53 protein-coding genes and 2 CRISPR repeat arrays (1 of these 55 running past the window's edge) are annotated in these 57671 nt (G+C 48.4%); of the genes, 44 read left to right on the top strand and 9 right to left on the bottom strand.

All coding sequences use genetic code 11. From position 1 onward, the window contains the following. The 4 genes from P22_RS20730 to P22_RS16575 all read left to right on the top strand — a co-directional run. Positions 1–49: the 3' end of a hypothetical protein gene (locus tag P22_RS20730; protein WP_156319020.1), read on the top strand. 107 nt of this gene lie to the left of the window's left edge; only the last 49 of its 156 coding nucleotides appear in the window; its start codon lies off the left edge, out of view; its stop codon occupies positions 47–49. A gap of 18 nt (positions 50–67) precedes the next feature. After that, positions 68–241, top strand: a complete 174-nt coding sequence (locus P22_RS20725; protein WP_156319019.1) for a hypothetical protein — start codon at positions 68–70, stop codon at positions 239–241. 170 nt (positions 242–411) lie between these two features. Next, the gene (locus P22_RS16585; protein WP_054261348.1) at positions 412–1074 is read left to right on the top strand and encodes a Crp/Fnr family transcriptional regulator; all 663 of its coding nucleotides are present in this window, start codon (positions 412–414) and stop codon (positions 1072–1074) included. A 497-nt stretch (positions 1075–1571) separates the two neighbouring features. Then, positions 1572–1922: a CGGC domain-containing protein gene (locus P22_RS16575; RefSeq protein ID WP_054261346.1), complete on the top strand. Its 351-nt coding sequence runs from the start codon at positions 1572–1574 to the stop codon at positions 1920–1922. A 138-nt stretch (positions 1923–2060) separates the two neighbouring features. Here the strand turns inward: P22_RS16575 and P22_RS16570 are convergent, their stop codons facing one another. Further along, positions 2061–2642 carry a flavodoxin family protein gene (locus tag P22_RS16570; protein ID WP_235814692.1) on the bottom strand — a complete coding sequence of 194 codons (582 nt, stop codon included), beginning with the start codon at positions 2640–2642 and terminating at the stop codon, positions 2061–2063. Between the two features lie 279 nt (positions 2643–2921). On the opposite strand from P22_RS16570, the gene P22_RS16565 reads away from it, so the two are divergent. After that, entirely contained in the window at positions 2922–3551 is a 630-nt protein-coding gene (locus P22_RS16565) for a TetR/AcrR family transcriptional regulator (RefSeq protein ID WP_054261345.1), read from the top strand. A gap of 31 nt (positions 3552–3582) precedes the next feature. Then, complete coding sequence (locus P22_RS16560) at positions 3583–4113, top strand: GNAT family N-acetyltransferase (RefSeq protein ID WP_054261344.1); 531 nt, start codon at positions 3583–3585, stop codon at positions 4111–4113. A 41-nt stretch (positions 4114–4154) separates the two neighbouring features. Here P22_RS16560 and P22_RS16555 read toward each other — a convergent pair whose 3' ends face one another. After that, positions 4155–4700, bottom strand: coding sequence for a PadR family transcriptional regulator (locus P22_RS16555; protein ID WP_054261343.1), 546 nt, complete (start codon positions 4698–4700; stop codon positions 4155–4157). 789 nt (positions 4701–5489) lie between these two features. On the opposite strand from P22_RS16555, the gene P22_RS16550 reads away from it, so the two are divergent. From P22_RS16550 to P22_RS16505, 10 genes are all read left to right on the top strand, one after another. Beyond that, complete coding sequence (locus P22_RS16550) at positions 5490–6029, top strand: PadR family transcriptional regulator (protein WP_054261342.1); 540 nt, start codon at positions 5490–5492, stop codon at positions 6027–6029. Between the two features lie 107 nt (positions 6030–6136). Beyond that, entirely contained in the window at positions 6137–6856 is a 720-nt protein-coding gene (locus tag P22_RS16545; protein ID WP_054261341.1) for a TonB family protein, read from the top strand. Positions 6857–6907: 51 nt separating this feature from the next. After that, positions 6908–7495 carry a MotA/TolQ/ExbB proton channel family protein gene (locus P22_RS16540; RefSeq protein ID WP_054261340.1) on the top strand — a complete coding sequence of 196 codons (588 nt, stop codon included), beginning with the start codon at positions 6908–6910 and terminating at the stop codon, positions 7493–7495. A 12-nt stretch (positions 7496–7507) separates the two neighbouring features. Next, the gene (locus P22_RS16535) at positions 7508–7924 is read left to right on the top strand and encodes an ExbD/TolR family protein (protein ID WP_082378539.1); all 417 of its coding nucleotides are present in this window, start codon (positions 7508–7510) and stop codon (positions 7922–7924) included. 46 nt (positions 7925–7970) lie between these two features. Continuing rightward, the gene (locus P22_RS16530; RefSeq protein WP_054261338.1) at positions 7971–8429 is read left to right on the top strand and encodes an OmpH/Skp family outer membrane protein; all 459 of its coding nucleotides are present in this window, start codon (positions 7971–7973) and stop codon (positions 8427–8429) included. Between the two features lie 31 nt (positions 8430–8460). After that, on the top strand, positions 8461–8667 hold the full coding sequence (locus tag P22_RS16525; protein ID WP_054261337.1) for a lipase chaperone: 207 nt from the start codon (positions 8461–8463) through the stop codon (positions 8665–8667). Positions 8668–8874: 207 nt separating this feature from the next. Next, complete coding sequence (locus P22_RS16520) at positions 8875–9225, top strand: hypothetical protein (protein WP_054261336.1); 351 nt, start codon at positions 8875–8877, stop codon at positions 9223–9225. Positions 9226–9322: 97 nt separating this feature from the next. Then, a complete protein-coding gene (locus tag P22_RS16515; protein WP_054261335.1) occupies positions 9323–11056 on the top strand; it encodes a ShlB/FhaC/HecB family hemolysin secretion/activation protein in 1734 nt (577 codons plus the stop codon). A 14-nt stretch (positions 11057–11070) separates the two neighbouring features. Then, positions 11071–17730, top strand: coding sequence for a two-partner secretion domain-containing protein (locus tag P22_RS16510; protein WP_054261334.1), 6660 nt, complete (start codon positions 11071–11073; stop codon positions 17728–17730). A gap of 3 nt (positions 17731–17733) precedes the next feature. After that, on the top strand, positions 17734–19848 hold the full coding sequence (locus P22_RS16505; RefSeq protein ID WP_054261333.1) for a TonB-dependent receptor: 2115 nt from the start codon (positions 17734–17736) through the stop codon (positions 19846–19848). Positions 19849–20003: 155 nt separating this feature from the next. Here P22_RS16505 and P22_RS16500 read toward each other — a convergent pair whose 3' ends face one another. Continuing rightward, positions 20004–20894, bottom strand: coding sequence for a phosphate ABC transporter substrate-binding protein (locus P22_RS16500; RefSeq protein WP_054261332.1), 891 nt, complete (start codon positions 20892–20894; stop codon positions 20004–20006). 243 nt (positions 20895–21137) lie between these two features. Beyond that, positions 21138–21914, bottom strand: a complete 777-nt coding sequence (locus tag P22_RS16495; RefSeq protein ID WP_069972856.1) for a phosphate ABC transporter substrate-binding protein — start codon at positions 21912–21914, stop codon at positions 21138–21140. Between the two features lie 630 nt (positions 21915–22544). On the opposite strand from P22_RS16495, the gene P22_RS16490 reads away from it, so the two are divergent. The 8 genes from P22_RS16490 to P22_RS16455 all read left to right on the top strand — a co-directional run bounded on the left by P22_RS16490 (position 22545) and on the right by P22_RS16455 (position 31750). Then, entirely contained in the window at positions 22545–23645 is a 1101-nt protein-coding gene (locus P22_RS16490; protein WP_054261330.1) for a type II secretion system protein GspD, read from the top strand. Beyond that, positions 23642–24466 carry a hypothetical protein gene (locus P22_RS16485; protein WP_054261329.1) on the top strand — a complete coding sequence of 275 codons (825 nt, stop codon included), beginning with the start codon at positions 23642–23644 and terminating at the stop codon, positions 24464–24466. Before P22_RS16490 ends, P22_RS16485 begins: the two co-directional genes overlap by 4 nt. A gap of 362 nt (positions 24467–24828) precedes the next feature. Then, positions 24829–25449 carry a DJ-1/PfpI family protein gene (locus P22_RS16480; protein ID WP_054261328.1) on the top strand — a complete coding sequence of 207 codons (621 nt, stop codon included), beginning with the start codon at positions 24829–24831 and terminating at the stop codon, positions 25447–25449. A gap of 322 nt (positions 25450–25771) precedes the next feature. Then, a complete protein-coding gene (locus P22_RS16475) occupies positions 25772–26428 on the top strand; it encodes a DNA alkylation repair protein (protein WP_054261327.1) in 657 nt (218 codons plus the stop codon). A gap of 337 nt (positions 26429–26765) precedes the next feature. Beyond that, entirely contained in the window at positions 26766–29678 is a 2913-nt protein-coding gene (locus P22_RS16470) for a DNA polymerase III subunit alpha (protein WP_054261326.1), read from the top strand. 15 nt (positions 29679–29693) lie between these two features. After that, a complete protein-coding gene (locus P22_RS16465; protein WP_054261325.1) occupies positions 29694–29942 on the top strand; it encodes a hypothetical protein in 249 nt (82 codons plus the stop codon). Continuing rightward, positions 29935–30810, top strand: a complete 876-nt coding sequence (locus P22_RS16460; RefSeq protein WP_156319017.1) for a DUF72 domain-containing protein — start codon at positions 29935–29937, stop codon at positions 30808–30810. The genes P22_RS16465 and P22_RS16460 overlap by 8 nt, the downstream gene beginning before the upstream one ends. A 460-nt stretch (positions 30811–31270) precedes the next feature. Further along, a complete protein-coding gene (locus tag P22_RS16455) occupies positions 31271–31750 on the top strand; it encodes a hypothetical protein (protein WP_054261323.1) in 480 nt (159 codons plus the stop codon). Positions 31751–31835: 85 nt separating this feature from the next. On the opposite strand, the gene P22_RS16450 is transcribed toward P22_RS16455, so the two are convergent. Then, positions 31836–33701: a YcaO-like family protein gene (locus tag P22_RS16450; protein WP_054261322.1), complete on the bottom strand. Its 1866-nt coding sequence runs from the start codon at positions 33699–33701 to the stop codon at positions 31836–31838. A gap of 99 nt (positions 33702–33800) precedes the next feature. On the opposite strand from P22_RS16450, the gene P22_RS20300 reads away from it, so the two are divergent. Both P22_RS20300 and ypeB read left to right on the top strand, forming a co-directional pair. Continuing rightward, positions 33801–34385 carry a cell wall hydrolase gene (locus P22_RS20300; protein ID WP_216598100.1) on the top strand — a complete coding sequence of 195 codons (585 nt, stop codon included), beginning with the start codon at positions 33801–33803 and terminating at the stop codon, positions 34383–34385. Positions 34386–34515: 130 nt separating this feature from the next. Then, complete coding sequence (ypeB, locus tag P22_RS16440; RefSeq protein ID WP_054261321.1) at positions 34516–35880, top strand: germination protein YpeB; 1365 nt, start codon at positions 34516–34518, stop codon at positions 35878–35880. 317 nt (positions 35881–36197) lie between these two features. On the opposite strand, the gene P22_RS16435 is transcribed toward ypeB, so the two are convergent. From P22_RS16435 to P22_RS16425, 3 genes are all read right to left on the bottom strand, one after another. Continuing rightward, positions 36198–37139 carry a P1 family peptidase gene (locus P22_RS16435; protein ID WP_054261320.1) on the bottom strand — a complete coding sequence of 314 codons (942 nt, stop codon included), beginning with the start codon at positions 37137–37139 and terminating at the stop codon, positions 36198–36200. Positions 37140–37731: 592 nt separating this feature from the next. Next, positions 37732–38421 (bottom strand): hypothetical protein, encoded by a 690-nt coding sequence (locus P22_RS16430; RefSeq protein ID WP_054261319.1) that lies wholly within the window; start codon positions 38419–38421, stop codon positions 37732–37734. A gap of 169 nt (positions 38422–38590) precedes the next feature. After that, on the bottom strand, positions 38591–39136 hold the full coding sequence (locus P22_RS16425) for a hypothetical protein (RefSeq protein ID WP_172675867.1): 546 nt from the start codon (positions 39134–39136) through the stop codon (positions 38591–38593). A 256-nt stretch (positions 39137–39392) separates the two neighbouring features. Here P22_RS16425 and P22_RS16420 point away from each other — a divergent pair, with 256 nt between their 5' ends. The 11 genes from P22_RS16420 to P22_RS16375 all read left to right on the top strand — a co-directional run bounded on the left by P22_RS16420 (position 39393) and on the right by P22_RS16375 (position 51540). Then, positions 39393–40169 (top strand): DUF6544 family protein, encoded by a 777-nt coding sequence (locus P22_RS16420; RefSeq protein WP_054261317.1) that lies wholly within the window; start codon positions 39393–39395, stop codon positions 40167–40169. Between the two features lie 256 nt (positions 40170–40425). After that, positions 40426–40638, top strand: coding sequence for a hypothetical protein (locus tag P22_RS16415; RefSeq protein ID WP_054261316.1), 213 nt, complete (start codon positions 40426–40428; stop codon positions 40636–40638). 908 nt (positions 40639–41546) lie between these two features. Further along, positions 41547–42890, top strand: a complete 1344-nt coding sequence (locus P22_RS16410) for a hypothetical protein (protein WP_054261315.1) — start codon at positions 41547–41549, stop codon at positions 42888–42890. Between the two features lie 261 nt (positions 42891–43151). Continuing rightward, the gene (gene dcuC / locus P22_RS16405; RefSeq protein WP_054261314.1) at positions 43152–44402 is read left to right on the top strand and encodes a C4-dicarboxylate transporter DcuC; all 1251 of its coding nucleotides are present in this window, start codon (positions 43152–43154) and stop codon (positions 44400–44402) included. A gap of 176 nt (positions 44403–44578) precedes the next feature. Beyond that, entirely contained in the window at positions 44579–45886 is a 1308-nt protein-coding gene (locus P22_RS16400; protein WP_054261313.1) for an amidohydrolase, read from the top strand. A 148-nt stretch (positions 45887–46034) separates the two neighbouring features. Continuing rightward, the gene (locus tag P22_RS16395; RefSeq protein WP_082378536.1) at positions 46035–46799 is read left to right on the top strand and encodes a 4Fe-4S double cluster binding domain-containing protein; all 765 of its coding nucleotides are present in this window, start codon (positions 46035–46037) and stop codon (positions 46797–46799) included. Then, a complete protein-coding gene (locus P22_RS20150) occupies positions 46735–46881 on the top strand; it encodes a tautomerase family protein (protein ID WP_082378535.1) in 147 nt (48 codons plus the stop codon). The genes P22_RS16395 and P22_RS20150 overlap by 65 nt, the downstream gene beginning before the upstream one ends. A 322-nt stretch (positions 46882–47203) precedes the next feature. After that, positions 47204–47521 (top strand): LapA family protein, encoded by a 318-nt coding sequence (locus P22_RS16390; RefSeq protein WP_054261312.1) that lies wholly within the window; start codon positions 47204–47206, stop codon positions 47519–47521. Positions 47522–47902: 381 nt separating this feature from the next. Continuing rightward, complete coding sequence (locus P22_RS16385; RefSeq protein WP_216598099.1) at positions 47903–48556, top strand: histidine phosphatase family protein; 654 nt, start codon at positions 47903–47905, stop codon at positions 48554–48556. Positions 48557–48762: 206 nt separating this feature from the next. Continuing rightward, a complete protein-coding gene (locus P22_RS16380) occupies positions 48763–49368 on the top strand; it encodes a dienelactone hydrolase family protein (protein WP_054261310.1) in 606 nt (201 codons plus the stop codon). Between the two features lie 468 nt (positions 49369–49836). After that, positions 49837–50597: a CRISPR direct-repeat array (repeat unit 30 nt; unit sequence GTTGATAGACTACCTATAAGGAATTGAAAC). 256 nt (positions 50598–50853) lie between these two features. Then, positions 50854–51540 (top strand): flavodoxin family protein, encoded by a 687-nt coding sequence (locus tag P22_RS16375; RefSeq protein ID WP_054261309.1) that lies wholly within the window; start codon positions 50854–50856, stop codon positions 51538–51540. A gap of 460 nt (positions 51541–52000) precedes the next feature. Here P22_RS16375 and P22_RS16370 read toward each other — a convergent pair whose 3' ends face one another. Continuing rightward, positions 52001–52231 (bottom strand): helix-turn-helix domain-containing protein, encoded by a 231-nt coding sequence (locus P22_RS16370; RefSeq protein ID WP_054261308.1) that lies wholly within the window; start codon positions 52229–52231, stop codon positions 52001–52003. 331 nt (positions 52232–52562) lie between these two features. On the opposite strand from P22_RS16370, the gene srlA reads away from it, so the two are divergent. From srlA to nagB, 7 genes are all read left to right on the top strand, one after another. Then, a complete protein-coding gene (gene srlA, locus P22_RS16365; protein WP_054261307.1) occupies positions 52563–53147 on the top strand; it encodes a PTS glucitol/sorbitol transporter subunit IIC in 585 nt (194 codons plus the stop codon). 33 nt (positions 53148–53180) lie between these two features. Beyond that, positions 53181–53564 carry a PTS sorbitol transporter gene (locus P22_RS21520; protein ID WP_054261306.1) on the top strand — a complete coding sequence of 128 codons (384 nt, stop codon included), beginning with the start codon at positions 53181–53183 and terminating at the stop codon, positions 53562–53564. After that, positions 53561–54094, top strand: a complete 534-nt coding sequence (locus tag P22_RS21515) for a PTS glucitol/sorbitol transporter subunit IIB (RefSeq protein WP_054261305.1) — start codon at positions 53561–53563, stop codon at positions 54092–54094. Before P22_RS21520 ends, P22_RS21515 begins: the two co-directional genes overlap by 4 nt. A gap of 11 nt (positions 54095–54105) precedes the next feature. Then, positions 54106–54474, top strand: coding sequence for a PTS glucitol/sorbitol transporter subunit IIA (locus P22_RS16350; RefSeq protein ID WP_054261304.1), 369 nt, complete (start codon positions 54106–54108; stop codon positions 54472–54474). A gap of 7 nt (positions 54475–54481) precedes the next feature. Further along, the gene (locus P22_RS16345) at positions 54482–54901 is read left to right on the top strand and encodes a transcriptional regulator GutM (RefSeq protein WP_054261303.1); all 420 of its coding nucleotides are present in this window, start codon (positions 54482–54484) and stop codon (positions 54899–54901) included. A gap of 21 nt (positions 54902–54922) precedes the next feature. Continuing rightward, entirely contained in the window at positions 54923–55942 is a 1020-nt protein-coding gene (locus tag P22_RS16340) for an iron-containing alcohol dehydrogenase (protein ID WP_054261302.1), read from the top strand. A 69-nt stretch (positions 55943–56011) separates the two neighbouring features. Further along, positions 56012–56755 (top strand): glucosamine-6-phosphate deaminase, encoded by a 744-nt coding sequence (gene nagB, locus P22_RS16335; protein ID WP_054261301.1) that lies wholly within the window; start codon positions 56012–56014, stop codon positions 56753–56755. A 563-nt stretch (positions 56756–57318) separates the two neighbouring features. After that, positions 57319–57616: direct repeats of the CRISPR family, unit length 30 nt; unit sequence GTTGATAGACTACCTATAAGGAATTGAAAC. Between the last annotated feature and the right edge of the window lie 55 nt (positions 57617–57671).

Genomic DNA, 57671 nt, shown 5'->3' with positions numbered 1-57671 from the left:
GTTTAACGTTTTATTTGATTGTTTAAAACCAAAACATGCTTATATATAGCCGGAAGGAGAAATAAAAATGGCAGTTGTGAAATGTACCAAATGTGGAAAAGTGTTTAATACAGAGGGAGCAATACTGAAACCTATAGGCGACGGTGGATATTTAGAATGTTGTCCTAAATGCGGTAGTACGAGTGTATATTATGTGGATGATTTCCAAAACGAAGAGGATAGATTATGGAAAGGCTTTTGAGTGTCGGAACCCCGTCCCCTTGACACCTTGCAATGTAATACGTTGAAGAAGCGAAGGAACCGTCCCTGAGGATTTTGTCCCTGCTTCAAGTAAGCCGCGTTGGGTAATGATGCACATGTTGCGGTTGCAACATGTGTGTTGTTTCGTTATAATTACCTTGAGGTGGTAGCATGAGAGAGTATATTAGCGCAATCTGCGGTTTGCCGCTTTTCGCGGGTATACAAGAAGAGGACTTTGAAGTTATGCTCGGCTGTATTGGCAGTTATGTAAAAACATACAATAAAGGCGAGTTCATATCGTTTTCCAGTGAGCCCATGAAATGTGTCGGTATCGTTTTAGATGGTACGGTGCATATGATCAAAGAAGATTTGTGGGGGAATAAGACTATACTTGTTTTTATAAAAAAGACGGAATTATTCGGCGAAACTTTTGTCTGTGGAAATAGAAATGCTTCGACCGTAACTTTTTTCGCTGCAGCGAACGCAAGGATTTTATTTTTGCCGTTTGATCAGGTTATGCACTCTTGCTCAAAGGCTTGCATATTTCATCAGTTCCTGATTGAGAACATGGTCAGGCTGATTGCAAATAAGAATATACAGTTGATGGAAAAATTAGAAGTGATATCAAAAAAAACATTGCGCGAAAAAATTATGACTTATTTGTCTTTGCAGGCACAATTAAGCAATTGCAAATATTTTGAGCTTCCTATCGGACGGCTTGAATTGGCAGATTATTTATGTGCTGATAGAAGCGCGCTTACCCGTGAATTATGTAAGATGAAAGAGGACGGTTTACTTGATTTTGAAAAAAATACATTTCGCTTGCTAAAATAAGAGCATAAATTGAGTCTTCTGTGCGTCGCATGAACATACAGAAGGCTTAACTCTTTTACAGGTTTAAGATGCAGAGTTTCTTTGAGAAAAATATCGGTTCGTTATGGTTCCCTCCCTGTTATTTGAAAGCCGTATCTGTATTCCTTCGTACTAACTAAATAATAATGAAGTTTACTGACAAAAAATGTTGCCCATGCAACATAAATGGCCGTCTTTTTATACCATATTAGAAGTAGATAGTATCCATATTGAAATAGGATTATGCCCTTATTCGGAGAAGGGCACATGCTGTGAAGCGGTAGGGGAGCAGATTACCATAATTTTTACGGATGATGACATCGAGGAACAGGAGAGGGCGATATCTGCCTCCTTGGAAAATTAGGCTGTCAGTGATAGTTATTTTGGTTATTATAATTAGCCGTTTGATGAGTGTTTGCCTAGACATGAAGTTGGGGCGGATTTTTTTGTATATAACAATAGATTAAGAGGTGTACAGTATGAAGATAGCAATTATCGTGCGTGAGGAAACTATGATGCGATGTTCGGGAGGTGGGTGTTTAAACGCATTTTTTCAAAGAATTGATTCTTTTGCCCGCTATGCAGGGCAAAACGATTTAGAATTAGTTGCTTTTACCCATAATGGTGGTGATATGGAAAAGAAAATTGCAACACTATTGAAAAAAGGAGTAGAGGTTGTACACTTATCATCTTGTATAAGGAAAAAAGACCCCAATTATGAATTGATAGCTAGAAAATTGGCGGAATATTTCTCAGTTGTTGGCTATACGCATGGTGAAGAACATGGAGATACAGGACAAACTATTATTTTTGATAAGGTAGAAAAATAATAAGAACGAGGAACGTTCCTATATGTCCTGCCAAATAAGGAAACTCCTGCTAAATTTTGTATGAATTTGGCAGGAGCTTTGTAGCTTCAGCCGGAAAACAAAAAATAGGAAAATATAAATGGTGTCATTTACTCTACATTAACCTTTTAACTGCTTTAACAGGCTCGCCATATTTTTACCCAAAGTTTGAAATGTTTGTATACCTTCTTCATCCTTTTGGACATCGCCCGGATTAAGGGATAACGTCATGTTCCAGTAGCTAGAAGACGGTATAACCATCTCGGAAGTGCCGAAGAAAAAATTAATTGCAGAGTAAGTAAAAGTTGCTCCAGCTCGACGAACAGAAACCACTGCAGCTCCGACTTTACCTTTGAGCATGCCGCCATTAGCCTTTGATACAAATCCACAGCGATCGATGAGTGCCTTTACTTCTGTAGACACGTTACTACAATAAGTGGGAGAACCAATGATAATTCCATCCGCCTCGATCATTTTCTGGATAAAAATATTCATTTCATCGTCCTGGCGTATACAGCGGTTATTCTTTGTTTCCAAGCACTTTCCACAAGCAAGACACCCGAAAACTTTACGCCCTCCCAATTGGATAATTTCCGTCTCAATGCCTTCATTTTTTAATTCTGCTAAAACAATTTCCAGGCTTTGTTTTGTATTTCCATTAATTCTTGGACTTCCGTTAAAAGCAATCACTTTCAATTCCATCACACTTTCTTTTGTTTTTTTAGTAATATTATTTTGCTGTGGCTTTCTATACTAACGCTAGATTTTAATCAAATAACAATGTCACGGGATCACTCCCGATTTCAAATTATGTGTATACATGCATACTGCCACATCGCGTTGTATACGTTGCAACTATTTATTATAATAATGACTGAAAGAGTACCTGGCAATCGATAAAATGACGGGAATGTCGGTTAACCAACAGTAATGAGTAAATATTGGTTAACGTTAAATATCGTATAGGAAAAGGTGAAAGCCATGACAGCGCGTTGCAAAGAGAATGATCCGAGGGTTATCCGGACGCGTCGGTTAATCCGGGATGCGTTCCATTCACTGAGTAAGGAGAAAAAATTTAATGATATTACCATCCGCGATATTACGGAACGGGCTGCAATCAACAGGGGAACGTTCTATGCTCATTTTGCTGATAAGTATGCGTTAATGGAATTGATTGTTGAGGATACATTTATGACGGCTGTATACCAACAACTTCAGTCGCAGGAAGAACTGACACCGGAGGCACTGCGAAGTTTAATTATTGCCGTGTGCAGGTATCATGAAAAATTAAGCACAAGCTGCAAGCGTACAGCGCAAGCCGTTTTCCCCCTTATCGAAATGAAAGTAAAAAGCCAGTTGGAGCAAATGGTGTCCAACTGGCTGGTTAAACGGGCAGGCAAACCGGAAGAGGAGGAAAGCATACAATGGGCGGCGGTCATGGTGAGCCAGGCAATCTATAGTGCGGCGTATCTTTGGAATGCTAAGGGGCGAAAACCATCAGCCGCTGTCTTTGCCGATGAAATTCTGCGTTTTTTATTGCCGGGACTAGAGGCAGTCATAGGAAAAAAAGTATCTTTAAGGTTTTTAGCAAAACGGCAGTCAGAATTTTGAGATTCTCGATATAAGTAGGTGTGGTGTTTGTATGAATTTAAGTTTTGAACCAGTTGTGACCGAAGCGAATTTGATAGACAGTGTAAATATTATACGTAAATCCTTTTCTACCGTAGCGGAACAATTTGGTCTTACTCGAGAGAATGCTCCTACTAATCCTGTATTTATTGAATTAAAACATTTGAGGAAGATGCAAACAAAAGGAATTGCAATGTTTGGGGTATTTTGTGCGTCTGTACAGATTGGATTCGTTGCAATTGAAAAAAATAATGCCAATGAATTTTATATGGAGCGATTGGCAGTATTACCGGAACAACGGCATAAAGGCTATGGACGACAGATTGTTAAGTATGCATCGGATTATGTTATTAATCAGAACGGGAGAGAACTTTTAATCAGTGTTCTTGGCACGAATGAGACTTTAAAGTCTTGGTACTGTGAATTAGGTTTTACTGAGTTTGAAACGAAATATTTTTCGCATCTTCCTTTTCCTGTGTGCTATATGAAAAAACACTTAGGTGTAGGATCTTTGTCAGGCGACTTCCGGGTTCCTTTTTCATAAAGTAAACTAGCTTCAGGTGGGGCTTTAAACCCATCTGAAGATTAATCGTCGGATAAATTCTCGATTAAGTTATCCATGAATTCAATTTCATTTTTGATTAATACCAGCGGATGCTGATACAACGCCTGTAAATTAACTGGCACCCGTCTTTTCTTAAGAGCTTCCAGCTTATGCCAGTAATCGTTCGCCACTTCCGTCAACAGGCTTATTCTTTGTTGCAGAGCAGCCACCACTGCATCTTTATCCACAAAAGGAATGGCTGCAAGTGCCAAGTCGAAGCGGAAATCCCTCTCTCTGGTCGACGACAGGGCCTCGATAGTTTCTTGCTGTAACACGGCTCTGCCCTCGGCAGTAATCTCAAACTTTCTCGGTACAGGGCCTCGACCTTGTTTATCCGTATCAATATAGGAATTTACCAACTTCTTTTTACCTAATTTATTCAAGCCAACATAAATGGAAGTGGTTCCCAGTTCGGCCCAATCCCTGTAGCCGCAATCCTTGATCAACTGATTGATTTCATAACCGGACACCGTAGTCCGGTCGCAAACAATTTGCAATAGCACGAATTCAGCGTTGGTAAGTTCCATAGACAACCTTTCCAATCTTTGATTGATTTACTATATAATATTACACTGAAGTTATATTATATGCAAGAAGAAAAAAGCGCTGCCGGCAACATTTCCGACGTCACTGCAACCATACTTACTTGCCTAAAACTTAATGTTAATCTCCGAATTCACCCATCAACTCAATCGTCTCCAAGTGTTTGGATTAATCCATCAAAAACACTGTCCCTGTCCCCCTGTTTTCCTGTGTCCCCCCGTTTTCAGTTTTTTACTGCATATAGTACATTTTGCAATTCGTTCAAAAATGCAGAAAGAGAGCATAAACGCACCCAACGGGCAAGAAATAGGAAGATGGAAGACGTACCGGCATTGAATCATTCTCCTAGTAGTGATGATCGAATTATTAAAAGCATGTAAATTGTGAGTTAAGCTTTCTTTTAGGGTCTTGATTGTTGGCAGATAATGTTTTACACTAAGCACTAAGGAAAAGTTTGTCATAAAAGGGATATATTTCTATTGCAATATTACATATAAGTAATATTGGATTTTGTGAAATATTTTGATTTATAACGACCTGTCGATAACCGAACGAAATGGAACTAGGTTATTTCCTGCTGGAAGACCAGTAGCCGGCTTCTGCTCTTTTCCGAATGTAACACAAGAGTAATTGTGTAAGTTCGGCTGCGATATTTGCCTAATTTATTTTTGGCAACTCGCTGTGTGAAGTGGCCGTAGTTTTTATTTTAATATTACATAAAAGTAATATTCTATAAAGCGAAATATTACTGTAATGGGCGGTGAAGAAATACGATGAGGCTCACAAATACTGAATTTATCATTTTGCAGATCATTTATGAGCGGCAGGAGGTTTCCGGTTATGACATCGACCAGTGGATTAAGGAGCGCGGCTACCGGGAGTGGGCCGATATCGGTACTACTTCCATCTATACGGGTCTGACAAAGCTTGGCAAAAAACGACTGATCAGCTCCTATCTCGATACCGCCAAGTATGGCAGCAAAGGTCCTTTGCCCAGGAAATTCTCGATCACCGCGGCCGGCAAAAAATTATTGCAGGAGGAAATTCTGGCAGCGCTGTCCTCTTCCCGGGAACGCGATTACCGCTTCGATTTGGCGTTTGCGGCCATCCCGTTGGTGGCCACCGAAGAAGTCGTGGCGGCGCTGGAACAAAGAAAAATTTTTTTGGCGGAGACAGCTAAACGCGTCAATACCACGTTCAAAGAACAAGGCGGGCAAGCACTGCCGCTCAATTTGCAGGCGATGTTCAGACACCCGCTTTTACATATACAAAGTGAAATCGCCTTCGTCGACACTTTGCTCCAAGAACTCTAGCAGCAAAAGGAGGACCGTAATCTGTCGGCAGGAGGTTTCCAACCGGTGCTTTACTCTTCTCGAAGCACCGGAAGAATAATCAATTCCGAGGAAGGGGGTGAACAACATTGACATTGCTGGTAAACAGCACCTATGGCAAATCATCCATGCTATCCATAATCCTGCACGCCCTGCTGATTGCCGCCTTCCTCGCCATACCGCCGGCCGCGCCGGTCGAGCGGGCCAAAGATCTGGCCGAAGTGGAAATTCTGCCTGTTCCTCCCGAACAGCAAACCCAGATACCGCCTGCTGAGCCCGAGGCCAAGACGGAACTGCCGTCCCAGCCGGAAGCGACGCAGGACCAACTGCAAAACCAGCCGGCCAATGCGCCGATGGTTGGTGAAACCGAGCCGGCACCGCAGGCAGAGGCTTTGCCCGGCGAAGCAGGACAGCCCGGTTCCGTAGCCTTACGGTCCGGGAAAGGAACCGGGACACCGAGAATGACCGGGATTCCTCGCGTGACGGGGATCCCGGCGGTGAGAGGAGGCAATGCCGGAGGCGGCAGCGCTGCTGCCAGTGCCACGGTGGTGTATGCCCCGAAGCCGGCCTATCCACCAGCGGCCAAAAAAGATGGCTGGGAAGGAAGCGTAGTGGTTAAGATCCGCATCAACACCGATGGATCGGTTACCGTGCTGTCCGTACTGGAAAGCGAGCGCGACGACGTGAAAGAGGCGGCGGTAGCGGCCGCGGCGGCCAGGCAGTATTCACCGGAGCGCGATGAAAACGGCATACCTGTCAGCAGCGTCCGCAATATCCGGGTCAATTTTGACCTGAAAGACGCTGTATAGAACTTCTTTTACTCTTTATTTTATTAACTGAAACGAAAGGAAGGATTATCAATGATTGAAACACTGGTAAAAGGCGGCTGGGTGATGCTGCCATTGGCCTTATGCTCGCTTATCTCCCTGACAATTATTATTGAACGCTTCTTGTATTTCCGGCGCTTAGGTGCGACCAAAGCGGTAGAACAAGTAATGGACCTCGTTAGTAAAGGAAAACTCCGGGACGGACAGGAAGTGGCGAACCGTTCTCATTTGCCGGTGCTGAAAGTGTTGGCGGCCGGCATCGCCAATCCGGCCGCTCCGGCCAAAGCGATGGAAGCGGCGGGCATCACTCAGTATGCCACCCTCAAGCGGGGATTGCCGACCCTGGACACCATTATCACCCTTTCCCCGCTTTTAGGCCTATTAGGCACCATTATCGGGATGGTCGATTCTTTCCAGATCATGGCCACGGTTAGCGGCGGGGGCTCGCCGCACGCCGTAACCGGCGGTGTGGCGGAAGCATTGATTGCTACCGCAACTGGCATTGGCGTAGCGGTAACGACCCTGATCCCGTATAACTATTTTATGTCCCGGGTGGAACGGGAAAGCGAAATCATGGAACAGTGCGCCACAGAGCTGGAAATGATCCTGGTGAAAGAGTAGCAAGGGGGGACGATGATGAAAATAACACGTCAACCGATGAAGAAAGCCCGGATCGAGATTATCCCGATGATTGACACCATGTTTTTTCTCCTGGTATTTTTCATGCTGGCCAGCCTTTCTATGATCCAGCAGCACGGCCTGCCGGTCAACCTGCCGCATGCGGCCAGCGGTCAGGATGAAATCAAACAGGTGATCACGCTGACCCTGACCCAGGACGGCAAGCTGTTCTATGAAAAAGAAGCGATTGGGTCGGCGGCGGAAATACCGGCGCGACTGAGCCAGGTAAAAGGCAGCGGCAAAAAGCCGTCGGTGGTCATCAACGCCGATAAAGGCGTAGAGCACGGCCGGGTGGTGGAAGTGCTTGACGCCACGCGCAAAAGCGGCGTCATCAGCGTGGCGGTGGCCGTAAGTCCGTCCTCCGGCGGGTGAGAAGCAATCCATAAATGCCCGCCAAGGGCGGAAAAGAGGAAATGGCATGATCCAGTTTATTAAGAAAAGAATAGCCAATATCGCATTGGCTATTTTGGTTTTGTTTACCGTTACCGGGATGGGGACGGCTGTGCCGAGCAAGGCGCACGCCGCCGCACCGGATAAGGCAGCCGTCGGCGTCGTCGATCTCGGTCTACTGGTCAATCAGCATCCGGATACGCCAAAAGCCAATGAAACCATCAAAGCCGAGGCGGAAGCGGCCCAAAAGGAATTTGACGCCAAAGCGGCCGGCCTGGACGACAAGGAAAGGCAGGACCTGAGAGCACAGCTCCAGCAGCGGGTAGGGCAAAAACAGCAGGAGCTGTTAAAAGCCATCGCTGACAAGATTGACGCTGCCGTCAAGGAAGTGGCGAACGCCAAAGGACTGACGGTCGTTGTAGCAAAAAGTGTTGTTGTGTACGGTGGCGTGGATATTACCGAAGACGTGCTGAAAAAGTTGCGATAAGCTGCCGGATGGGAAAGAGGGTGATCATTATATGGCCCTTCAGAAAAAGCTGGAAACACGCATTCAGCAACTTAAGCAGTTAGGGTATCAACCGTATCAAATCCGGCAAATCATCGAAGAAGCAATCGGCACGGTGCAGTGGGACCGTGTTTCGCCCGCCAGCCAGCAAGAATTAGTCGAGAAACTTGAGAAACAGATCTGCTTTACGGTTCGTTGTCAAAAGATGAAGCAGCAATAACCGTTTCTGCACGGGAGACCCAGCTCCCATTACGGCCAGAGAAGTTTATTTATCTGAAAAATAAGGGAGGAGACCCTGGGCTTTTTGAGATTCTTAAGGACTACGTTCTTCTAGCAATCGGTACAACATTTGGCTTGCTGTTAGGCGGGTTATGCCATGTTTCGGCAGAAGCAGACCGCCGGATTGAAAACATAAAGGAGGAATATCATGAACCAGGAAATTTTCGCTGACGGCGTCAGCGCCATTCACGTCACCGGCCATCTGGTCCGTATCGACCTGCTGACGCTGCAGCCACATCTGAAAAGCGACAACGACCAGCCGGTGGCCGATATCAGCCGGCGCATTATCATGCCGCTGGAGGGCTTTGTTCAGTCCCTGGCGGTGCAGGACAATATCGTAAAGCAATTGGTGGCGGCCGGTGTGTTGCATAAAAGCCAGGATAACGACGAGGCTGTTTTAAAAAAAACTGAGCCCGGTGAAGAGCAGCCATTCATACAGGCGTTGAACCAAGAAGCGGGAGACCAGAGCATGGATGAGCAGAAGGATAAAGATGCTTAACAAAATACCGAGTTAGTACCGGAATTATAAAATAAAACAGGCTTTAAATGTCAGATAACAATTCTTATACGGTTTATTCAGGAGAGAGGATGAGAATATGGCACGGAAAAAGTTGCCTTACGGCAAGAAATGCCTCGGCCTGGTGCTGGCACTGGCCACGGTCTGCTCGGCTTCGCCGGTCCTGGCGGCGCCGCCGACGGATGTGACCCGGCCGCCGGGAGCGGACGTGGGGGGAATCCAGCACAGTGTAGAACAGCCGCCCGTCAGAGGACCGGAAAAAAATAACGTCGAGATTGAAGTCAAGCGGGAAGAGCCGCCGGCCGGGCCCCAGGAAGAGGGCCCGCGCATCCATGTCGAAGCCTTCCGCATTACCGGCCAGGATATTTATAAGCAGGAAGAGCTGCAAGAACTGGTCAAGGATTCGGTCGATAAGGACCTGACCTTGGCCGAATTGCAGGCAGTCGCCCAGAAAATTGCCGAGCACTTCCGCAAGGCGGGGTATCTGGTAGCAAACGCCTATCTACCGGCGCAGGATGTAGCGGAAGGCACGCTGGAAATCATCGTGGTGCCGGGTAAGTACGAGAGCATCGATATTCGCAACCAGTCGCGGTTGTCGACCGAGATCGTGAAGAATTGGCTCAGCAATATTAAAACCGGCGACTATGTTAAAAAAGATGTCCTGGAAAGAGCACTGCTCCTGATGAGCGACACCAGCGGTGTCAGCATCAAGGCCACCCTGGCGCCAGGCCAGGCCAGCGGCACCACCACCCTCATCGTTGAGATCACCGACAGCCACGAAATGGGCGGCACCTTTTCCCTAAACAACCACGGCAACTACTATACCGGCCAGGGCCGCGGCCGGGTGTCGGTGGACTTCAACAATATCAGCGGCCAGGGAGATGTGCTCAGCTTTGACGATACCTATTCGGGCGGCGGGCTGAACAATGCCGCTGTTCAGTATCTCCTGCCGGTTGGCAAAGACGGCGCCCGGGTAGGGTTTAGCTACTCGACCATGCACTACAAGCTGGGCAAAGAATTTGAAGCCCTGGAATTCGATGGCGATTCCAAGGTGGCCGGTATCTTTGCGAGCTACCCGATTATCCGCTCGCGCGACACCAATCTGTTCGCCCAGATCGGCTATGATATGCGTCAACTGGCTGACAACGGCTTCGGCATCAAAATGAGCGACAAACGGGACAACGTCTTCTCCGTGGGCTTACATGGCGCCAGCCGGGATGCCGCAGGCTTTAATACGTATGATCTGAGTATTGCCACCGGCAATTTGTCCTTTAAAGGCGGCCGGAGTATTTTCGGCGAGCCGGCGGAAACCATCGACCGGAATACATCCAAAACCGCCGGTCGGTATACAAAAATCAATTTGGGCTTTAGCCGCCAGCAGCTTTTGAGCGACCGGCTGAGCTTTTTATTCAGCGTGAACGGACAAGCCGCCAGCAAGAACCTGGATTCGTCGCAGAAGCTGTATCTGGGTGGGGCGAGCGGCGTCAGAGCCTATGCGGAAGGAGAAGCAGCGGGGGATCAAGGCTACATCCTGACTGGCGAACTGCGCTGGAATCTGCCGACGCGGTCGATTCCGTCGCTGCAGCTGGCAGCGTTTATTGATCACGGACAGGTTACGGTGCATAAAAACCCTTGGCCGGGATCGGGCGAGAACAGTCTTTCGCTCAGCAGCGCCGGACTGGGCCTGATTGCCAATATTCATAAAGACTATACTGTACGACTCGATTACGCCAGAAAGATCGGGGCCAAAGAGGACACGGCGGCGCCGGATAAGAACGGCCGCTGGTGGCTTATGGGCACTCAGTATTTTTAGAGGAGGGAAAGGACATGCAGAGAAAATGGCGGCGCAACTGGGAGCGCCAGAAGAAAAGTCTTAGCATAGTCGGCAGCCCCGCTTGGAAAACGGCTGCCAAGCACCTGTTGCCGCCACTCATGGCGGCAGGGATTATGATCAGTTCCGCAGGTACCGCGTTGGCCTTGCCGACGAACACGGTCATTGTAAACGGCACGGCAACCATTACCCAGACGCCGGATACCATGAACGTCAACCAGAGCTCGCGCAAACTGATCGTCAACTCGGACACCTTTGTCATCAATCCCAACGAAACTCTGAATCTCAAGCAGGGGTTTAACGATATCGCTCTGTGGAAAGTGACCGGAGGGCACCCGTCGGCTATCTATGGTCATGTCAACGCCAGCGGCGGCTTATTTTTAGTCAACGAGAGCGGTACGCTGTTCAGTAAGAGTTCGCAGGTGAATGTAGGCAGCCTGGTCACCTCCAGCCTGAACATCGCCGACAGTGATTTCTTGGCCGGCAACTATAAATTCAGCGGCCGCGACAACAGCGGCGCCGTGATCAACCAAGGCACCATCACCGCCAGGAACGGCGGCTACATTGCGTTAATGGGACCGCAGGTGAAAAATGAGGGCATCCTCGTAGCCCGCCAGGGCACGGTAGCGTTAGGCGCCGGTAAGGCGGTGACGCTGGATATGAACGGCGACGGCCTCTTGAATCTGGCGGTGGATGCGACGGCGGTAAACGCCAGCGTAGCCAATCATCAACTCATCCAGGCCGACGGCGGACAAGTGATCATGACCGGCCGGGCGGCCAAGGACCTGGCCGGCACGGTGGTCAACAACAGCGGCATTATCCAGGCCCGCAGCATTGAGAACAAGAACGGCGTTATCCGTCTCGACGGCGGCGTGAGCGGTAGAGTCGTGAACAGCGGCACGCTCGATGCCTCGGGCCGGGCGGCCGGGCAGACCGGCGGTACGGTCAAGGTGCTGGGTGAGACGGTACAGCTCGCTAAGGGGACCCATATCGATGTGTCCGGTTATACCGGCGGCGGCACGGCCTTAATTGGCGGCAGCTACCAGGGCAAAGGCCCGGAGCACAACGCCGCCAACACCACGATGGAACAGGGCGCGACCATCACCGCCGACGCGATTAATACCGGCAACGGCGGCAAGGTAGTGGTGTGGGCCGACGACAAGACGGTGTTCAACGGCACCATCAGCGCCAAAGGCGGCGCGAACGGCGGCGACGGCGGCGAGGTCGAGACCTCGGGTCACCAGACGCTGAAAGTCGGCGACAGCGCCCGGGTTACCACGCTGGCGTCCAGAGGCAAAACCGGCAACTGGCTACTTGACCCGGCCGACTTCACCATCGCGGCGGCGGGCGGTGACATCACCGGGGCAACGCTGGCGAAAAACCTCGCGGGCAACAATGTGACTATTAACTCCAATCAGGGCAAAGTGAACCCCAACGGCACAGGCAGCATTTTCGTCAACGACGCGGTGAGCTGGACCAGTCCGAACACCCTGACGCTGAGAACCTCGGTCGCTAACAGCACGATAAACATCAACGCGCCCATCACCGCCAGCAGGGGCGGGCTGACGATTTTCGGCAGCACCAGTACTACGATCAATTCTCCGGCGGCCATCGACGTCGACACCTTCTATCTCCAACGTGGCAACTGGCTGCAGAAGGGTACCGACATGGCCGGCGGCATACTGCCGGGTTTTTCGGCCAAAAATTTCTCAGTAGCAGCCACCAGTTCCTTCGTCCGCGTCAAGGACGGCGACGGCAGCAGCAGCAAACCTTATCAGCTCACCGACGCCTACATGCTGCAGGCGATAGGTCTTTGCACCAGCTTTCTGGACCAGAACTTCAGCCTGGCCAACGACATCGACCTGGCGATGACCAAAACCTGGAACAACGGCCAGGGCTTTATCCCGATCGGCAGAGGCTTCACCAGCCCTGACACCTACGTGGCGTTCACGGGGAGTTTCGACGGCAAAGGACATACCATCGACAACCTGTATATCAATTACAGCCGGACTATCGATGGCGACGCTCGGTCGGTCGGGCTGTTCGGGATGATCGGCGAGGGCGGCGTGGTCCGCAACCTGAGCCTGACCAATGTGGATATCACAGGCAGCAACCTGTTCGAGACCAGTAAGCCGCGGTCGCAGGCCAGCCGCGGCCGCAGAATGGACTCGTTTAATGTGGGCGGCCTGACGGGCTTGGCCTACTCGGCTACCATCGACAACGTCTATGTGACCGGCAGGGTGACCGGCATCAACGCCAATGCCGTGGGCGGCCTGGCCGGTATGGTTTACGAGGGCCGGCGGGGCAGCCGGGACAGCGTCCTCAATTCCGCCAGCGAGGCGGCGGTGACCGCCCGGGGCTTCAACGACGGCGGTTCGCCCGGCGGCGGCCTCTTAGAAGAAGTGAAAATATTGCCGGGCAACTCCCCCGACGGCGTTGCGGCCGGCGGCCTGATCGGCCAGCTGGTTTACAACAGTGAGCTGAATACCATCGATAAACCGGGGGGTCACCAATCCGGGGTGGTGGTGACCAGCACCGACAGCAACTTTGTCCGCAACAGCTACAGCAGCGGACCGGTCACGGTTATCAATACCGGTAAGGACGGCGTCCAGCACTCGACGATCTACGCCGGCGGCCTGGTGGGGCTGAACCAGGGCGGCAGCATCGACCAATCCTACAGCACCGGCGCGGTGACGGTGAACAGCGCCGACCCCAAGTCCACCGTGCACGCCGGCGGCCTGGTGGGGGCGAGTAACGACTCCTTGAACACATGGGACTACGGAGTCAACTCTGCCCCCGTGATCAATGCCGTCTACAACGGGGAAACCATCTCCCGCTCCTACAGCACCGGCAAGGTGAGCTACGGCGGCGCCAAGACTCATGTGGGCGGTTTCGCCGGCAGCAACAGCGGCGTCATCCGCCAAAGCTTCTGGGATACCGGCCGGTCCGGTCAGAGCAAGGACATCGGCGCCGACAGCGGGAAAAACACCGGCCTGACCGGCCTGACCACCGCCCAGATGGTGGCCCGCAAAAGCAATTTTGCCGGCTGGGACTTTGACAACACCTGGTACATGCTTGAAGGCTACACCACGCCCTTCCTGCGGTCCGAGTACAGCACCGACATCCGGAACGCTCACCAGCTCCAGCTCATGGCCATGGACCCCAGGGCCCGCTACACGCTGGCCACCGACCTCGACCTGCGCAACTACCACATGGCGCCGGGCGTCGGCTTTGTCCCAATCAATAACTTCAGCGGCAGCTTTGACGGCCGGGGGCATACCATTAATTACCTGCATATCCATGATTACGGCCCCGGCGCCCTCGGCCTCTTCGGCACTACGCTCAGTGGCGCGAAGATCCACGACGTGGCACTGGCTAACGCCAAGGTCGCGGGCGGCGCCGGCAACACTGCCGTCGGCATTCTGGCCGGCGATAACGCCGGCAGCATCTACAATGTCTTCACCGGCGGCGCCGTCAGCGGCAGCGGCAAGGTCGGCGGCATCGCCGGCAAAAACAGCGGCAGCCTTGCCACCGCCTTCAGCGCGGCTAAGGTAACCGGTCTCACCGGCGCGACCGGCGGCCTCGTCGGCGACAACAGCGGCACGGTGGCGGAAAGCTATCTGGATAAAGCCGGCAGCGTCAACGGCTCAGGTGGCGGCAGCACACCCTTAACTGGTGCGAACAGCGGTACGGTTACCGCTCCCACCTATGACCTCAGCAACGGCAACTGGGTCAGTTTCGGCACCAATGATCCGGTGCTGGCCTGGACGGTAACGCCGGACGGCAGCATCACCCTCTATACGTCCACCCAGCTGCAGGCGCTGCAAAACCATCTCAGCGGCAAGTACCGGCTGGGCGGCGACCTTGACCTGGCTGGTCTTGCCTGGAACCCCATTGGCACGGCGGCCGGCGCTTTTACCGGCGCGCTCAACGGCAACCATTACACCATTACCAATCTGACCGTCGCCAATTCCGGCGCCGGTGCCATCGGGTTGTTCGGCTATACCCGGGGCGCGACGCTCAGCAACCTGACCCTGGCCAACGTCAACGTCGCCGGCGGGGCGGCCAAGCAATACGTCGGCGGCCTGGCGGGCTACGTTGACGGCGGCAGCATCGTCAACGCCGCGGTGAGCGGCACGGTGAAGGTAACCGGCGATAACAGCTATGCGGGCGGCCTGGCCGGCTATAACAGCGGCAGCATTGCCGGTTCCAGCAACGTGGCCACGGTTGATGCCGCCGGCGCGAACAGTTATGCGGGCGGCATCGCCGGCGCCAACGCGGCCGGCGGCAGCATCGCCCAGGCTGCCAATACCGGCGCGGTAACGGCAACCGCCGCGGGCAGCTATGCCGGCGGCCTGGCCGGCGTCAACGCCGGCGCCATCGCCCTAGCTTATAATACCGGCGCGGTGACGACCGAAGGCGACGGCAGCTATGCCGGCGGCGTGGCCGGCGTGAACAGCGGCACCATCGGCAGCAACGCCGGCCTGGTGTACAACAGCGGCGCGGTGACGACCACAGGCGCAGGCAGCTATGTAGGCGGCGTGGCTGGCCGTAATACCGGCACCATCGGCGTCAAAACCGGTAATGCCAGCACCGGCACGGTCTACAACACCGGCGCGGTGACCGCCGCAGGGGCGGGCAGCAAAGCCGGCGGCGTGGCCGGCGACAATGCCGGCACCATCACCCAGGCTTATGCGGCGGCCGTTGTCGCCGCCAAGGGCCCGAACAGCTACGCGGGCGGCGTCGCCGGCTATAACAGCGGCAGTATCCTAAGCGCCTTCTTCGGCCCTGCCGACAGCGGCCTCGTGGCGAAGGTCCTCAGCGACGGCGCGAACAGCAACGTGGGCGGCCTGGCCGGCTATAACAGCGGCAGCATCGCCGATACCATGAGCCTCGCCCTAGTAAAAAGCAGCGGCGCGGGCAGCAAAGTCGGCGGCCTGGTCGGCGACAACGCCGGCGGCAGCCTCGCCACCTCCTATACCCTGGGGGCGGTAATCGGCAGCGCCGACAGCAGCGTCGGCGGTCTGATCGGCAGCAACAGCGGCACGGTCGCCAACCTCGTCTGGAATCGTGAATCCAGCGGCCGGCAAAACGGGGTGGGAACCGGCACGGCCGCCGGCACGGCGCTGACCTACGCCCAGATGCTTAAAGGCAGTACGGACTACTGGTCGGGCTGGTCGGCCTTCACCAACTGGAACACATATCCAAGCGGCGTGTTTCCAGGCTTCTACTGGTCGCCCACCTACATGTTCTACGGCCGGGTAAAAGACGGCGGCCCCGGCGTAACGGTGAACAAATACGATTACAGCTGGGTCTCCCGCAACATCCTCCCCTACACGACCGAGACCTTCGGCGCCGACGGCCTGTTCCTGATGCTGGCGGGGGGAACGCAATACAACGTAGACGATTACACCGATAACATGCCGGCGCGTACCGTGCTGTTCACGGTAGCAGGCCAGCCTTACAAGGCCAACTCCATCTATGCGGTAGGCTTGTCCGGCAGTACGGTATTCTACGACTTGAAGAAAGATACCCTGCTGTTCAGTGTTCCCGACCTGACAGCCAGGGATTTCCGCAACCAACACAGGCGGTTTAACTTTAAAAGCGTATTTGACAATCAAATCACAAGCGGGGCGGTGACAGCGGCGCTCGCCGACAACTACCCCGACCTGATGTTTACCCTGGGGCCTGTCTACCATGTTCCCGGCGACTGGCATGACCCCGGCGGCGTCCATGACCAGATTTACCTGTACAGTCTTGATGTTGCCGGCGATTTCGAGGCCCAAAACTTCGATTGGTACCTCTACGGTGGGGAGGGAAAAAGCTATGTAAGCGCCGGCAGCGTCACCACCCATAAGACGGCGTATGCCGACGGCGACATTAAGATCGATAACAGCCAGAGACCGGCAAGAGTTTATTTAGTTGATGGTAATCGGGTAGTTGCTGATACTCAGCAGCTGATAAGCGCGGGCGAGGCGGCCGCGAAGTTTGTCGCCGCCGGCGACATCACCCTCACCGATAACGGAAACGTGGTGATCGGCATCGGCGGCGGGCCACGGCTCATAGCCGGCGGCGACATCACCGTCACCACGGGCGGCCTGTTCGTCAACTGGGCCGGCCCCGACGCCATCCAGGCCGGCGGCCGTTATCTGATCTACGCACCGGATATGCTGCTTGCCTCCTGGTTAGCAGGGGCAGACCCCTCCTCGAAGGACTATTTTGCGGCATACAACAACCTCAGTCATTTGTTCTTCGGTACCAGATACAATGACTATACCTATGAAACCGCCATGCGGCTTACTTACCTGAACGACCAGTTGGTCTATGACACGCGCGGCGGCCTGCCCGGCTTCGTGTTGTGGGGCTACCAGGGCGGCGCCGTGCCGGCGGGCAGCGGCTTTGTCTACACGGCGGGCGATCCCGGTACCGCTGCCGGGATCGCCGAACGGCCCTGGCTGACGCCCGCGTACTTTGCGGCGCAAGACCGGCGGCAATGGGCCGCCGACACGGCCCAGGCCGGCAATGCCGCCCGGCCGGGTCTGGCGGCGGACAGCGCCACCCCGGATGTGCGGAACGGCATCCTGGAGCCGCGCATTGTGGACGGCGGCGTGGCCCTGCCGGCCGATACGGACGACACGGACCAAGGGAAGGAGTAAGCTATGAGAACCAAGCGAACGAAAATGACGCGCCAACAAAGACTGGCCATTGCTGTGGGCTGTCTGCTGTTCTCAAACTGGTGGCACGTTCCGCCGGCCCTGGCCGAGGAACAGCCGGACAATACCGTGATCACGGAGGAAGTGGACGTCACCGACACCCGGCTGCAGGAGCGCCAGGCCATTAAGAAGACGGAAATCACCGCCGCGGAGATCAAGGCCCAGGGGGCGGAAACCGCGGCCCAGGTACTGGAGAAGGCGGCCGGCCTCACGGTCAGCAGCAACAACATGCAGGGCAAAGCCGCGGTCAGCATCCGCGGCAGCGACGCCAACAACACCAAGGTCTTTGTCGACGGCGTGCCCTTAAGCCCGGTGGGGGACGGCGTCGTCGACCTGAGCAGCATCCCGGCCGACAGCATCGAAAAAATCGAGGTGTTTAAGGGCGCGGCGCCGGTCCAGTACGGCTCCGACGCCGCCGGCGGCGTCATCTACATCACCACTAAAAAAGGCGGTAAACAGGCCGCGACGGTTTCCACCGCGGTCGGCAGCTGGAATACGCTGCGCCAGAACGCTTCGGTGAGCGGCGGCACGGAAAAAGTCGATTACTTTTTCAATTACAAACATGAGACCACCGACGGCTATACCTGGAATACCGAAAAAAAAGCCCGGTTCTACGACGGCAAGCTCGGCCTCCGGCTGAACGACAGCGCCTCGCTGAGCCTGTTCGGCAGCTACGCGCGAAAATACGAAGAACTGCCGGACCGTTACGATGCTAACGGCGTGATGATCACCAATCCCGGCAGCGGCGGCACGATCGGCAATCCGTCCAACACCAAGGGGTTCTGGTACCGTACGGGCATGCTGCGGCTCGACCCGGCCACCGAGTGGCGCGGCGGCCTGGCCTACAACCAGCGGCTCGGCGACAGCAGCGACCTCAAACTGACCCTGTATAAATCGGCGGAAAATAAATCCATGACCGCGACACACATCCCGGAAACAATAACGGTTATGGGCGGCCAGGAGTCGGCGGCCAGCGTGCGCGGCTACCAACTGGAACATACCATAAAAACCAGTCCGGTCAACACCGTCCTCTGGGGTTATAACAAGGAAACGCGGCGGTTTGACCAGGATACCGCGTGGAAAGGGTATTATGTCGAGTATGACCGTTTTGAATGGGCTTGTTTTGTCCCGGCGCGGTACCGTTACGACAGCCGCAGCTACTTCCTCCAGGATACGCTGAAGCTGGGCAAGTTAACTACCACCCTGGGTTACCGGGATAACGCCGTCGAGGATTATCTGCGCATGGACCCCAACCAGGACGCGATCGACCTGGCCGGCTACAAGCCGATCCCGGGCGTCACCACGTCCCGTACCTTCAAAAATCCGGTGGCCGGCTTCAGCTACGCCGTCAACGACCGCACCGACCTGCACGCCTCGATCGGCAAAAGCTTCCGCTATCCCCAGCCGGCGGAAATCGCCAGCGGCGCGACGGTCGGGACAACGCTGCCGCTGGTCAAGCCGGAACAGACGCTCAACCGCGACCTGGGCGTGGCCTACACCACCCCGGACGGACTGCAACTGGACGTCACCTATTTCAACAAGAAGGTGACCGACAAGATTCAGAGCCGGACGGTCATCGGCCAAACCATGTTTGAAAACCTGCCGGAAGTGACGATGACCGGCTTCGAAGTTGGCGTCAGCAAAAAATTCAGCGACCAGCTCAAAGCCTTTGCGCAAGTCACCTATACCTCGGCCGAGAATCCCAAAGCGGGCCGGCAGGTCAACGACCAGCCGAAGTACAAATATTCCGTGGGCATGAACTACACCGGCAGCCAGGGGCTGAAGGCCTATCTGGCGCTCAACTATGTGGGCAGCCGGTTCAGCGATTTTTCCAACGGCACCGGCAATAACCCCAATGATCCTGATCCCAGCGTGCCGCCGGAATTCCGTTCCGTCTCCCTGCCGGCCTATGCCTCCGTCGACTTCATGCTGACCAAGGAGCTGAAAAACCGCGAATACTATATCAAATTCAACAACCTGCTCGATAAGAAGTACTACTCCGGGGCCTATCTGATCGCTCCCGGCCGGTACGTCGAATTCGGCACCGATATCAAGTTCTAGCAGGGCTGTATGATTGGCGGCGGCGCCGGGAGTGCTTCCCGGCGCCGCCGCATTTTTATGAACCATATTTTTTCCGCCGCTGCCTGACAACAGCAACGGCCGGCAAACGCCGGCCGTTCTGTGTAACCTGGGCAGCTTCGGGGCTTACATTCCGCTTAGCGGAGCTGACGCTGCTGACGTTGCTGACGTACCTGACCTTTGGCCGCAGACGCCGATCCACCTGCGAGCGGGGCCAGATAGTCCTGGGTCACAATCGCCTGGCCATCGGCGCTGAGAACATAGTCGAGGAAGAGTTTCGTATTGCTGCCGATCTGGGGCTGGCCTTTGGTGACCATGTTGAAATTCCGGATGAAATCGTAGCCGCCTCCCTGGCTGGGTGTGACGTTGTTCAGTTTGGGCGCTTTGACGGTGCCGTTGACATAGCCCAGGGAAAGGAAGCCGATGGCGTATTGATCACCGGCGACCGCCGAGCGGAGCAAGCCGTTGGACTCGTACAAATTGGTCGCGGCAATATCGCTTAAGGCATAGCCTTTGCCGGTGAAATATTCTTTAAAGAAATCAAGGGTCCCGGAAGGAGCGGTGCGGGAATCGACATGAATCGGGCCGCTAAAGTTGCTGTTTGGTACCTCCGACCAGTTGGTGTAAGTGCCGTCAAAAATATTGACAACATCTTCATAACTGAGATTTTGCACCGGGTTGTTGGGGTGAACGACGACCGCAATCGCGTCCCGGGCAATGGTGGTAGCCACCAGCCCCTGGGCGATTTCTGCCGGTTTCAGGTTGCGGGAAACATTGCCGATGTCTACTCTGCCGGCGGCCACGTCGGCGATGCCGACACCGGAACCACCGCCTGTAATGGTGAAGGTTAGCGTGTTGGGAAACTTGAGCTTAAACCCAGCCGCCAGATCCTCGGCCAACGGCTGGACGGAAGTGGAACCGCTCATTGTCAGGGTGCCGGCGGCCATGGCGGGTACGCCCGCCCCTCCCAGCATCACGGTGGTCAGTAAACCAACCAGGATTTTTTTAACCAATACTTTTTTCCACATGGTAATAGCCTCCTCATTTTTGTTTTTTTGTTTGGGGTTTGGGGATTTGGATTTGGAGTTTGGGGATTTTAGGCTCTGTCTGCTTGCTTATTGACATTATGTGGGTGGCATGCTGCTAGTCCCTCCTCTCGCGTTTATGCCTGATACGTCCGCGTGGGGCAAGATAGACGGATTGATATGAAGCGGCCGCTTCAAACATATTGCCATATATTGGAATAAAAGCCTTTGGGGCTTAATTCCCGCTTAGCGCCGGGGCAGGTAATCCTTGACCGCAATCTTCTGACCCGCGGGGCTGAGAACCCAGTCGATGAAGGCCTTCGCCGGGCCGGCGGGCTGGCCTTTGGTGACCAGGCTGAAATTCCGGACGACTTTGTATTGGCCGGCGCGGGCGGCGGCCAGGCTGACTACCTGGCCGTCCAGACTGGGCGCTTTGAGGCTGCGGTCAAGATAGGCTAGGGAAAGGAAGCCGATGGCGTTGGGATCGGCGGCGACCGCCTGGCGGAGCCGGCCGTTGGAGTCCCACTGATTGGCCGTCGCGACCACCTTGCCGCTGCCGCCGAAGAAATGTTCGATAAAGTAATCAAGGGTGTCGTCAGCAGCGGTGTAGGAATTGACATTAATAGGGGCATTAGGGCCGCCTACTTGCGACCAGTTGGTGATAACGCCTTTATAGATACCGGCAACCTGTCGGGTGGTGAGATTTTGCACGGGATTGTTGGGGTTAACGACGACCGCAACCGCGTCCCGGGCGATGGTGGTAGCCACCAGCCCGCAGGCGATTTCTACCGGTTTCAGGCCGCGGGAGGAATTGCCGATGTCTACGCTGCCGACGGCCGCGTCAGCAATGCCGACACCGGAACCGCCGCCGGCAATATGGAGAGCTATCCTGTCGCCGGGATGCTGGCTATTATAGCCTCTCGCCAGATCGTTGGCCAACGGCTGGATGGAAGTGGAACCGCTCATTGTCAGGCTGCCGGCGGTGGCGGCCATGGCGGGTACTTCCATCAACAGCGTTGCCATCAGACCAACCAATATTTTTTTTCACATTTTTTTAGCCTCCTCTTTTGGGGGATTTTGGCTTTAGCATCTTACCATATATTGGTGCAACTCCCTTTTTTTCTCATTATACTATTAGCAGGCACATGAATAGGTTAAGCTATTGTTAATAATGGTAATTGTTGGTAAAGGAATAATTACCACTGTGTAAATATGGTCGAGCCGAGTCAAAGAATGGCTTGTAATGGGTTGGACAGCCCTTAGTGGGTTAATTCAGGGAGCTGGTTTTCGCACAGTCTGACGGTTATTGTGTTTCTTCAACGGCAAGTCCTGGGCGGGCCTGGGCAACGACGTGATGGATGCCGGGGAAGCCAGTGGGCAAATGCTGGCAGTTTGTTAAGAACGAATGCTAAATGTTAAACGAGACTTAATATTTTTGTTGAAGGAATTACCAATAATGGAAGAAATATAAAAAATAAGCAAGACTATGTAAAATCCGTATAATTGCAAGGGATTTTTTCGCCCTGCTAGACGGAGGAGCCGCGCATATCGGACATATGTAAGGCGACGACAACGACGCAGGACGGAAAAAGACTGCTATATAATCCAAATAGTTAGGTAACGCAAGGTACCAGTTGAAGGAGAGGTGAGTGTATGCGTATAAGTCGTAGGAAAATGGTATCTGTCACTATTTTAGTAGTCCTGCTGCTGCTAAATATGTCCTTAGTAATATTGGCCGCTGAAAGTAAAGATTCCATTATTGACGCTTATTCGTCGTCACAGCCGAATGCTGAGATGCCGCAGGGAGGGCAGGGTCCTGCTGTTTCCGGCGTAAACCAGAACGTGCCGCAAAATACGGTTTTGTCAAATGTCAATGTCTATTCGCCTTTTTCGCAGCCTTTAATTATTCAACTGAAATATGTCAAGCCGAATCAAGTCAAAACCCTAATCAGTTCATTGATCCCGACCGACCGGCTCAAGGTGGATTTCATAAATAACAAACTGGTCGCCGTCGGCGATGAGGAGGTGTACGACATAGTAAAAGAGATCATATCGCAGATCGATATTCCGCCGCGTCAAATCATGTTTGAAGTCGAGGCGGTTGAAATATCACGCGAAGACTATAAAAATTTGGGTGTTGATTGGGGGGCAACCACTGCTTTACCAAGCGTCCCTCCATCTGACACCCTGGTAGATGCCCCGCTAACAGGTTCCAAAATTAGGGTTGGTTTCGGGGCATATGGGGTTAACTTTGCGGCTACGATTAATCACCTTATCGAAAAGAAAAAAGGCCGACTCTTGGCTAGCCCGCGTATCGCCGCACTGGATGGGCAAAAGGCTCAGATCCTCATTGGCGATAAGCTGGCGGTAGAAAGCCGGCAGGTATCAAACGGCAGTGAAATTACCTCCGTCACGTATATAGATGTAGGTATAAAACTGGAAGTAACGCCGACGGTTAATGATGACGGTACCATTACGGCGTATATCAAACCGGAGGTAAGCAACAAAACGGATGAGACCAAAAACGGCAATCCTAACATACGGACGCGGCAGGCCGAGACGACACTGCGCGTAAAAGACGGTGAGACCATCGTTATCGGAGGGTTAATTCAGCGGCAGGCCACGCAGGATGTTTTCAAAACTCCTTTATTGGGTGATTTGCCAATCATAGGTTCGTTATTTCGGTCTACCAATAAACAAAAGAAGGAAACCGAACTTGTAATTTTAATCACGCCTAAGAAGGTTGAGCCATGAGAAAAATAATTAAAAGATATATTTTGGCAGCGACCGTTGTGCTGGTTGCTTTAGTAAATTCTGCGCAAGCGGCTGCAGCAGTTCCTATGGATGTTGTTTTACGGTGGGCTCCCGTTATCGAGCAACAAAATTATTCAACCAATCCGGTAGACCGGGTTAATGTTTTTACCAGGGTAAATTTTGACCAGGATTGGCGTACAAATAATAATTCAATGAACATATCTTTTGTCAACGCTGTTGACGCGGCGGTGTATTATTCTTTGGTAGAAAGTACTACGCACTATTTTGTGGGCTATTATTTGTATTATCCGCGTTATGGGGGAAACCAAGAACATGAAAACGACATGATCGGTGTTCTGATAGCACTGCGTAAGCCCGGATTACAGGCTGAGAATGTCGATATGGTATTGTCCTATAGTAATGGTAAATGGAAACGATGGAAAGATAGAAACACCCTTTCCTCTAAAAAACGCTTCATGATATCCATTAAATCAGGTTTTCATAAAATAGAAACACCCGGTACCACGCCCAAACCTGGTGCTCTGCTGTTTTACCCCCATGGTGGTAGTTTGCATCAAGAACGGAATGATTATCGTTTGACGAATCTTGCCGAATTGTGGCAACGCCGTGATGATATTGGGCCCGGTCATGTATTCAACCGTTGGGGTTATTTTGACGGATATTACTACAAGAATACAGCCGCACCTTGGGTATGGACTCATAATCGTATACAGTGGCTAAGCAACCCCGGTGAATTGATGCAGGAAATTTTGCACCTGAAAAAGACGGCAATTATTTATCAAAATAATGAATATCGCTGATTCTACACCTGTTTCAAAATAACACTTACATGACAATCACTTAGGAACTATATCGATAGAAAATAATGAAAAATGGCATCAAACCTTAAAATTTTGGTTTGATGCCATTTTTTTTACTAGTCAGTAGGTTCAATTGCTTGATCGTTCTCAGTTGGCGTAAATCCATTATTATTCTCGTCGAAAATTCTAAAAAATAGAATGTTTTGTTCGTAATGTTCAATTTTACGCTAGTTTAGTTATATGATACTATGAAACTACAGATATTTCCATAAATACTGGTAAAGGGGGAGTAGAACTGGCTAACGAGGAAAACCAGGTTGCAAAGCAAAAACTATTTAAGGTAGTTTATCGGAGGTTTGGGGATGGAAAGACAATTAAGCGTAGGGATTATTGTGTTTAATGAAGTTGAAGTGCTGGATTTTGCTGGACCCTTTGAAGTATTTTCGATAACAACAAATCAAAATTCAGATAGCAAGCCTTTTGCTGTGCACATTATTTCCCAAACAGGAGAATTAGTACGTGCAAGAAACGGGCTATTGGTGAAACCTTGCTATAGTTTTGATGATTCACCAGCATTAGATATTTTAATTATTCCTGGTGGGTATGGTGCGGAGAAAATTGAAATACACAATGAAACGGTTATTACTTGGATAAAAGAACAATCAAAGAAGGTTAAACTACTTGCATCGGTTTGTACAGGAGCATTTCTTTTGGCAGAGGCCGAACTGCTTGATAATAAGGTAGCGACTACTCACTGGATGGATATCGACCGGCTAGTGAAGGAGTACCCTAAGATTACCGTACAAAAAGGGGTAAAGTATGTAGATGAAGGTGCAATCATTACCGCCGCAGGAATTTCTGCTGGGCTTGATATGTCATTTCACATTGTGAAACGATTTATGGGAGCTGATATTGCCAGAGCTACAGCCAAACGTATGGAATACGATATAGTTATTGCTGACGATGTTAATTACGGTACATAATTATTGTGGTGATTCTGATTCGCGCATAAACAGACATTGGTCAAATCATTGACTAACGGCTGAATTTCTTTCATTTCTTGTATCTCATTACAATGCAAAGATACAATCCTGTGATAAAAAAGAACGTTGGATTATACCTAATCTCAACCAGACTGTTCTCTTTATTTGGGAAAAGGGGGGGGGATTATTTGCAGGAAAAGCGGCCAACTTTTTGAATCCAATGGGTGAAGGTATCTCAAGTGCTTTGACCCGTAGCATGGTTTTGGCTGGCTGGGTAGACGGTGTGATGAGGTAAGGCGTTAGTGCGGAAAGGAAGATGACAATGAATTACATTGGTTTGTTTAATACGATAAAAAGCAATGGTGATTCTGAACAAGCAGCTAAAATGAGTGCTTATATGCGCGATAAATTTTCATTTTTGGGTATTCCAATGCCCAAACGCCAGGCGTTTTGCCGAGACTACTTTAAACAGGAGAAAAAGAAAGCACAGGTAAATTGGGATTTTATTACTTTTTGCTGGGAAGAGTTATATAGAGAATTTCAGTATGTAGCAGTGGATTATTTAGTTTTAATGCAAAAATATTTGACTCCTGATGATGTCCCGAAAATCAAGGAATTGGCTATGAAAAAATCTTGGTGGGATACGATTGATGGACTTAATAGAGTAGTTGGAAATATTGCGCTGGTTTATCCGGAAGTCAATCCTATTTTGTTGGAATGGAGCAAAGATAAAAACTTGTGGCTGCGGAGAATTGCCATAGATCATCAGTTAATACGAAAAGACAAAACAGACATAGAATTGCTGGAGAAAATTCTCGTAAATAACTTAGGACAATCAGAGTTTTTTATCAATAAGGCTATAGGTTGGAGCTTAAGAGATTACAGCAAAACAAATCCTGATTGGGTGAGGAATTTTATTAAGCGGTATCAGAATAAACTGGCGCCGTTAAGCATAAAAGAAGCAAGTAAATATATTTGATGAGAAATAGAAAGCGAGGAGGGGTCGGATTATTCCATTGGTGATTTCCCGGCTATTACCGGATTAGTATTTATATGCTGCGGTACTATGAAAAGGAGAATTTTCGATTGAGCGGAAGAGAATGATACGAATTAATTTTGAGTTATATCAAGACATGTTACCACAGTGCAGTTGTTCGCTCTGTGGTTTTTGTTTACGCAAATAATACGGACACCTGAGAAGGAGCCTTCTCATGATATACAGCCTGAAAAATTTTAACCATAATTTACCGCCTTTACAATGACGAACACGCGTTCTATACTAGTAACACAAACATATGTTCTAGGGAGGCGGGGCGATGTCCTTCATCCATCTCCATGTCCATTCCAATTTTAGTTTTAAGGATTCGACGCTTTCTGTTTCCGATCTTGTAGACTCGGCAAAGCGCCTGGAGATGCCGGCCGTTGCCTTAACCGATCATAATAATCTTTGTGGCGCCGTGCGATTTTACTATTCGGCCCGTAATGCGGGCATCAAGCCAATCATCGGTGCGGAACTGGATACCGTGGAGGGGCATCTAACCCTGCTGGCGGAAAACTACGAAGGATATAGTGAACTCTGCCGGGTGATCAGCCGCTTTAATCTTGAAAGCGCCTCAATTATTCCGGAGAGAGACCTGGCTGGGTTAAGAAATATCATCGTCTTGTCCGGATGCGATAAGAGCGGCCTGGTCCGGGCGTTGAAGGGCGAACGCCCCCGGCAGTTTGCCGCCCGCTATAAGGAGATGTTCGGCGACCGGTATTATATTGAGCTGCAGCACCATCATCTTGAGGGAGACCGCCAGAAAATCCGCAGTCTCTGCAATTTGGCGCTGAAGTGTGACATCCCGAGTGTTGTTACGAACAATGTCCACTTCCAGGGACACTATGATTGGATGCGCCATGATATCCTTGCGGCTATGAAGGAGAACGTGAACGTGGCCGCAGCCAAAAAGACGGGCCTCCCCAATAGTGAATACGGCTTCAAAAGTTCGGCAGCGATGTGTGATCTTTTCAATGACTACATAGATTCGATCTTGAATACCGCCGCCATTGCCGAGCGGTGCAATATAGAGTTCCCGGAACAATTCCGGTTCCCCCGCTTTCCGCTTCCCGAAGGGAAAACGGCCAAGGAGGAGCTTCGCTTACTTTGCGAAGTTAGCTTGGTGCAGTTATATTCACCCGCGGACAAGAATGCCGCTCTTCGCCGGCTGGAACACGAACTGGCGATAATCGACCTTATGGGGTTTAACGACTACTTTCTTATGGTTTGGGATATCGTCAGCTTCGCCCGCAAGCGCGGCATTCGCTTTGCCGGACGGGGGTCTGCGGCCGATTCCCTTGTCTCGTACCTGCTCGGCGTCACCCACGTTGACCCATTACGTTACAATCTCCTGTTTGAGAGGTTTCTTAACCCGGAGCGGAAGGGCATGCCCGATGTGGACATCGATTTCGACTCCAACCGCCGTGACGAGGTGATCGACTACTTATTCCGGCGGTATGGCAAAGATATGGTGGCGATGGTCTGCACTGTCAACACCATTAATGCCAGGAGCGGCGTCCGCGAAGTTGCGAAAGCATTAGGTTACGATGCCGATCAGCAGTCGGCTATTTCGAAGAAGCTGCCGCATTGTGGGGCTGACAAAATCGTTCCGGTGATCGAACAACTGCCGGAACTTAAGGGTGAATTCACCGGCAAGGAACATACCGGGACGATCTTTCGGTACGCCGAAAGCTTCGCCGATTTTCCCCGCCATCTCGGCGTCCATAACGGAGGCGTGATTATTGCTGAGCGGCCGCTTAGCCAGCTCACGCCGCTGCAATATGCGACAAAAGGAGTTATCATCAGCCAACACGACAAAGACGACGTCGAAAAACTCGGCCTCGTCAAAATGGACCTTCTGGGCCTAAAAATGCTATCAATAATCGAAGACACTCAGGCCATGGTGAGACAAAACGGGGGGGAACTGGATATCGACCGCATACCGGCGGATGATGAGGCCACTTACGTGTTGCTTCGGTCAACCGATACGGTGGGCGTCTTTCAGCTTGAATCCCCGGGGATGAGGGAATTGCTCGGCCGGCTGCAACCCACTGAATTTGAGGACATCATCGCCAACATATCGCTTTTCCGGCCGGGACCCATGCAGGGCGAGATGATTGCACCTTATATAGCCAGAAGGCACGGCCGCGCGCAATGTGACTATATGCACCCTTTCCTTGAACCGGCGCTAAAGGATACGTATGGTGTCATTATCTATCAGGAACAGGTTTTACAGATAGGCCACTTTTTGGCCGGCTTCACGCTGGGGCAGGCCGACCTCCTCCGGCGGGCAATGACAAAAAACCGCTCCACAGAAGAGATGGCATTGATCCGCGAGCAGTTCATCACCGGTGCGAAAGGGAAAGGCGTCAGCGAAAAGGACGCCGCCAAAGTGTTCGAAAAAGTTGCCGGGTTCGCTGCGTATGGCTTTAATAAGGCCCATGCGGCCAGCTTCGGCTGGATTGCCTATCAGAGCGCCTACCTTAAGGCCCACTACCCGCGGGAGTTTTTCTGTGCCACACTGAACAACCACCCGTGCGGTTTTTATCCCCCGCAGGTGATCGTTTGGGAAGCAAAGCGCTTAGGTATCCCCGTGTATCCCCCCGATATCTGTCGGGGCTCCTGGGACTGTACGATGGAAGGGGATGGTATACGAGTAGGTTTGAAATATGTTGCGGGTATGAGTAGCTCAACCTGGGATCGAATTCAAGAAAACAGGGGAAAAGACTGGGCAGGTAATTTGCTGGACGGGATTTCGGAAAAAATCATTATGGATCTGTCCAGAATCGGAGCAATTCCTGGAACAGGATGTTCCAATCCAGCCAAACGAGCCAATGCAGAGATTGCCGTACTGGGAATGACAGTGAGTGATCATCCGCTTACGCTAATGCCTGTTTCCTATACTCCGAGCCGCACAATTGAAGAGACCAAGCGTAACGGCGAGCGGGTTTCGGCAGCCGGTATCGTCATTTCCCGGCAGACGCCGCCTACCCGTTCCGGGAAAAGGATAATCTTTTTGACACTGCAAGACGATACGGGTTTGACTGATGTAACCGTTTTTCCTAATATTCAGGACAAATATGCCAAGACTATTTATCAGAGCAATCTGCTGAAAATCGACGGCGTAGTACGGAAAACAGGTGTAAGGGGGTTCAGCATCACCGCTCAGCGGGTCTCTGCAATAATATAATGAAGGAGTATTGACATGAAAGTGTTGAAAGAAGCGATACCGGTTGCGGCATACTTCGGACCCGACGGCAATATTAAGCCACTGGCTTTCAAATATAACTGCAAGGAGTACAAAGTGGCCAACATCAAGTGGTGGCAGTTCGGCAAGCCCATATGGACGGAACGGGCCAGCCGGATCTATTGTGTGAGTACGCAAGATGACAAGATAGCGGAACTTGTCTGGGAAGTGGATACCGGCGTTTGGCGCTTGATCAAATTTGGCTAAGTTAAGGAGTGGGATGAACATGGATACTACCGCTAACCGGGCAGCCGCAAAACTCTACATAGGCACATCGGGCTACAGCTACGATGACTGGCGGGGTACCTATTATCCCGCGGACATTAAGCCGGGTGACATGCTTTCTTTTTACGCCCGCGAGTTCTCGTTCACTGAGATCAATTTTACTTTTTATCGCTTGCCTTCGGAGAAGACGTTGGCCGGTATGGTGCGTAAAGCGCCCCCTGGCTTTATATTTACCATCAAGGCTTTCCAGTCGCTGACCCACAACCGGAAAGAAAATATCAAAGAAGATGCGGCTGCTTTCCGGCAGGCGGTGAGTACCCTGGAAAATGCGGGCAAACTCGGCGCCGTCCTTTTGCAGTTCCCATACTCGTTTCATAACGGCAGCGATAACCGGCAGTATCTCGGTTACTTGCGGGAAATGCTGCCGGATTTACCGCTTGTGGCCGAAGTCCGGCATTATACGTGGGATAGCCCGGAGACCCCTGAACTTTTCCGGTCTCTCGGGATTGGCTTTGTGGGGATTGACGGACCAAAAGTAAAAGGTCAGATTACCGGTTTGGTGCATCTGACTTCGGATATCGCCTACATCCGCTTTCATGGGCGCAACCAACAGCAGTGGTGGGATCACAAGGAATCTTACGAGCGATACAACTACGCATACACTCAGCCGGAATTATTCGAATGGGTTCCCGCGGTCGGCCGGCTTACAGAGCGCTCGCGGGTAATATTCTTGGCGTTCAACAATCACTATGGCGCCCGGGCTGTCGCTGCAGCCAGGGAACTAAAGGCATTGTTGGGGCAAGAGGAGTATGCCCCAGAGCATTCCGATTCGGGATTTGAAAAACACTAGTGAGATATCTCAAATGTGCCATACATCCAATGAACCTATTTTTGTGACAAAAAATGGGTATGGAGATATGGTAATCATGAGTATGAAGAGAAAATGTTCATGCTCGACGCAGAAAAAGCAAAGAGATCCGAAAAGACTATGAAATTCTGGCGGATTTGAATGTCAAGGGGACGGGGTATTGACAACCTATTTACCGTACCTGTTTTAAGTTGTCGACAACCCCGTCCACTTGACACTATTCCAAATATTAATATTAAGAATGGATTGTCAAACTTCTGTGATCAGAGGCTTGACTTTTTTATATTATTCAGGACTGAATTCTATCGGACAACAATACCACCGTTAAACAATGTAACACCTGACATAGTGTTATCATATTATGTTAATAGGTTACCTGAATTTTATATGGAGGTGATTGGTTAATGTTTTATGATGACGATGATGACGATTCCATGCTTAGTTGCTACTCGATGAGCAGTTGCCAGTCCTGCCACTCGATGAAGAGTTGTCAGTCCTGTTACTCGATGAAGAGTTGCCAGTCCTGCCACTCGATGAAGAGTTGCCAGTCCTGCCACTCGATGAAGAGTTGTCAGTCCTGCTACTCGATGAAGAGTTGCCAGTCCTGCTATTCGATGAAGAGTTGTCAGTCCTGTTACTCGATGAAGAGTTGCCAGTCCTGCTATTCGATGAAGAGTTGCCAGTCCTGTTACTCGATGAAGAGTTGTCAGTCCTGTTACTCGATGGAGAGTTGCCAGTCCTGCTACTCAATGAAGAGCTGCCAATCCTGTTATTCTTGCCAGTCTTGCCATTCCTGTCATTCCTGCCAGTCTTGCCATTCTTGTCAGTCCTGCCATTCCTGTCAGTGCTGCCATTCTTGCCATTCATGCCATTCTTGCCACTACTGCCGTTCTATGAATTGGGAGAAGTAATGTCAATCTGATAAGATGTCGCGTCGACAAGGCGTAATGTCGGTCCTTACTAAGGAAAAGCAAAAGCCAAAGCATACGGCTTTGGCTTTTGTGTACTTACATCAGCTTCTTGAGATCGTTTTGATCTATTCCGCTGGCAGCGTACCGCTCCTTGAGCATTTTGTAGACCCGTTCCATCGGCGGATAGAGACACTGACTGGAAAATTGGCAGTTCTCGCAATTCCAGCAGTTTAATTGCCCTTGGTAACTAATGATTTTCGCTGGCGAGTTGAATTCAGCCACAACCCCCTGGATTACCTCCATCGGATAGAACACGCTTAGTGTGCTCACGGCGTTCTTTTTCGCAAGCCCTTTAATCTTAGTCGCCAGAAAATCCCGTACGCACTTATAATAAGTTGTCACTTGGCGTTGCGGATTAGCTTGTTGGGTATAACCCCAAAATTTTGTGAAGCTCTCATAGGCTTTATTGGTATCGCCTTTCCAGTAGTTCAGGGCAGTGACAAACAAGTCGGCATTACTGTAATACCACGGAAACGCTTTATTGCGTACCGGCAGATTGATTAGATCCATGACCGAAGCCTCAGACGAATAGTTCATGTTTTGCAAAAAGTCGATGATCGTGGCGGCACCGGCGTCGTCGAGGCGGTCGATGTTTCTGACAAGTCTTTTGAAGGTGTTGAAAGCAGCATAATTGGTAATGGGCTCTAGCTCATCAAATCCCTCAATTTCACTCAAGCCGGGAACGATTATATGAAAACTCGGAAAGCCCAGGAACGAAACATCACGTACATATATCTCGCAGCCTAGTTGAGCTAACAGGGCGACCATATAAGCCAACATTTCTTTGTTTGTGGTTACCGAGGTTTCTTCGAATTCGTTGAACTGATAACTGAAGTTATGACTGAAAAATTCCGTAGGATAAAGCCCTGAGCCGGTCACCAGTATGCCCATGTAGTTTTCCGGGTCGTCCGTCGGGTTGCGGAAGCAAAACTCCTTGACCCCCATCATCAAGTTTATATCCTGCCCCTGAAGAAGTTCGGTCAATGTCCTCTCTGCGGCAATTTCAAATTTGGGATGAGCGCCAAATTTCACAAAATAACTCTGATCATTCTTATTTACCAGGATAACCCCGACAACCGGCAACTTTTGTCCCAGCGAGCAGTCTTTGAGGATAACTTCAAAATTGCCGCTTTTTTCAAGTTCGGCAATCATCGCCTCAATCTTGGGAAATTTCACGATATAATACCGCGGGATAGTAGGCGGTACTATTCTCTCCCTAAGGATTTTCTTGTTGGCGTAGCGCTCCATGATTTCAGATATTCCCTGCACCAAAGCCTCTTCAGGCGAATTGCCGGCGCACATGCCGTTCGACATATACATCATCGAGACCATTTTCATCGGGATATGGGAAATACGCTTGCTGTTAAGATTGCAATAAGGTAGAGCGATAAAATCGGCGGATACCTTCTCATAAGACATTGTCTGCCAATTTGCCAGCAGTTCCCGTTTATCCAGTGAAGGGTTGACTCTGGACAATTGGGTTTTGATCCAATCTTCTTCACTGGCAAGGAACTCATCGGTACTCATCGGTTTTTCGTCAGGGGCGTAATAAAAGCCTAGGTATTCCATGGTCTGGGGCTTTAAATCCAAACTTAGTCTGTAGTGGCAGAGATTTTGCAGGCGTTCCATCATCTCGCCGTAGGCGCTGGCCAGGGCGAATTCGACCGAAGTTCCTTTTCCATTGGTCAGCAGATCGGTATTGTCGATCATCACGCTCACCGAGTAAAAACCATTCACCGAATTTTTCCATGAGGTTTCTACCGTCAGAAGGCCCATCTCACCAAGAATATCTCTTATTCTGTTAATGGTTTTGATGGGCATTTCATCTTTGTATTTCATATTAGTTGAATCCATGCATTGCACCTCGCACCATAACATTTTACGCTGAAGGAAAATTATCATGTTGAATTTTCCAGTTCTTTTTTAATATATGACCATGTATCATGGTTTGTGATTGCAATGAACCATGGCTTCAGTAACCAACAAAAAGATGTTATTGCCATGCTCGAACATATGAATACTAAATTGATCGCCACCAGTGCCAAGCTTGAAATGAACTTACATAAAAAAATGGCAGTCGTGAAACAATATTCACAATATTGGGAGGTGAGGGTTATAACTCAGAAGCTGTTTTATACAAAACCAATGTGCGTTTTATATGCGGCATGCCTGATCGCCTTATTTTTAGCCGGTGTATTCTGGCTCAAACAACCGGCGGCGGCAAAAAATCCCGAAAGAGGCGAAGTTACTTTGTTAGCCCGGGTTATCGAGGGCGAGGCTGCAAATGAACCATTCCTGGGGAAGGTGGCTGTTGGAGCGGTAATATTGAACCGGACCAAGAGCGCTGATTTCCCGCATACGATTAGCGGAGTAATTTATCAGGATCATGCTTTTGAGTCTGTTGCCAACGGACAGGTAAACAGGCCGCTAAGCCAGGAATCCATCCGTGCCGCGGATACGGCCATGGGCGGTTATGATCCGACAGGTGGGTCGCTTTTCTTCTGGAATCCTAGCAAGCCGGTCAGTCCCTGGATTTGGTCAAGAAATATCAACACGGAAATCGGCAATCATGTTTTTGGCCGGTAATGAAGCTTGATTCAGGTGGAGTATTCATTCATTTTAACCGCAGCCGTACTTATTTCGGGTTTACAGCTTGCGATCCTTGATTTAAGAAGGCTGATCTTACAGACTGTGCGCAGATGAAAGGAGGGTTCTCTTGCGAAAAAGGTGGCTCATTCTGGGGGCTATTGGTGCGCTGGTGCTGGTAGCAGTCCTGGGGTGGTGGGGATACCGCCAGTACCAGACAAACCGTAGCCTGGAAACTTTTCTAAATAACAAATATCAGCGGGCCTTTTTTGAAATGACAAGTCAGGTGCAAAACCTGGAAGTGCTTTTTGCAAAAAGTGTAATAGTTACCGACCCAAGCCTTGCAATTATGCTCCTGATGGACATCCGCCAGCAGGCAGCCTTTGCCCAGGCCAATCTGGGCCAGTTGCCTCTAAATGATATGCTTGCCGGTCGTACCGCCAGATTTTTGGCGCAGGCAGGAGAGTACGGCAACAGCCTTTCCCGGGAAATCCTTCAGGGCGGGGTAATCGAAGCCAAACACCGGGAAACCTTGAACAGCCTCTACCAGCAGTCGGCGGAACTAAATCGGGAACTCCAGGGTGTGCAGGCCCGGGTGGCTCAAAACAATTCTTATTTCGGCGCTTTTTTTGAGGAAGTAAGAAACAACCTGCAAAAAACTCCAGACAATATAGTGCAAACAGATTTTGCGGCTTTAGACAAGCAAATGCAGCGTTATCCGACCTTAGTTTACGACGGTCCCTTTTCCGAGCACCTGGAACGTGTTGAGCCCAAGAATTTAAGCGGAATGGCTGAAATTCAGCCGGAAGAAGCCCAAAACAAAGCGCTGGCCTTCATTGAAAAAAGTCCCGGAGTAAACTATGCTGCCGTTGTAACTGGAATGACAAACGGCCGCATTCCCGCACATCGTGTGGAAGTAACACCGGAAGGAGACAGTGAGCAAAAAACGGTGCTGGATATTTCCCAAAAGGGCGGCAAAGCAATCTGGATGTTTAATTCCCGCCCTATAGGCGAGCCAAATGTGAGTATCGATCAGGCGCGGCAAAATGCGCTCCAATTTTTGCATGATCGGGGTTTCGGTGAAATGAGCCCCACCTATTATTTACGCCAGGGAAATTCCGTTATGTTTAATTTTGCCGCAGTACAAAAGAACGTAATTTTGTACCCTGATTTGGTTAAAGTCACGGTAGCTCTCGATAACGGCGGAATCATCGGAACTGAAGCCACCGGCTACCTAATGTCCCACGGGCAACGCGATCTACCGGAGCCAAAGGTGTCAAAAGAGCAGGCTCAGTCGGCAATTAATCCCAGTCTGGTAGTTTCAGGCGGAAGATTAGTATTGATACCTGCCGGTGTAACGGGTGAAAAGCTTGCCTATGAATTCCCGGCCAAACTGGGAGAAGATAACTACCTCGTCTATGTAAATGCCTTGACTGGACGGGAGGAGAATGTTCTGAGGCTGATAGAAACTTCAGATGGCACTCTGACAATGTAATACATAGCACAAAACTGTATGTATATTCGTTTAGCGCGAATGCGGCGGGAAGCTCCGAGGCGGCTTACGGGCCTGTGGGAAGCTTCACGGCCGCTTTTTTGTACCCAAAATGCATTGAAAGCAGGAGGTCTTATGGAAGTTAACGAGGTAAAAGTAACAGGCAGCCTGGCGCGCACCCGCCTTATCCATTCAGATTGTCATCTCCTGTTATCTGATAAATAGTTAAGATCAGTTACCCGGAACAGCAATGTTCTCGGGCTTAATTTTTTTATGAAAGCTATCACATTTCAGGTCCTACTTGGTGCGTATGTCCCTGATTATTGTGCTGCCAGTGCTCCCCGGATAATGGCCTCCTCCAGTACTGCCGCAGCGGCTGTGCCCACCAGCGTAACAAGCTCGTCACCTGTCAAATTACTGGTGTATGAACCCAGGGCGAGGCAGAAAATCGTGTCACCGTCCCACTGCGTATGATTGGGGGAGATAGCTCGGGCCATTCCATCTTCGGCGAGCATTGCCACCCGGTTGGCCTGTGCCTTGGTCAGCCGAGCGGTGGTAGCCACTAGTGCGATTGTGGTGTTCATGGTCTGGCTGGACTTCGGTACCGGCACACCAGCCAGCATCGCCCGGGTCTGGTTGACAAAGGTTCCATCAGGACGTAGCGCTCCGACGACGATATGTTCCCCACACCATACGTCTCCGACGGGATTGACCACCGCCAGGGCTGCCACCACAGGACCGCCGGGAATGCTAATGGAGGCAGTACCAAGTCCTGACTTCATTGGCCTACCGTAGATTTTTCCCGCCGTTGCTCCCGCTCCGGCACCCACATTTCCTTCCGGAACGGGACCAGCATTTGCAGACTGGCAGGCGGCGTAGGCGAGAGCTGCATCAGGCGGAGGGGAGCCCATGGCGAAGGGGAGGTCGTAGATGACCGCCGCAGGTACAACAGGCACATCATCGATCCCTTGCTCAACAAGCCAGCGCATTACTCCGCCCGTCGCCGGCAGCCCGAAGACACTGCTCCCTGTAAGGAGGACGCCATATATCGGATTCTCTGTGGTGCCAGGGCGGATGTTATCGGTATTCTGGGTAACGGGGTTACCTCCACTTACGGATACGCCGGGAATTGCCCCATCCGGGCAGAGAATTACCGTGCATCCCGTCCGGTCGCATTTGTTCTCAGCGTTTCCTACCAGGATGCCGGGAACATCAGTAAGGCCTCCCATAGTGGCTGCTTCCTTACACTTACAATGGGGCATACCGAATCACTCCCTTGCTATTGGTTATTCAATACATACTATGTAAAATTAAGACGAAAATGTTACAAACAAAGTGGTAATTCGCATATTCAGAAAACGATTACAAGTGAGTAATATGTGTTTTCTTTTAGATATTATGAACACAATGCACATGGAGTGTGTGGTAAAAGGGGTATCCCCACTCTATATGGAGTATGCCAACGTCATATTGTCATGTTATGGACGATAGTACGTAAAATGTATGAATAAATAATAAAGGCTCAAATCACTCACAGTACATCAAGTGATTTGAGCCTTTATTATTTTATCTAAAATTCAAGTATCTGTTTTAAGTTGTCGGCAACCCCGTCCTCTTGACCCACGGAAAAACCGAGAACTAGCCTTTGCTTAATAAAGGCTAGTTGCTGTTTTTTTAGTTTAATATGATTAATTGGGGGGGCACACGGTCTGCCGTCCCCTGTATCTTCTAGGCAAATAGATGAAGGGAATTTGTAGAGCTGTGCTGAACTTTACGTTTTAACACGGCTCTTTCGCTCAGTATAAAGGAACTGATAGAGAGCAAATTTATATTTAGGTTATTAATTGGTTCAGTTTAGGGGCAAGAATGACAGTCGTCATCGCACTCTTCTTGGGAGGAAATTCCAAAGGAAAGTATAGCATTTATAACTAAAGTTACTGTGTTTAAGAAAATCTTTTCATCATCTCCGGGGAGGCGGAGTTTTACGTCAGTTAATACAATCAGACAGTCTTCGATATCAACTAAGCGACTACAAGTAAACTGAAAACCACCCCATGTACGTGCATTGAATCCATTTTGTCCTTGGAAAAAGCATAATTGGTCAATAATGTCGTCACGACCACGAGGTTCGCCATCATTGTCTTCAATTACCTGTACGGTGGGTATGCTCAGTTTCTCATCCATGGTAACAGAGTTCTCTATAGGGGATTGATCTGTGATGCCAAGGGTAAGAGCTGCTTTTCTAAAGTTCTTGCATCCATCAAATATATCGGGAATAACGTTGACAGCTTTACCGACTATATTGCATAAATCGACAATAGTAAAATCTTCACGATAAAAATCGCCATTTGGGGCTATTACAACAACCCCACGTTTACCTGGGGGTGGGGTAAGTCTTGCAAAACGACCATCCTCGATTCGTGAAAGTATGCCCCAGTATGCCGTCCCGCCTGCATCAAAAAGAATCATACTTATACCTAATTCGCGGCATAACTCTTCAATGATTTTCCGTGAACCGGAACCAAAATTAGGATGTTGACTCACTATAAATTCCTCCTCTTTTAATTCCAATAACCAGTTGGGTTATTACATTTTATGTATATATTACATAAAATGTTACATTGTGTTGGATTAAAAGTGTTTTTCGAATCTTTGGAATTAAGTTTTGTAATTCGAAAGATGTGGAGGTCTAGCATAAATATCCCCTTACCTATTATCTTTTTCTTTCAAGAGGTTGAAAAGTATTAAGCATTTCCATTATTTCAGGTAATACCTCATCGTAGGTACTACTTCCTGTAACAACGGAAACAGTATATATGCCATCATTAAGAGTAAACTGAGAAAAAATCCTATTGAATGGCGTGTTATTATTTAAGGTTGATTCGGTAATAAAAAATAAGGCTTTATGGCCATGAACTTGTATAACTTTATTCTCGATAAGAAATTTTGGATTGTCTTTTAAGTATTCAAAGTTAGAGTATGCAATATCTTTAATTTCTTGATCTGACAGGCTATCTAATGTAGATCCGGTACGGTTTAAACTAGACTTTATTATTAAATAGCTATCGTAGCCCTTGTTGTAATGTATAAACATTACTTCGTGCGCTTTAGAAGGATTAGGAACAAGAACCCACTCTTCAGGAAGAGTTATTTTAAAACCCAATTCGTCATCAAGATATTCTTTAGCCAGGCATGGCACTGTAGATACTAGCAATATAAAAATAAATGTTATTAATATTTTTCTTATTATAATTTTCACCCCGCAACGTATTGTTCGGATAGGTATGAAGTATATTATTTGTTTTCAAATAAGGAAACTCCTGCTGATTTTTGGATGTAATTGGCAGGAGTTTTGTAGTTTCAGCCGGAAAATAAGAAACCGGAAAATATAAATAGTGTCAGTAATGCCGTCTATGGGACATATAGAAATATCAAAAAGTGTAATCGACGGACAATTGGGGACAATGAACCTATAGTAGTGCTGCAATTTTATCATTGGGAGAGAATATACACCTATGAAAAAAATGTATTTATCGGAAGTGCAAACCGAGCTCGACAAATCTATAGTAAGCCATGAGGTATTTAAAGAAAACGATATATTATCTCTGCCCGAACCGGTTCAACGATATTTTGTATATTGCGGCTATATAGGCAAAGCAAAAATGGCAAATGCTAAAATTGTATGGAATGATGTCATTTTTAAAATGCGACCCGATAAACCGTGGATTAAAATAAAATATGAGCAATATAATTTTGTTTCTGAGCCAGCGAGATTAGCCTATATTTATTCAACAATGTTTGGCATCATTCCGTTTGAGGGCAGAGACAGGTATCTTAACGGACAAGGAAACATGCTGGGTAAACTGCTGAAGAAAGTAACCGTATTTGACGTAACAGGAACAGAAATGGATGTATCTGCTGCCGTTACCTATTTGTCTGAGGCTTTACTCGTGCCTACCTGCGCCCTGCAGCCATATATCAAGTGGGAGGCTATTGACTCTAATCATGCTAAAGCAAGCATTGACTACAAAGGTGTAAAAGCAGAAGGTATAGTTACCTTTAATGATAAGGGTGAATTCACAAAATTTGAAACAGAGGACCGTTATATGGATAGCGGTGGCGGGCTATTGGAAAAACACAAGTGGACGGCTGAGGGAAGTAATTATATTGAAAAGAATGGCATAAAAATACCATCCAGGCTAAAAGCAATTTGGAACCTGCCCGCTGGAGACTTCGAATATTTTAATGGCGCCATAACAGATATTGTATATAATAAGACAAAAATCAATTAATTCCTAGTGGGACAAGGGGACAGGAAAGATGTTTCATGGTAAAATTGTCTCCATGTTTCGTTTGGAAGTTCGCCGTTATATCTGGTACGGAGAACTGTCTCATAGGAACCAACGGGAGCGTAAAACAACTAACCTGTCCCCGTGTTTTACCCGTGTTTTATGAGGCTGGTTTTTTTGCTACAAAATGACTGTTTAGTCATAAGTTTGTCACAATCCCCAAATATACTTGAGTTAGTAAATAAAGGAGGGATTCCCCGTGAACAAGTTAGCCAAAAAAGTTATCGTTTATTCCCTGGTAGGTCTCATGCAATTCGGTTTCGGAGCATCCGTAATAGAAGCCTCTCCCAGACATCATGATGGACATCGGTATGAGGATAGTCAGAGAGAGCGGGAGAGGGAACATCATGAAGAAATCATGAGAACACTTGGAGGCTTGGCAATACTGGGTATCGTATTACATAACAATTAAAAATTAAAATCTACATGATGCTCCCCGTCTCGGTCATGGCCGGACGGGGAGTTATATTTACAAAGAACGAGTTTTTTACTATACTGAAACTTTCCATGGGGAGATAGTCATGCATGAAAAGAGAAAGGCAATTCTTGAGTAGTTTTTATTTGTTACCCGTAACCGATTTTTCATGTGAAGCATAAGATACAATGTACATCGTACTTCACAACCCAAAACAAAGGAGGTCTGTTCTATGGGACGGGGAGGCTTCGGTGGTCATGGTAGTAGTTGGTTTATTATAATAATCATCATAATTATTTTATTACTATTTTTCTGTTGTGAGGACAACTGTAACTCAACCTGCTAGGTCCTAATTAGCACAAAATCCACCCCAATTTATGAGGTTGCCGCCTTAATTTTTTGCCCAGTGAATATATTGCTGGGTGTTTTTATTTTTGTACCTGCGCTAATCAACATATAATGAGGTTAAAAGTTAATGCCAGTATTAGAATTAGTAATGATACTAATGTCTTCATTAGGGAAAAAGCAATTTTTCCTTTTTGACGAAGAGGGACGTTGGTTTGTAGAAAAGTAGGAGGTAATATAGTGGATAATAGCCAAACAATTGATGAAGGGGTTAAGAATTCCAAGGATCGCATCCACCATATGATTTAGGGAAATTTTCAACGAAGAAACCGCTATTATCAGCAAGCGTTGCAAATAGATAGCGGCTTTTTGTTTCCTATATATTTGATTTCTCCCCACCACTTGTTGAACATGAAGTTGCAACCTATGCGCAAAAATATGAAAATAGGTTATAATGGAAAAGTGAGTAAGAAAAAGATACGGTAGAGTTTTATCAAGAATGCTGGCGGCATGTAAAGGCTGTGCTCCTTGAGATAGAAAAGAATTGGAGATAAAAATACATGGAAAAAATTCGAATGGCTATTGTCGGGCCTTCCGATTCGGTGTCCTTAGCCTACGCGGTAGCATTGGAACGAAGTGATATCTTATCGCCGCAGGGTATTGTCTATCAGGACGCAGCGCAAGTTCCGGAAATTATGCGGGCACGTTGTCCGGAATTTGATATGTGGTTATTTTCGGGTATTGTGCCATACCACTATGCGCTGTCTGTAGCCACACATAAGCCGCTGTTTTATCTTCCACATACCGGTTCCAGTTTATATCGGGCTTTGTTTGAAATCACGTATATTAAAAATTTGAAGCTGCGCAGGATTAGCTTTGATACATTTAGTCAGGCCGAGGTAGAAGAAACTTTTAAGGATATAAATCTACCGTTGCCTACCATATACGTTAAACCGTTTTCCGACGTGGCTTCGGCCAGGGAGTTTGCGAATCATCATTATGAACTATGGCAGGCAGGCAAGATCGATATTGCCGTCACTTGTTTTTTGACAACGTATGAAAAGCTAAAAGAATTAGGGGTGCCTGCTTTTCGTGTTTGGACGACGCGGAGCAATATTCGCACTACGTTGGATGTAGCAATAAATTCCTGCCTGGCACAACGCTTTAAAGGAAGTCAATTGGCAATACAAGAAATTGCGATTGATGAATACGACAATATAGTACGTGCCAGTTCAAGCTATAATGTAAAGCGCATGGAAATGTGTTTATACAAGATTTTAGTCGACTATGCTGAAATGTTGAAGGGGTCTCTCGTAAGCCGGGGCGATGGCCAGTATACTTTGTATTCTACGCGTGGCATACTGGAAGACAGTACCAATGAACTTACCGTTATCCCTATCCTGGAGGATATATCCTGCCAGGTAAAGGCGGCGGTTAGCGGCGGCATTGGTTTCGGTGTTACGGCCTATGATGCCGAGCAAAATGCATTTCATGCACTGGGCATTGCCCAGCAGAAAGGCAAAGGGTTATGGATGGCGGTAAACGATGAGCGGGAAGTGATCGGCCCCTTAAGCTCGGCAGTCCATCTTAAGTATTCCGTGCAGGCAGATGCTGCGGCCTGCAAACGGGTAGCTGATCAGCTAAACCTCAGCGTCACTACCGTAAACCGGTTGCTGGCAGTGATTGATAAGTTGGATACGGATACTGTCGGGGCAGAGGAATTAGCCGTCTATCTGAGCATTACGTCCCGCAGCGCCAGAAGAATTTTAACGATTTTGGTAGAGAATCGTTTGGCTGAATTGGCCGGCGAAGAGATGCTTGCTAAGGGACGACCGCGTAAGCTTTACAAAATCAATTTACAGCTACTCTTAGCGCATTTACATCATCAAGATGAATTCAGCTAAAATATATTGACAAGGGCCATAAAAGCAAGTATAGTATTACATAGCAACGGAGCTCTCGTATTTATACGAGGGCTTTTGTTTTAATACGAGTAAAAGCCCGTTTTTTAATTGCTATTTAAGGAAATGTCCGTAAATAGACTGAAAAGGAACGACGGCATGCTGTTTACTCTGTTTGTCTGATTTGCTAAAAAAGACGGAGGAGAAGGTCTGCAGAGATAAGGAGTAACAAAATTCATCGCGATAAGGGGAGAGGTGTTTGCTATGATGCTTACTATTGGTGTGATTTTGGTCATTATTACGATTTACTTTTTGGTCAAACGTTACGATGCACGCTTAGTGCTTTTAGTATCCGGTATTCTTATGGCCTGTGTGGCTGGCACCCCTATGGCCGCTTTGGACGCATTTGCAAAAGAAATGACAAATGCCGGCCTGATTCAAGCCGTATGTTCCGTTATGGGCTTTGCCATGGTTATGCGGTTTACCGAATGTGACAAACATCTGATCAATCTGTTGGCCAGTGGTTTGGGAAAAGTTCGCCCGCTGTTGATTCCCGGCGTAGTGGTTGCCACTTATGCGGTAAATGTAGCCTTGCCAAGTGCGGCAGGAACAGCGGCGGCAGCCGGCGCAATTTTTGTACCGCTGATGATGTCTGCCGGTGTGCATCCTGCCATTGCGGCAGCCGCGGTCAAGTGTGGTACATATGGTAGTATGCTTAATCCAGGTTTGGCACATAATCCGGTTGTTGCAAAAATTGCCGGCGTAGGGGTTATGGATGTAATTGCCTTTCAATTCAAAGCCAATATTGCGTCACTGATTGTTGCTGCGATTTTAATTACTGCTGTTGCCTACTATAAAAAAGAGCACAAGGGGTATCACGCGGAAGGTCTGGAAGCGGATAACGCCTTTAAAGTCAATCTGCTGTATGCCCTGATGCCGATGTTTCCGATTCTGCTTCTTCTTTTAGGGGCTACCTTGGTGCCCGCTTTAAAAACGGATGTGCCGCAGGCGATGATTATTGGTTGTGCACTGGCTCTTTTAGTGACCAGGAAAAATCCAATCAGACTTAGCAATGCCTTTTTTAATGGTATGGGTAAAGCCTACGGTGAAATAATCGGCATTATCATTGCGGCAGGGGTATTTGTATCTGGTTTGACGGCAATGGGGCTTGTCAAGGCCTTTATCGAAGCTATGCTCCATAATCCGGCCATTGTTAAGTTATGTGCCGCCGTCGGGCCTTTTATTCTGGGGTTTGTCGTCGGCTCCGGCGACGCGGCGACAATGGCCTTCAATCAGGCAGTTACGCCGCATGCGGCGGATTTTGGCATGGGAACCATTCAAATGGGCAGTATGGCTACCTTAGGTGGTACGCTTGGGCGTACGATGTCGCCGATTGCCGGCGCTACTATCATTGTAGCCGGTATTGCCGGCATTAATCCGATGGAAGTTACAAAACGTAACTGGTTACCGATGATGGGAGCTATGATTATCGGTATGGCTCTTTTGATGTATTAATAGTAGGAGAAAAGAGACTGTCTTCAATGGTTGCAAGTCTGTACACCGCACAGCGGTGTACAGCTTGCGTTTTCTTACCCCCTCAGAAGGTATATAGATTAGGGGGAGAAGAAAAATTACCTTACCGGACGTTTAAGATAGTTAAAATGAACTTATTGGACAAGGGAGAGTAACGCATGAATACGGATATTTTGGAGTTAGTGAAAAGAAAAAAGGAGAAGCTTGTCAATTGCCGCCGCGATTTACATAAACATGCAGAAACAGCTTGGACGGAGTTTCGTACAGCAGCGATTGTGGCTGAAACATTAACCCGCCTCGGCTATCAAGTGGCAGTGGGCGACGCGGTGATTGACGCTGAGGTTATGATGGGAGTACCTTCCGAGCAGAAATTGATCAACCATCAAAGAAGAGCGATCGCCCAGGGGGCTGATCCAAACTGGGTAGGCAGAATGCAGGGCGGTAAAACCGGTGTAATGGGCGTGCTGCACTTCGCTGAGCCGGGACCTGTTGTAGCCTTCCGCTTTGATATGGATGCAAATGATGTAGCGGAAGCTACGCTGGCGGAACATAGGCCTTGGCGTGAAGGGTTTGCTTCTGTCAATGCGGGCGCGATGCATGCCTGCGGGCATGATGGTCATACCGCGATCGGCTTAACCCTGGCAGAAGTATTAGCTGAAATGAAAAATGAACTTGCCGGAACGGTAAAGCTGATTTTTCAACCGGCCGAGGAAGGGGTACGAGGCGCGAAAGCGATGGTTGCGCGCGGCATTGTCGATGACGTGGATTTTTTTATTGGCATGCATTTGGGGATTGGGCTGAAGCAAAGAGGTACGATGACTTGTAACACGGTAGGCTTCCTGGCGACGACGAAACTGGATGCAGTCTATACCGGCGTTCCCGCGCATGCCGGCGCAGCGCCGGAAACCGGGCAAAATGCATTATTGGCGGCAGCTACGGCTGCTCTTAATCTGCACGCTATTTCCCGCCATAGCAAGGGGGCCTCGCGTATCAATGTCGGGGTCTTGCAGGCCGGAACCGGACGCAACGTCATTCCGGACAAGGCGGTATTGAAACTTGAGACACGCGGGACTACCAGCGAAATCAACGATTATATGTACCAGAGAGCGCTTAGAATCCTTGAGGCAGCCGCTGCCATGCATGAGGTTAAACTTGTGGTGTTGCCAATGGGCGGTGCCGCTAACAGCGAAAATAGTCCTCTGCTTGTGGAGCGTTTGCAGCAGGTTGCTGAAAAAAGCAATTTGTTTGAAAGCATACTGCCGGAAGGAAACATCGGCGGAAGCGAAGATTGTACCTATTTCATGGAACGGGTACAGCAAAACGGAGGGCAGGTTGCTTATCTGATGATTGGCACCGAATTGGCGGCCGGGCATCATGATTCGCGGTTTGATTTTGAGGAAGAAAGCTTAGTTAGTGCGACCGCTTTGTTAGGTAAAGCCGCCGGTGAGCTTTTGCGTAAGAAATAGTTGACTATATTTAGTTAATGTGATAAATATCTATCAACCACGGTACGCACTTTACTGAAAATTCTTCAAGAGAATAAGGTTACGATATAGGCTTTTTTTATTTTACTCCAGTATAATATGAGTAAGACTAGCTGGAGGGGGTAAGAACTTGCAAGCAACTGATTTAGAAACACATATAATAAACATATTGAAAAATTTTGGTGATGTAATTTATGGATTTGCTTATGTTGGTGATATTGCTCCTAATAAAATCAGACATCTCCCATATGCAATAACAATTGGACTGCCTCTTTCGCCACCTATTGTGAATAATATTGTAGATGGACCTAATCAAGCTTATTATGATGAATATCTTAGCTTAAATGATAGACTTGATTTGATAACTGAGCAGCTAAAAATCGAAATAGAGGAGAGCGGATATCAGGCTTATGCCATACCCTCTTCAAAAAGAACTGACTTTGTCAATATCAGCGGTGAATTTCCTCATAAAGCAGCTGCCGTAAGGGGCGGGTTAGGATGGATAGGAAAAAGTTCTCTTTTAATAACAAGAAAATATGGCCCAAGAGTTAGATTGTCAACCTTGTTTACTGATACGCCACTTCAAACAAATGATATACTTGAGAAGAATCATTGTGGTAAATGTAAAAAATGTGTTGATGCATGCCCGGCGAGCGCTATTGTTGGTAACCTTTGGAGTGATGGGGTGCCAAGGAAATCCTTGATTGATGTCCAAAGATGCGACATATGGAAAATAAATAAATACCCACAATTTCATGGACATGTTTGTGGAATTTGTGTTGCAATTTGTCCTCATGGAAGTAAATTAACACGAGCAAAAAGTACAATTAATTCAGGGAGCCACTCAACTGCTGGTAGATGTACTGGGGAAAACTACCATTGTCGTGATCGATGAAGTAGATACCGATAACTGGGGGATAGGCGGGGAAACGGTTACTCACCTTTTTGAAAAGAATTTGAATATATTACTGCTTTAGATACTAGATTAAGGAAACTCCTGCTAAATTTTGTATTAATTTGGCAGGAGTTTTCGGCCAGAAAATATAAATAGTGTCAGTAATGCCGTCTATGGGACATATAGGAATATCAAAAAGTGTAATTGACCGGACAAATTGGGACAATGAACCTGTCCCCGTGTCCTTTATCCCCGTGTCCTTCTGATATGCTATTATCAGAGGTGATGGTGAATGGGAAGGTAAGCACGGCAATTAAGTAGTAGCGGCTTTTATCATGTAGTGTTTCGAGGAATTTTATATGGTAGAATAACAATATAACGGTTTATTGAAGGGGGAGAGCAGATTGCCTTATATATTGCTGGTATCTGCATTAGTCTTTGCTTTTCTCATTGCCATGTTTGCGGTTCAAAACAGCACTGTTGTTACGGTCAATCTATTAATGTGGAACATGGAATCATCACTTGTATTAGTTATCCTGGGTACGGCAATCGTGGGATTTTTATCTGCGTTAACGCTGCAGCTATTTGTACAGCTTAAACTTCGCTATCGGCTTCACAAGGCCCAAAGGCGAATCAGCCAGCTCGAAGCAGATCTGTCAAAGCACCAGGAACTGCCTCCTGAGGAGCCGGCTTTAAAACAAAGGGAAACCATACAGTCTTAGCTTGCCGGAAGGTTGCTTGAGATCTTAATCTCAGGTTGCCTTTTTTGTTGCTAAAAATAGAAATCTCATGGTAAGACCTGATTGTAACCATAGAAATTTTTCGAACAAAAAAATATGAATCCGATAAAGCAGAATGATGATGGCAGTATTTTAGTTAATTTGGGAGATATTTCCGTTTATCATCCATTATCAAATAATACTGGTATCATTGTATTTTTATATTGGCGATCCTTATGACGATATACATAAATAGAAAATCCGGTTGCAGTGCTTAATGTTGACGGACTAAAGGAAATTGACCTAAAAATAACGAAGCTTTGGTAGTAGAGATGACAAAACAGGACTTTCTATTTTGCTGGACATGGAATGGGGGATGTTGGAGTGGGCGGTAAGATATATATGTATTTAGTGAGGCATGGCGAAACTTATTTGAATCGTTACAAAAGAATGCAAGGATGGGCGGATAGTCCGCTGACGGAAGAAGGAAAAATTGTTGCAGTCGAATGCGGGAAGAAGTTATCGAATATCCGGTTTGATCGTGTGTATACAAGTGATTCGGGAAGAACTGTGGAAACTGCAGAATTGATCCTGGGTCAGAATAAGTACAGCAGTGACTTGCCTATTAATAAAACAAAAGCGTTTCGGGAGTCGTTTTTTGGGAGCTTTGAAGGGGAATATTCGGAAGTAGCCTGGGATAAGATTGCAAAACAGAACGGATGCGCCGATTTTAAGGAGTTGCTACTAAATCATAGCCCGGAAGAAGCAATGCGTTTCACCAAAGAGGCGGACCCGTTTCGCGATGCCGAGAATCATGCGGAACACTGGGCGCGCCTTGAAAAAGGCCTCAATGAGATTATTGCGCAAAATCGGGGAAATGACGAAAATGTGTTAGTTGTGACGCACGGCAATACAATAAGAAATCTTATACACAAGTTTTCAGAAGAGACTAACGTTCGTGTCGAAATCAAAAATTCCAGTGTTTCAATTATCGAGTATACTAACAGTGTGTTTAAAGTAATATCCTTTAATCAGTGAAGTAAAAAACAATCTGGTAATATGTATTAAGCCCATCTCCGAAAATATGCAATGGTTTGACTCTATTTGAGGGCAATGAGGGAGTATCATTGCTCTTTTCTGCACTGTTACCAGTGATACGGAGAACTGTATCATAGAGTGATAGGACATTCCCTTGTATTCATTGACCAATAATCAAATCAATTTTTGATGGGGACGATATTAATGTGTTGACTTATAAAAATAATTCAGACACTGTTGTCATTGTTCTTCATGAAATTTATGGAATTAATGATCATATAATGAATATATGTAATCAATTATCAAAGCGTAAATATGATATTATTGTTCCAAACTTGTTGCGTGACAGGATTAAGTTTAACTATGACCAAGAAGAGGCGGCATATAATTATTTTGTAGAGAACATTGGATTTGAAAGTGCGATGAAACAAATAAAGCAAATTTTGTACGATGTGAGACTGCAATATACAAAAATATACGTACTTGGATATAGCATAGGGGCCACCCTTGCTTGGTTGTGTAGTCAAACGAAGGTATGTGATTTAGTTGTTGGATTTTATGGCTCTAGAATCCGTGATTATCTTACAGTAATACCTCAATGTCCTGCTTTGTTATTGTTTCCAACTGAAGAAAAGGCTTTCGCGGTAGACGATTTAATTAAAAAACTAAGTGGAATTAAAGGTATCATTATAAAAAGGATAAATGGTAGACATGGTTTTGCAGACCCTTTTTCAAAAAATTATAATAATAAATCGGCTCTTATTGCAACTAAAGAGGTGTTATTTTTTGTCAAAGGGTCATTGACGAAATGAGGTAGCTTTTTCTATACATACTAATGTTGTGTTATGGATAGAACTCTATTATAGGGGTGATTTCGTGGACAAGAAACCAAACAGGTTAATAAAAATCACCGTATCTGATGCAGCATGCGTATAATCCTGGACGTGTCAAGGGGACGGAGTTATTGACAACCTATTTACCGTACCTGTTTTAAGTCGTCGGCAACCCGTCCCCTTGACACGCTCGTAGAAAAACTAAAATCGTCCTTCCGGTTTTCCGGCAGGATTTCCTGGATAATTACGGAATACAAGAAGAAAGCATTTATCCGGTTATTTCATACTTACGAGCATTAATAAAATGTCGTCGATCGGCAATAGCGTAAAAAACCTGGGAGATCGACGACAAACTGAATGATGCTTATGCTGGATTTTATGAATGGAAGGGCAACTTTTATTGTTTTTTGACATCTCACGAATGCAGATTTTCTGCGGCTAAAATGGGTTGATAGACTACCTATAAGGAATTGAAACATGTGTACCTGAAAGACAACCCCGGTATCATCCCCTACGTTGATAGACTACCTATAAGGAATTGAAACGAGCGTAGAGCGCACTGCTTTGCAGCAATTAGTGTCAGTTGATAGACTACCTATAAGGAATTGAAACCGACATAGCCAAAATAAGTGTATCTCTATATAACCGGTTGATAGACTACCTATAAGGAATTGAAACCTAGTTTGCCGCTTCGCATATCCATCCAGGCCGTTACCGTTGATAGACTACCTATAAGGAATTGAAACCTAAATGAGGCCATTTCCCGGGATGCGACTGATTTGTTGATAGACTACCTATAAGGAATTGAAACAAGGTGGTTTCTTTTCAGGATATTTCACTACATTAGTTGATAGACTACCTATAAGGAATTGAAACTAGGGACGGTGCTGCGTCTTGGCTAATGTGATGATCGTTGATAGACTACCTATAAGGAATTGAAACATGACACGGTCCCCGATCCACTTTCTAAGCCGGGGGAGTTGATAGACTACCTATAAGGAATTGAAACTGTGCTAACACAAACCGAAGCCCCCGCCTGCCTCATTGGTTGATAGACTACCTATAAGGAATTGAAACTTATTCAGGATGCAAAGGAAACCGGCGTACCGGTCGGTTGATAGACTACCTATAAGGAATTGAAACCAGGCCAAAGCCTTTTGGAATCTGGTGGTATTGACGTTGATAGACTACCTATAAGGAATTGAAACTCGTTTTGGGGCTGTCCGCTTATATAAAGGCTAATCACTTTAAAAAAGATATACAAAACCTTAGAATATAAAAAATATCTTTCTATCTTGATTTCATCGTTTATAAGGATTTTCTAATATACTCTACGGTTCGTTTATTGATAGTGATTGAAATATAATTTAAACTTAATTCTGGGGATGGTGAATTGACTAATTTAGCTAGAGATTATCAAAAATACATTTCCTTATTAACGAAATGGTCTGAAGGGTGGATAAGATGAAAATAACAGCATTTAATGGAAGTCCTCGCGCAGCTCAAAGTAACACGCATATTATTGTACAAAAGTTTTTGGATGGTGCGAAATCTGCTGGGGCTGGGGTAGATAATGTTTTTCTTATTGATAAAAATATTAGCCATTGTAGCGGGTGTTTTTCATGCTGGTTCAAAACACCTGGACAATGTGTCTTTACTGATGACATGAAAGAACTAATAGAGAAATATGTGACCTCCGATATAATTTGTTTAGCAACGCCGGTGTACACTTGGAATATGACGGCTGCTTTGAAAAATTTTGTGGATCGTCTTGTACCTTTGAGAAGCCCTATCGTGAATCAATCAAATGGTAATTATGATATGCAGGAAAGAATAAAATTCCCTGATGTAGTTGTTATTTCAACCTGTGGATTTCCAGGTGAAAATAACTTTGAAACCATTAAACAGGTTTTTAAGTCAGCAAATCCGGTGTTAGAGATATATAGAAATAGCGGTAATTTACTTAAAACCGCCGACTCCAAAATAAAAGTTATAGTAGATGAATATTTGAAATATGTAACGAAAGCTGGTTTCGAAATTGTTAAAGATGGTAAAGTATCCAGCAATATAAAAACTAAACTTCAAATGGAACTAATTAACCCTGAAGAATATGTAGAAAAGATAAATACAAGGGCTGGTAATTCCGGTTAAGAGATTTAAAAAGCTAATACAACCCAAAAGTGTTAACATTAAATTTTGTGTTTAAATGAGATAAATAAAACTAAAAAAGGAAGACTGGCAAATCAGCATAAGAACTCCCCGTTTCGGTCGTGGCCGGACGGGGAGTTTTATTTACAAAGAACGAGTTTTTACTATACTGAAACAAACGTGTTTCATGGAGGGATACCGTGGCATGTTATGGAGTAAAACTGCGATACCGTGATAAATACTAGTTTTAAGGGAGCGGGTAGTGACATGTTCTGGTACAATTAAATGGCATGTACTAGAACAAGAAAATACCTGCGAAGCCAGTAAAATCAAGGTGTTCTACTTTTGACATGACAATGATGCCACGTCATAGAAAAATAGTTTAAGAAATATAGTAGAAAAGCTCAAATCACTTGTAAAATTGCCAGTGATTTGAGCCTTTATTGTTTTTATCTAAAATTCTTTATTTATCCCTTTTCGGATTGCTACTTAACCCAACCAAGTAATCCAATGAGACATCATAATATTCCGCTAATGCAGTAGCCATCTCAAGAGAGGGAGTGCGCTCGCCTTTTTCCCAATGGCTTACTGTTTGTTTAGTGACATTAAATTTTGCGCCTACATGTTCGAGTTTTAAATTATTCGATAACCGAAGGTCTTTTAATTTTTGGCCCAAAATTTCTCGTGAAAACATAAATATACTCCTTGACAGTCAACGTAAAGTTGACTAAAATAAAGAATGTAAGTCAACTTTACGTTGACAAAATGAGTTGTTAAAGGGAGGTGATGCCAATCAACCCGCAATCCCAAAAATCACGAAAGCGAGGTGACAAAAGCCCAAGCAGTATCGTCAGCCTGCAAGCGGGATACTGCCCGGTTCGTTGTGCCCAAAATGAGGCACACAACAACATAAAAACACATTTTTATTATAGCCTATCTGGCAAAATTCGTAAACTGTTCTGTAGTATCCTTTAGGTATCCTTCGCACTCGTTTGTAGGTAAGTAAAATTTGAAGGAGGATTTCCATGGACTTTTTTGTTGCGACAGGGGAGAGCTTTATCAAGCTCATCAATACCGGCGGGGCGACGCTGGTCGGCATGATCACCGGGATTTTACCGGCAGCCTTGATCGCCCTGACCATTATGAACACCATCATTGCCCTGGTAGGGCAGGACCGGATCGAGGGGTTTGCCCAGCGGCTGGCCGGGAAGCGGATTCTGATCCGCTATTTGTTCCTGCCGTACCTGTCCGCGTTTTTCTTTTCCAATCCCACCGCTTTTCTCATGGGGCGATTTCTGCCGGAGCGTTATAAACCCGGTTACTATGAGGCGGTGAACTGCAGCACCATGGCGCCGCTGATGTGCTTCTTTCCCCATGTCAACCCCGCCGAGCTGTATGCCTGGCTGGGGGTGGCCGATGGCATCATCAAGCTGGGGCTGCCCATCGGGCCGCTGGCGGTCAGTGTCTTTTTCCTGGCGATGGTTACCACCACCCTTAAGGCGTTTGTGGTCGAGAAGATCGCCCATGCTTTGGCCAAAAAGAAGGGCATTGACTGGGACAAGCTGGAGGCCAGAAAACTGGGTGGGGCCGTCGAGGAACCTTTGCTGTAAAGTTACCATAAATCAATAGAGGGGGATCTCACTATGGATCAGCCAATTGTTTGCATTTCCCCCGGTCCGCGCGGCTGGGGCATACCCCTGGAAGTCAGTATCAGTGATAAACGCCGGAAGATCGTGTGCATTGCCGGCGGCGGGATTCATCCGGTAGCCAAGCGGATCGCCGAGCTGTCCGGCGGGGAAGCGGTGGATGGTTTTACCACCATTGTCCCCGATGCCGAAACGGCCTGCGTGGTCGTCAATTGCGGCGGCACCTTGCGGTTGGGGTTGTTCCCCAAGAAGGGGCTTAAGACCGTGAACATCAACCCGGTCAGTCCGTCAGGGCCGTTTGCCGCTTTCATCAAGCCCGGTATTTATGTATCGGCAGTCGGGCTGGCGCAGATTCAAGTCAAAAAGGAGGAATCCCCATGAGCCACAACTTCATTCTTGCTTTGTCTTCCGGCATTGGCCGGGTGGTCAGTACATTCGTCCAGGCCGGGCGGGAGTCGGTCAAACTGATGCTCAGTACCGTGCTGCCGTTTATGGTTTTCGTCAGCGCCATTGTCGGCATCATTATGGGCAGCGGCCTCGGCCAGCGGATTGCCGACGGGCTGGCCGCTCTGGCCGGAAATCCCTGGGGGCTGCTGGCGCTGGGGATGGTGTCGGCCATTCCGGTACTGTCGCCTATCCTGGGGCCGGGGGCTGTCATCCCGCAGACCATCGGCGTACTGGTCGGGACACTCATTGCCGGCGGCAAGATTCCGCCGCACCTGGCGTTGCCGGCCTTGTTTGCCATTCACCAGCCGGTGGGGGCCGACTTTATCCCGGTGGGCTTAAGTCTGACCGAAGCCGAGCCGGAAACCGCCGAAGTCGGCGTCCCGGCGGTACTGTACGCCAAGTTCCTGGTGGCACCGGTGGAAGTGGGAGCCGCGCTGGCGGTCAGCTTCTTTATCTATCAATAGGGGGGCTGAGCATGGACATCTATCGGACCACCATTCAAGCCATCGGACCCAAGGGATTAGACTTTCTCAAAGGGGATTTGTTGATCACCTTTTATCCGCAGGCCCCGGCGGATTTGCGGGACTACTGCCTGATTCTTACCCCTGCGGTCCTGCTATCGGACATTCAAGCGGGAGATTCCCTGTTGCTGGGCGGGCAGAGCTATCCCATTACCGCCGTTGGTTCCGCCGCCAGTGAGAATCTGCAAAAGCTAGGGCACATCTCGCTGCGTTTTGACGGGGCCATAGCGACCAACTGGGCAGGCAGCGTCCATTTGTGCGGAGGGGCGCCGCAAACGGTGACAGTGGGCGAGACACTGGCTATCCGGCGGGAGGGGAAATAGAGAAGGCATGGACAGTCTGAGACTGGAAGCCCTGCTGGTTTATCTCTTTATCCTCATACTCCTGCAAAGCCTGCTCGGCATCTACCAGCTCAAGAAGATCACCCGGACACTCTGTCGTCTGCAAAAGCTTGGTGTCTGCGGCTGCGGTACGGCCCGCCACTGGACCGGCTGGCGGGTGTATTACCTAATCATTGCCGATCCGGCAGGCCGTATCCGCAGCGCCTACCGGTTAAAAGGCATCAGCCTCGGAACGGATTTTGCCCCGGACCGGAAGCTGGCCTTTCAGCAGATTGACGAACTGTTAGCCTGCTATGCACCCGAAGAACGGCTGACCCTTAAGGAGACCGCGCAACTTCGCGCCGCCGAAGACATCCGCCGCAAACTGACCGTGCTGGAAGGAGCACGGCGCGGTTCCACGCCAAAATGAAAAGGAGAAAAAAGAAAGATCATGAATAATGAAAACTATCCAGTCACCTATGGCAGAAACCTGTTAACCCCGCTGATCGACAGCAAGCCCGGCTGGCTGATTGTCACCGACCCCGTCATCTGGGAAAAGCTGAAGGGACAGGTGAAGCAAGAACATATCCGGGTTTATTTCGTCAAAACCATGGATAAACAAACCATGATGGAAGAAGTAAAAACCATAACGGGCTTTACCCAGGTGCTGGGCCTGGGTGGCGGCATGGCCGCCGACGCCGCTAAGCTTTGGGCGGCTGCTCAGCAAACACCCCTGTATCAACTGCCCACTGCTTTATCCGTGAATGCTTTTCTTTGCTACAAGGCTGCCGTCCGTTATGACCATGTCGTCAAATATGAAGGCGATATCCTGCCCCGGGAAATCCTGATCGATTTTGATATCCTGGAGCAGGCGCCCCGGCACCTGAACCTGTCCGGCGTAGGCGATCTCTTAAGCTGCCTGACCGCCAGCTATGACTGGAAAATAAATGCCCTGATTACCAAATCTCATGCCTTCGATCAGCGCATTTATGATGAGACCCAGGAGATGCTGTCCCTGTTAGCCGAATACCTGGACGATATTGTCAAGAATAACGAAACCGGCCTCCGGTTTATCGTCCGGGCCTATAAAGGCATTGCCGAACACAGCTACCGGATGCGCCACACCATGTGGGAAGACGGTTCGGAACACAATTTCTTTATGAACCTGGAACGAATCACCGGGAAAAAATTCCTGCACGGCCAGGCCGTCTGCCTCGGTGTTTATTTCCTGTCTGCCTTTCAGGACAACCAGCACGAACGGGCCGTGTCGCTCATTAAACGCTCGCAGCTTGCTATTACGCCTCAGGCCCTGAACGTCAGCCTTGACGACATTCGGCAGGCTCTGCTAACCCTGAACCGGTTTGTCCGGGAACAACACATCCGCTACTCCATCTGCAACGCTAAGGAGGTTACACCTGAATGGGTGGAAGCCATCCTGGCAAAGTACCAACGGGATTTCCCCGCCGCATAACCCCCGATTACCCAAATAACAGGCAGGCGGCAGGGCTGCCTGCCCCATCAAGAGGAGTGAGAACCGTCAGTGAATATCATAGTAACCGAGTCCTATGAAGAAACCTGCCGGGAAGCCGCCGGTCAGATGATTGCCGCCATACAGGCCAATCCCCAGGCCTGCCTTGGCCTGGCTACCGGCGGCACGGCTCAGGGTGTTTATCCTTATCTGATTCAGGCATATCATCAGCAAACGGTTAGTTTTAAGGATGTCAAAACCGTCAACCTGGATGAGTATATCGGCTTGAAGCCCGATCATCCGCAAAGTTACCGCAGATACATGGACAATCATTTTTTTGACCATGTCGATGTCAGCCCGCTCAACACCTACGTGCCTTCCGGCTGTCATATGCTGCAGCAGGAGATGGCTATTTTTGCCGGGATCCTGGACGTCTGGAAACGGGACATACAGCTTTTAGGTGTAGGGATTAACGGGCATATCGGTTTTAACGAGCCGGGGGAGGTACTGCATGCCAGGGTACATATGGCAGAACTGGCCGAAGCGACTATCAAGGCCAACGCCCGTTTTTTCGCCAGTGAAGAGGACGTACCGAAGACCGCGATCACGATGGGGGTTGGCGACATCCTGCATGCCGGGAAGATTGTGGTGATTGCCACCGGCAGCCAGAAGGCCGGCGCCCTGCAAAAGCTGTTAAACGATGATGAAGTCACTACCCGGATGCCCTGTACATTGCTGAAGCTGCACCGGGATGTCACGGTGATTCTTGACCGGGAACTGGCCCAACAGGTGGGATATAACCGTCCGGTTAGTTAAGTGAGTCAGCGAATAGAGCGGGCCTTTGTGTAAGTCTGGTTCTCCCAAGAATACGTATTGTTAAGAAGCAAAGAGAGACGGAGTTAGGTCTTGAAAGAAAAGACAAAACTGCCGTCTCTTTGCCTATAAACAGTTAGCGCAAGGCTATTAAACCGAAAGAACTGGAATAACTAAGTGGGAAAGTAAGGGAGCGGGAGAACTGTCACTGTTTGCTAAGAAGTGATGTAGTAAGCAATCGATCCTGATTTTGATATTCGCAAGATACTGGGTTGCACTTTCAATGATATGATGGTATCTTTAAGAAGAAATAGAAAAAACAGGATGAATTGTTCTATTCTGAATGATAAAGCGCTTTTGGGAAAAAACGTTTTGCCTTTAATCCGTTTGTCGTCGACCTCCAGTAGTGTAAAAACACCGGGAGATCGACGACAAACCGGCCGTTAATTTCAAAGCCGGCCAGATAGGGCTTTACGGCATATTTGATGAGTCAGAATTGTTTGGTTTATCCTGTGCTTTTTTTGGTGAAAAACGAATAATGTCTTGATTTATTAGGCGTTTGATGGGTTGATAGACTACCTATAAGGAATTGAAACCTGTGTCTTTTTCTTCTTTTTCCCCGGCCCCGCTGTACGTTGATAGACTACCTATAAGGAATTGAAACCACCCTTTACAGCGTCAAGCATGGATGCTATTTCTCTGGTTGATAGACTACCTATAAGGAATTGAAACATACCTTCATCTATCTTTTTGTATAGTGCTTGCCTAGTTGATAGACTACCTATAAGGAATTGAAACAGGCAGTATTCAGGCTTCGCTTGGGGAGATAGTTTCGTTGATAGACTACCTATAAGGAATTGAAACCCCTTTCCGTGTTCATGGTTAATATGGCATTGTCCGTACCGTTGATAGACTACCT

Source organism: Propionispora sp. 2/2-37, assembly GCF_001298735.1.
Taxonomy (GTDB): Bacteria; Bacillota; Negativicutes; order Propionisporales; family Propionisporaceae; genus Propionispora.
The sequence above is the reverse complement of the archived record's forward strand: the minus strand, read 5'-3'. Positions and strand labels throughout refer to the sequence as shown.

What these genes read in the sequence shown, in the direction of transcription:
- P22_RS16350 (WP_054261304.1), top strand. Translation starts at nt 54,106, where the DNA reads ATGGACATCTATCGGACCACCATTCAAGCCATCGGACCCAAGGGATTA.
- P22_RS16490 (WP_054261330.1), top strand. Translation starts at nt 22,545, where the DNA reads ATGCGTATAAGTCGTAGGAAAATGGTATCTGTCACTATTTTAGTAGTC.
- P22_RS16525 (WP_054261337.1), top strand. Translation starts at nt 8,461, where the DNA reads ATGGCCCTTCAGAAAAAGCTGGAAACACGCATTCAGCAACTTAAGCAG.
- P22_RS16450 (WP_054261322.1), bottom strand. Translation starts at nt 33,701, where the DNA reads ATGATAATTTTCCTTCAGCGTAAAATGTTATGGTGCGAGGTGCAATGC.
- P22_RS16585 (WP_054261348.1), top strand. Translation starts at nt 412, where the DNA reads ATGAGAGAGTATATTAGCGCAATCTGCGGTTTGCCGCTTTTCGCGGGT.
- P22_RS16570 (WP_235814692.1), bottom strand. Translation starts at nt 2,642, where the DNA reads ATGGAATTGAAAGTGATTGCTTTTAACGGAAGTCCAAGAATTAATGGA.
- P22_RS16515 (WP_054261335.1), top strand. Translation starts at nt 9,323, where the DNA reads ATGGCACGGAAAAAGTTGCCTTACGGCAAGAAATGCCTCGGCCTGGTG.
- P22_RS16500 (WP_054261332.1), bottom strand. Translation starts at nt 20,894, where the DNA reads ATGTGGAAAAAAGTATTGGTTAAAAAAATCCTGGTTGGTTTACTGACC.
- P22_RS16420 (WP_054261317.1), top strand. Translation starts at nt 39,393, where the DNA reads ATGAAAAAAATGTATTTATCGGAAGTGCAAACCGAGCTCGACAAATCT.
- P22_RS16435 (WP_054261320.1), bottom strand. Translation starts at nt 37,139, where the DNA reads ATGCCCCATTGTAAGTGTAAGGAAGCAGCCACTATGGGAGGCCTTACT.
- P22_RS20725 (WP_156319019.1), top strand. Translation starts at nt 68, where the DNA reads ATGGCAGTTGTGAAATGTACCAAATGTGGAAAAGTGTTTAATACAGAG.
- P22_RS16505 (WP_054261333.1), top strand. Translation starts at nt 17,734, where the DNA reads ATGAGAACCAAGCGAACGAAAATGACGCGCCAACAAAGACTGGCCATT.
- dcuC (WP_054261314.1), top strand. Translation starts at nt 43,152, where the DNA reads ATGATGCTTACTATTGGTGTGATTTTGGTCATTATTACGATTTACTTT.
- P22_RS16495 (WP_069972856.1), bottom strand. Translation starts at nt 21,914, where the DNA reads ATGGCAACGCTGTTGATGGAAGTACCCGCCATGGCCGCCACCGCCGGC.
- P22_RS20300 (WP_216598100.1), top strand. Translation starts at nt 33,801, where the DNA reads ATGCTCGAACATATGAATACTAAATTGATCGCCACCAGTGCCAAGCTT.
- P22_RS21520 (WP_054261306.1), top strand. Translation starts at nt 53,181, where the DNA reads ATGGATCAGCCAATTGTTTGCATTTCCCCCGGTCCGCGCGGCTGGGGC.
- P22_RS16400 (WP_054261313.1), top strand. Translation starts at nt 44,579, where the DNA reads ATGAATACGGATATTTTGGAGTTAGTGAAAAGAAAAAAGGAGAAGCTT.
- P22_RS16475 (WP_054261327.1), top strand. Translation starts at nt 25,772, where the DNA reads ATGAATTACATTGGTTTGTTTAATACGATAAAAAGCAATGGTGATTCT.
- P22_RS16470 (WP_054261326.1), top strand. Translation starts at nt 26,766, where the DNA reads ATGTCCTTCATCCATCTCCATGTCCATTCCAATTTTAGTTTTAAGGAT.
- P22_RS16540 (WP_054261340.1), top strand. Translation starts at nt 6,908, where the DNA reads ATGATTGAAACACTGGTAAAAGGCGGCTGGGTGATGCTGCCATTGGCC.
- P22_RS16370 (WP_054261308.1), bottom strand. Translation starts at nt 52,231, where the DNA reads ATGTTTTCACGAGAAATTTTGGGCCAAAAATTAAAAGACCTTCGGTTA.
- P22_RS16520 (WP_054261336.1), top strand. Translation starts at nt 8,875, where the DNA reads ATGAACCAGGAAATTTTCGCTGACGGCGTCAGCGCCATTCACGTCACC.
- P22_RS16375 (WP_054261309.1), top strand. Translation starts at nt 50,854, where the DNA reads ATGAAAATAACAGCATTTAATGGAAGTCCTCGCGCAGCTCAAAGTAAC.
- P22_RS21515 (WP_054261305.1), top strand. Translation starts at nt 53,561, where the DNA reads ATGAGCCACAACTTCATTCTTGCTTTGTCTTCCGGCATTGGCCGGGTG.
- P22_RS16535 (WP_082378539.1), top strand. Translation starts at nt 7,508, where the DNA reads ATGATGAAAATAACACGTCAACCGATGAAGAAAGCCCGGATCGAGATT.
- P22_RS16485 (WP_054261329.1), top strand. Translation starts at nt 23,642, where the DNA reads ATGAGAAAAATAATTAAAAGATATATTTTGGCAGCGACCGTTGTGCTG.
- P22_RS16410 (WP_054261315.1), top strand. Translation starts at nt 41,547, where the DNA reads ATGGAAAAAATTCGAATGGCTATTGTCGGGCCTTCCGATTCGGTGTCC.
- P22_RS16560 (WP_054261344.1), top strand. Translation starts at nt 3,583, where the DNA reads ATGAATTTAAGTTTTGAACCAGTTGTGACCGAAGCGAATTTGATAGAC.
- P22_RS16575 (WP_054261346.1), top strand. Translation starts at nt 1,572, where the DNA reads ATGAAGATAGCAATTATCGTGCGTGAGGAAACTATGATGCGATGTTCG.
- P22_RS16565 (WP_054261345.1), top strand. Translation starts at nt 2,922, where the DNA reads ATGACAGCGCGTTGCAAAGAGAATGATCCGAGGGTTATCCGGACGCGT.
- P22_RS16345 (WP_054261303.1), top strand. Translation starts at nt 54,482, where the DNA reads ATGGACAGTCTGAGACTGGAAGCCCTGCTGGTTTATCTCTTTATCCTC.
- P22_RS16480 (WP_054261328.1), top strand. Translation starts at nt 24,829, where the DNA reads ATGGAAAGACAATTAAGCGTAGGGATTATTGTGTTTAATGAAGTTGAA.
- P22_RS16555 (WP_054261343.1), bottom strand. Translation starts at nt 4,700, where the DNA reads ATGGAACTTACCAACGCTGAATTCGTGCTATTGCAAATTGTTTGCGAC.
- P22_RS16340 (WP_054261302.1), top strand. Translation starts at nt 54,923, where the DNA reads ATGAATAATGAAAACTATCCAGTCACCTATGGCAGAAACCTGTTAACC.
- P22_RS16510 (WP_054261334.1), top strand. Translation starts at nt 11,071, where the DNA reads ATGCAGAGAAAATGGCGGCGCAACTGGGAGCGCCAGAAGAAAAGTCTT.
- P22_RS16530 (WP_054261338.1), top strand. Translation starts at nt 7,971, where the DNA reads ATGATCCAGTTTATTAAGAAAAGAATAGCCAATATCGCATTGGCTATT.
- srlA (WP_054261307.1), top strand. Translation starts at nt 52,563, where the DNA reads ATGGACTTTTTTGTTGCGACAGGGGAGAGCTTTATCAAGCTCATCAAT.
- P22_RS16465 (WP_054261325.1), top strand. Translation starts at nt 29,694, where the DNA reads ATGAAAGTGTTGAAAGAAGCGATACCGGTTGCGGCATACTTCGGACCC.
- P22_RS16550 (WP_054261342.1), top strand. Translation starts at nt 5,490, where the DNA reads ATGAGGCTCACAAATACTGAATTTATCATTTTGCAGATCATTTATGAG.